Consider the following 55,920-nt stretch of genomic DNA (forward strand, 5'->3'; position numbering starts at 1 on the left):
CCACCCGGCCCGGCAGCCGGGCCATCAGCATGCTCCGACACCGAAAACCCGCTCCCGGGGACGCTCGTCACGCCGTTCAGGCAGACGCTTCAGCAACGTGAAAGATCGAGGCTACACGTGGGGTGCCATGCCACATCCTCCCTCTCCGTGCTGGGGCAAGGGGCTGGCGACCCGCATGAGAACGAAGCGGGCGACTCGTGGAGCCACCGTCGCAACCGACCATGGTGCGGCCTCACTGTGCCGCGGCGAGTGGCCTGTTATGGCAACAGGGACACATGCAGCCAGGTAGCGCGCTATCAAGGGTGTATGGCGCACTATTGGGCGGGTACAGCCGAACTCATATCCGTTCTCTCGGGCTTGGCCGGGATTCTGTCGTTCGCTCTCTCCGTCATCGTGGACGTGGTCTCCCGGCGTGACCGGTCACCGCATTTCCGCAAGATCAGCGGATGGCTGCTCTCCCTCCTGGGCCTCATCACAGCCGGCACCTTCGCGGTCGAGCTCGTCGTGGCCGGACTCGCCGTGCGCTGGACGACGCACGCCTTGCCGGTCGCGGGCTTCTGCGGTGGCGTTGTGCTTGCGGTTGCGGGTACCTGGCGCGCGCTCACGTTGCCGGCCGACCGGAAATCCGCGCCGGTGCGGCAGATCGTTGAGGCACTTGCCGATGGCGTTAATGGCCCGGCACGGCCGCCGGTTTACAAGCCGCTCCCCACGTTGGAGCAGCATTCGCGCCGAAAGCCACTACGGTCGCGCACGCTCATCACATGGGCGCGGAAGGCGCGTATGGGCCTCGTGACGGTCGAGTCGCCCGCTGGCGGCGGCAAGAGCGTGGAGTTCCGAGAGACCACGCGCATCTTGGCCGAGCGGGCGACCAGGGGCAGACGCGTCAAAGTAATCCCCGTCTACATCGATCTCGCCAGGGTTTTCGGTTCCGACCCGGCTCCGTCGGTGAACGCCTTGCACGAATACATTAGGGAGATCGTCCGTAATCGGGGGGAGCATCTACTCGACGAACTAGACCTACATTTGCAAGGTGCGCGAGAGCATGTGCAATGGGTGATCTTTGTGGATTCCTTCCATTCCATAGACCCCGCCGTGCGAGAACGTGCATGGCAGGCGATCGCAGATTTGGCCAGACCATCGAGTTTTCGCGCACTCGTTGCGATACGGACCAGCAGCGAACTTCCAGGCGTCCGCAGACGGTTGGAGTTCGCCTACACCTCGCCCTCCTGGCGACGGGCGGTACTCCGCTCTTTCTCCCTAACACCCGAACTGCGAGCCCGGCTGCAGCGCTGGACCGAGGTCACTGATCTCCAGCACGGCCGCCTTATCGTCCCGTCCCTCTTTTGGATGCTTGCCGAGCATTTCGAACAGGCTGAGGTGAGTGCGCTGGAAGTGCACTCATTCCACGATGTCCTTGACGCAATTATCGAACGCCGGCTATCCCGACAGAACCGACCTGAGGAAGCAAGGTTGCTCGCAGAGGAACTGGCGTACGGACGGTTCGCGGGACGAACGTGGAGGGCGGACGAACCAGAATTGATAGGCTCGCTGATGAGCGCAGGCCTGCTTGTGGTGCGAGATGACCAGCCTCTCGGCTTCTCCGACGCTTCACTACTGACCCACTTCGCCGCCCGCAGAATTCTTCGCGTTCCCGGTGAAACTGCCACTGACACGCTGCTTGCGAACGAGGCGTGGCGTGTCCCGGCGATAGGGGTGCTGAAGCGTTGCACCGAACCACAGCTCACCGAGCTTTTAACTGCCGCCACCGCCTTACTGGACCGCGAAGCCGCCGGGTGCACCAACCTGGTGAATGACATCCAACCCCACTTGCTCGGCCCGGCAGGACTACAGCCCGATACCCAGTCGGCCACTTTCGACTGGCCCCCAACCGCGCGGCACATCCTGTTGACTCTGGCTGAAGGGCTCCGGTTCAGGACGGACGTGGCCATACCATCCGCGTTGACTGCCCTTGCCGATCGTTTTGTCGTGAGCGCTTTTCTGCCATACGTGATGCCCTACGGGCGTGCTGATGCGGTGAGGGTGCTGTCACTATGTTCCACGGACGTGGCCAAGTGGGCATTCGAAGGCTGCCTCACACTCGATCACGGCATGAATCCGCGCAAGGTTGCGGCGGAGCAGTTGACGAGCCTCCCGGGGGTGTTTGACCAGCTCGGGATAGGGGCCCGGATAATTGCGGTGGCCGCGACAGTATCTGATGCTGGAATATATCGACGTGTGCTGCGACAGGGGGCTTTCCCCGGAAGCGGCGCACTTCGTTCCTTAAGTGATGTAAGCATGGGTGTCATCCGGGTACTGCAGGCGGTCTCCATCTATGTCGTCGTGATCTACTCGGCCCTCTTCATTATCGATGTGGTGCAGTGGTCAAAGACTTCTGAAACAAGAATTCTACTCATTATCGCCAGCCTACTTTTTCTGCGCTTCACCCTGACCGGAGGTCGCGCTATTCATCCCTTCGTTGGCATCGGCGCCACCGCGGTTCTCGCAGTATTTGCCCTGTTGGGCGCACTCTCGGGTGTCCTGCTTATCGGGCCTGCACTATTCTTGATCTGTACAGGAAATGCCGATGACGGGCTGTCCAGCGCGGTATCCGCATACCTCACGACCTGGCCCTTGGCCATGGCCTATCGCATTATCGACGACGCGCGACGACTTAAGATAATCGATTTTGCGGCCCCTCACCTCGGCCTTGTCCGCCCCCATCTCATTCATTCCATTCGAACCGCGATTCCGCAACGTTACACTCGCGAACAAGTCGCGCAAAATATGCGCGATGTAGTCGTAATGGCCGTGGCTGTCGGCGGGGTAATTGGTCTCTTGGTCGGCATTTCGGAAGCTGACTTGCCGCGAGTTGAGGGAGTTGCTGAAGAGGATCTGCGGGAGAGCATACTCGGAGGTGCTGTGATTGGACTGCTCGGCATGGGCCTCCTTTGGGGATACGCGCGAAACAAGATCGATATTCTTAGAGCGCGCTCCAAGATTGCAGGAGGTGTCGGTGATGAGGAGTTGCTTACGCTGCTGATGAATCAGCGTAATGATAAGGTGACAGACGACGTCTTCAAAGTGATGGCCTCATTGCCACCGGGAACGATGGGGGCTGCCCACACCGCGCTGCGTGATCTGTACCTTGCTTTGACGCACGTCGACCGATTTGTGCAGGCCGACAGCAAGAAGCCCATTCAGAAGGCGATCTGGTCCGCTGAGGAGCCCAGGTTTTACTATCCGAGCTTCAGAGAATGGATAATTGAATATGACGAGCGACACCCCGGGCGGCTGATTAAGCTAGCCGGAAAGGGTCGGGAGCGTTTGGGAAAGGCTGCCGACCTAGCCTGGTTGTCTGCAATGGAGAAGGCTCAGGAGCGTCCCCGGGGGGACGCTGCTTGAGCGATCCATCACCACAGGTAGCCAACGAGATCAGCCTTACGGCATAACCGAATGACCCGCCCAAGGTTCCTCCATGCATTCACCCCTACACTCGCTCGTCGGCATGAGAGTGGATCTCCCAGCGCTTCGAAGCCCTGATCGAACGCTACGACGTCGTCCGTAAGGCACTTCGAGGAGGACAGGCCCATCGAGCGCATCGCTCGGCGGCACCGGAGAAACTGACAGGGTGCAGTGGAGACGGAGCAGCCAAGGCATCGGAAGGAACCTCGGACGATGCGGTCGGGGTACCTCGCACCCGACTCCCACGGCCGCTTCCGACCAGCGCAGGCTGCAGGAACGTCCTCGCGCGTTCTTCCCGGCGCGGCTGGCTGGCGTGGACGCCCTCGCCCTGGTCAACCTGGCAGTTCGCGGCCAGGTGTGCTGCCAGGGATCCGGCAAGGTCGTGAAATGAGGGTGTGACCTGCGGGGTCGCTGGTCCGGTAGGCGGGTTTGGGGGTTCGCAAGTAGCGGGTGGGGCCCGCGCGGTTCGATGGAAGTTCTCACGCTCACCATCGCCGCTGACAGGACCCACCCGCCGATGACATTCTCCTGTGTTTCCGCCGCTCGTGGCCAGTACCTGCTTGATCTGCTCGCGCAGGTGCCCGATCCCCGTAAGCGACGGGGCCGGCGCCACACCCTGGCGGGCGTGCTCGCGGTGGGGATCGCGGCGGTGGTGGCCGGGTCGCGGTCGTTCGCCGCGATCGGGCAGTGGGCCGCCGATGCCGGTGACCAGGTGCTTCACGCGCTGGGCGCGACCCGCGGGCCGGCGGAGGAGTCGACGTTCCGGCGGGCGTTCGCCGCCCTGGATGCCGACAGGCTGGACGCGGTCCTGGGGGCCTGGCTGTGGACACGGGCCGCTCGCGTCGGTGACCGGCTGGTGATCGCGGTCGACGGCAAGACCGTCCGCGGCGCCAAGCGCAAGGGCGGGAAGGCGCCGCATCTGGTCGCGGCCCTGGCGCACGGCGCCGGTGCGGTACTCGGGCAGGTCGCGGTCGCTGCCGGATCGAACGAGATCCCCGCCGTCCGGGACCTGCTGCGGGCCTTCACCGACCTGGCCGGGGCAGTGATCACCATGGACGCCCTGCACACGCAGACCGGCACCGCCGAACTGGTCGTCGGCCGGGGTGCGGACTACGTGATGACGGTGAAGGGGAACATGCCCGGGCTGTACCGGCGGCTGAAGAGGCTGCCCTGGGCCGATGTCCCGGCGGCCTCGACGGTGACCACAGGCCGTGGCCGCCGGACCCGCCGCACGATCAAGGTCGCCTCCGCCCCGGCATGGACCGGGTTCACCGGCGCGGCCCAGGTCGCGCAGCTACGCAGGACCGTGACTCGGCGCGGGAAGAAGACGGTCGAGGTGGTCTACGGTGGTTCCGCCGGCCTGCGGGTCCTCATCGCCCCTACGAGGGTTCGCAACATCCCTCCGCATCGGCGGACACGGTTCCTGGGTCCTCATCGCCCCTACGAGGGTTCGCAACTTGCAGAGCTCGGACACCTGGTTGGCCGTTCTTGCTGGACGCGCCGGACAGACCCGTGGCGATCTCAGTGTGATTCGCGGAGGACGCCGAGCGTGGTGATCGCTTGGTCTCGGGTGAGCAGGGTGAGGCCGTCCGGGAGGCGCCGGGGGCCGTCGATGTCGATGAAGTGGGTGGGGCCGTAAGGCCACGGCCCGTTGAAGAGCGCGATGAGCTCTCCCGGGGGCTGCGCCTCGAGGGTCTGGTGGACGACGTCGGCATCGGCCCCCGGTGTTGCCAGCCACAGGACCGGTGACTGTTCCACCCGTCCGGCGGCGTCGATGCGTGGAGGTCTGCTCTCAAGGTGTTCGATCGCGTCCTCCAGAGTGTCGGTGATGTGGAGGCCGGAGGTCAAGCGCGACAGGAGTCGGGAGGACGCGGCGCCGAGCAGTCGTTCGAGGTCCGGGCGCACGATGACGACATCGCAATGCGCGGTGCTGCGGGTCAGGGTGTCGACCAGCACCGTGCGGAGCAGGCGTTGGGCACCGGGGCCGATGACGCCGGCTCCCATGGGGTGGCTGAAGGCTCGCGCCAGGAAGGGGTCGCGGGAGGGCTCGTTGTGTGGGCGCACGCTGCGGCGCTGAGATGCCAGGCCGACGAGTCGGCGAGTCAGGGGCGCGTGAGTGGTCTTACGCAGTCGTTCCATGGTCACTCCGGGGTTGATCGAGGGTCGGGCGCACTGATCAAACCGAGTTTGGCCAGGTGAGAGCCCTGACCGAAACACCTCATGGGTCTAAGTCGCCAGGCTCCGGCGCATGCTTCCCCATGAGGTCGGCCCCCGGGAACCGGCGAAGGCTGGGCCTCGGCGAGCACGGTCCGGGGGACGGGACGGTCGATGGCGACTTTGCTCATTGACACGAAACGCTCACCGACCATTCTGGTGACCACACTCACTCGCGTCGATACTCTCTGTCATCGGAGGTGTGAGTGAGTACGCAGACCGAACTGGCAGCGACCAGGCTTCTGCAGGGGATCGTCGCCGACGAACTACTCGTCCCCTACGTCCGGTTGCTGGCCATGGACGGTTGCCTGCCGTCCGAGGCGGCCGAAGCGCTCGGCGGCCCGCAGATCGTGGAGGCGTTGACCGAGACCGGGCTGGCCTATGTCATGCCGTCCGGCCTGGCGGTTCTTCCGCGGCTGGTTGCCACCGCGCCGGATCTCGCTCTGCAGGAAGTGCTCGCGGCCTTGTCCCGCAAACTGGTCGCCGATCAGCAACGTCTCCTGGACGGTCAGCGGCGCATGGTCGACATGCACCCCTTCCCCGGAGTCGCGGAAGGCCAGGCCGATCAGCTGGTGCGGATTCTCACCGACCGGACCGAGATCACCGACACTTCTCGCGCCCTGCTCGGAACGGCGCGGCGCCACTGGCTGACCCTGGAGAACTTCGCCATGGAACGTCCACTGGAAGAGCTGGCCGGAATGCCGCCGCTTCCGGCGTTCGAGGGCAACGTCACCAGCCGGACCATCTACCAGGCATCCTGCGCCGAACACCCCGTCGGCATCAAGATCATCCGCATGCACGCCGAAGCCGGTGAGCAGGCCAGAATCCTGCCGGAGATCGGCATGAAGATGAAACTCGCCGATGAGGCGGTCGCGTTACTGCCGCTCACCCCAACCGGCCTGCCCGGCGCGCTGCTGATCAAATCGGCCGCGATCGTCGCCGCGCTGCGTGAGTACTTCGAGTTGCTGTGGCAGCGCGCTGTGCCGCTGGGGGCGACCGAGCCGGAGGCGCCGCTCAAGCCGGTTCAGATGTCGATCCTGCGGCTGCTCGCGCAGGGGATGACCGATGAGGCGATCTCCCGGCAGATCGGGTTGCAGACCAGCAGCGTGCGGCGGCACGTCAGCGCGATCGGCAAGTACCTCGGCACCACCAGCCGCATCGCGATGGGCGCCGCCGTCGCCCGCCGAGGTTGGCTCGACTGACCCCCGACCCCTGGAGCAGAGATGCCCGAGTTCCTAGATTTCGTGCCGACCGAGCGTTTCCGTCAGCGGGTGGCCTTGTCTCCGGACACCAAGACGGTCGCCTACTCCAGCAACGCCGCCGGATCCTTCGACCTGTGGACGATCCCGGTGGCCGGCGGGCCGCCCCGCCGACTGACCCGGCTGGACGGGCGGGCGGTGCGGGACCTCGCCTGGTGGCCCGACGGCAACAGCCTGGTGTTCACCGCCGACCTCAACGGCGACGAGCAGTACCGCATCTACCGCATCGGGACCGACGACCAGGACCTCACCGAGATCAGCACCGGCCCGGACTGCCAGCGCGTGTTGGCCGATCTCCCGTTCGACGCGGACGGCCGGTATCTGCTGTACGCGGCCAACGACCGCGACCGCACCGTGCAGGACATCCTCCTCCGCGACCTGGCCGACGACACCGAACGCCGCATCATCCCTCCCGAGGGCGTCAACTTCACCCCCGCCCACGTCTCCCCGGACGGACGGTGGCTGTTGGCCGCCGGCTCCCGATCCAACACCGACATCGCCACCTACCTCATCGACCTCACCGCCCCTGACGTCCAGGCGGTGTGCGTAACCGCCGGATACGGGAACGGCTACTTCGTCCCCGGGCCATGGACCCCGGACTCGAGTTCCTTCTATATGGCCACCGACGTGTGGGGCGAGTTCACCTGCGTCGGCCGCTACTCCCTGACCGACTCCTCCCTGGTACGCATCACCGACGATGAGTGGGATGTCGAGCAAATCGAAGCCGCCGGCGACACACTCGTCTGGTCCATCAACCAGGGCGGGCGTTCTGTGCTGCGCGCCACGCGCAACGGCATCGAACTCCCGCTGGCGGACGTGCCGCAGGGCGTCATCGACGCGATCGACCTCAGCCCGGACGGGGAACGGATCGTCCTGGAGATCGACACCGCCACCCGGCCCAGCGAAATCGGGCTACTCGAACCGGCGGCCGGGTTCCGGTATCTCACCGATGTTCGCCCACCCGCCATCCACCTGGTCGAACCCGTCCAGCCGGACCTGATCACCTACCCGGCCTCCGGAGGCCGCCGCGTCCACGCTCTGCTGTACCGGCCGCATGCGACTGGTCCACACCCGGTCCTGCTGTCGATCCACGGCGGCCCCGAAGCCCAGGAACGCCCCGAATACGCCTACTCGGGGCTCTACCAGTACCTGCTGAACCAGGGGGTGGCGGTGCTGGCCCCCAACATCGCTGGCTCCACCGGCTACGGCCTCACCCACCAAAAGCTCATCTACCGCAACTGGGGCGGCATCGACCTGGACGACCTCGACCACGCCGTCCGCCACCTGCGCACCCTCTCCGATATCGACGCCGACCGGATCGCCGTCATGGGCGGCTCCTACGGAGGATTCGCCGCCCTGTCCTGCCTGTCTCGGCTGCCGTACCGGTGGGCGGCGGGGGTGTCGTTCTGCGGCCCGTCCAACCTGGTCACCCTCGCCCGAGCCTGCCCACCCACCTGGAGACCCACCGTCGACGCAGTCCTGGGCAACCCCGACACCGACGCCCAACACCTCACCCGCCGATCCCCGATCACCTACGCCGACGCCATCACCGCACCACTGCTGGTCATCCAGGGCGCACGGGACCCGCGCGTCCCCCAGGACGAGTCCGACCAGATCGTTACCCTGCTCCGCGCCCGCGACGTCGATGTCCGCTACGACGTGTATCCCGACGAAGGACATGGATTCACCAACCGCACTAACGAGATCAAGGCCTATGGCGACATTGCGGAGTTCCTCCTCACCCACCTGACCAGCGAGTAGGAGAGACGCCATGCCGGGATTCCTGTCGCCGCTCGCCCTCTTCCGGGACCCGTCCGTGGCACCACTGTTCATCTCTCGGGTCATCTCCAGCGCGAGCGTCGGATTCGGGCAGCTCGCGCTGGCCTGGGGCGTGCTGAACCAGGGCTACGGTGCGCACGGACTGTCGCTGGTCATGGCCTGCAACGCCTTCCCCGCCCTGCTGATCATCTGCGGCGGCGTCATCGGCGACCGGTTCCGCCGGCACCACGTCCTCATGGGCGCCGAAACGCTCGCGTGCTTGTCCTGGCTGGCCATTGGCAGCGCATTGTTCAGCGGCAAGGCACCTCTCGCGCTGCTGTGCACGCTGGGCGCCGTCGGCGGAGTCGCCACCGCGATCTTCCTGCCCACCCTCCGCGGCATCATCGCCGACCTGCTCGGCTCGCCCGATCGGCCGGCCGGGAATGCGCTGGTCAAGCAAACAGAGTCGGTTGGCCTGCTCGTCGGACTCGTCGCGTCCGGAGCGATGGTCACCGCGGTCGGCCCGGCCTGGGCGGCGTCGGTGCGGGGCGTGCTGTGCGGTGTGAGTGTCGTCCTGCTGAGCAGACTGACCACCTCGCGCCCCAGCGAACCCAGCGTGGGCCCGATGCGCGATCTGCGTGAAGGATGGCGCGAGTTCGGGGCCCGCCCCTGGGTGTGGATCATGACCCTGCAGTACATGGCGATCACGACCGCTGTGGTCTGCTACACCAAGATCGCCGGCCCTCTCTACACCACCAACGGGCACGGTGATGCGCTGGCCTGGGGAATCATCAGAGCCTGCGAACCACTTGGCGCGCTGGTGGGCGCACTGGTCGGCGCGAGCTGGCGCCCCACGAGGACCATCCCGGTAGTTGCACTGCTGCCCATGTCGGTGGCACTGCCCATGCTTCTGATGGGGAGTGGAGCGCCCTGGCAACCGATCGCCATCGCCGCCTTGGCTCCCGGTGTGCTCCAAGCCGTCTACTACGTCCTCTGGACCACCACCCTGCAGGAGCGGTTCGCGTCCGGCGTTCTCGTCCGCGTCAACAGCTGGAACATGGTCACCAGCTACGCCCTCATGCCACTGATCATGCTTGCGTCCGGGCCCCTTGCCAGTACTTTCGGCCCGGAGAAGCTGGCGTTCTGGTCGGGCACCACCGCCGTCATCGCCACGTTTTCGACACTTCTCGTGCTCCGTCTTGCACCTCGCCACGAGTTTGGTGCGAGAACCGAAGCCAAAGAGGTTGATGCGTCAAAGTTCGCCCCACTTTGACTGATCACCTTTTGGGCTTGCGTCCGAACACTTTGATTGGGGTATCGTATGCGCTCTCTTGAAGAGAAAGCCGTTCGGCTGCTTGGTGGAGTCGTTGAAGGAGACGCCCTTCATTCGTACCTGCGACTCTTGGTCACAGGTGGATGCCCCCCTGAAAATGCTGCTGACTCGCTCGGTGGGGCCGACAAGGTAGGCCATCTCCTTCGTGCTGGAATGGCTCAGATAGATGAAACTGCAACTGGCCCTCCACCCCGCCTGGTCCCGGCCCCCATGGATGTGGTGATGCAGCGCACGCTTGTCGGTCTTGCTCGGGATGCGCTGCGCGACTATGAGCGACTTTTGGACGGGTACCAGCGCATGTGTGACTATTCAGCGTCCAGAAGCGCGACGACCGATCCGTCGGTGGGGCAACTGGCCCAGATCATCACCGACGGCGATCGGGTCGGCAGGCTGACAAGCACCCTCCTGGGGTCGGCACAGCGTGAGTGGCTGACCCTGAGCAGTCACACCCCTACAGAACCAGTCGAGGAGAGGGATAGCGGCTCAGCGCCCTCATCGGTGGAGAGCGGCGTCCGCCGCAGAGCTATCTACGATGCCCGCTGCATGCGAGAGGCGACCACGCGCGACAGGTTGGAAGCGATAGCCGAGACCGGGGTCGAGGTGCGCATCCTTCCACGCATCCGAATGAGCCTGAAGCTCGCGGACGAAGCGGTCGCAGTCCTCCCACTTACATCGGCGGAGATGGGCGGCGTCCTACTCGTCCAGTCCTCGGTGATCGTGAGGGCGCTCCGGGACTATTTTGACTTGCTATGGGAGCAAGCCGTCCCCGTATGTGGGACCGGATCCAATAGCCATGGTGTCCCGGAAAGCCAGGTTAAGATCTTGCGTCTTCTCGTCCAGGGCTTGCCTGACGAAGCCATCTCAGAACGCATGAATATGAGCCTTACCACTATTCGTCGACACATTAGAACGCTGCGTGAGGAAGTCGGCGCCGAAACACGATTCCAACTCGGTGTAGTCGCCGTCCAGCGAGGCTTGGCGGACTGAGTATGGTTGGTCGTCGACCTGCCCATGAGCACGCTGCTTCCGGAAGAATCAGCCTCCTAGATATGAGAAAAACTCAGCAGCGTTCGAGCTCGAGGCCGGGCTGATGCGCCGCTTGTGGAGAGCAGGGGCCGGAGGTAGCCCCCGAGCGTATAAAGAGCATCACGCAGATCCGGTGCCGATATGGCGGTCCCACCGTTTCCACCTCAGCCCCTCGGCTGTACCGCCGAATGCGCCTAAGACCACGCCATCGCCGCTGGAAAAATACTTAGGCCAGCTAGGCCCACCAAACTCCCCGGGTAAGGACTATCGACCCGGGGATGGTGCTGCCAATCTTGTGATCACTTATGTACGGCACGCCTACTGCTTTGGGCTGCCCATTTGCCGCGGGCCCATTCGACTGTGAACATGTACTCCTCGCGATCGAACGCCAGCCCAGTGGACGGCAGGCGACGGTTCCAGCGGTCGCCTATCAGCCGCCAATGAACGCAGTCTCCATGCCGCCAGACCGCTACCCCGACGCCACAGCAGTCGGGGTCACAACCGTCGATCGGATCACCGACGGGCAGGGCCGCCGGTTCTTCGCCGCTTGGGAACAGCGCACTGGTGGAGGCGAAAAACGGTTCCGGGTGCACACCGATGACGTGGCTAAATCCATCATGGAACGAGTTCAGCAACGGCACGTCGTTGACCTCGATCAGGACGTGAACACCGCACAGCACCGGAGGGCTGGAGCGGACGACTTGCAGCGCTATCCAGTCCCGATCGTCCTTGACCACCCGCGGATTCCGGTCGGGTCGGCCGCGTCGTCCGGCTCTGAGATCATGTGGGCGCCTACGAGGCATGGCCCTTTCGTGTCGTCATGGCGACATCATGCTCCTGGCCGGCGTTCTGTCGCAACCTCGCAATAGCCAGGGTCTAGTCCTTCGAACTCACCAAAGGAACTCGATGACCGACCGACCCGCCCCAGAGCCCCGCCCGGCGGACGACCAGTGGCTCTATGCACGACGGCTGGCCCCATCGTACGACTTCTGGCCCCACACACTGCTGCTAGATAGCCGTACTCGTCACTTTGGAGGGAGCCATTCCTGAAGTCCGGTGAGATGCCCGATCTCTGACTCGATGCGTTTTCTGTCGTCCTGTGTGAGCTCCAGATCGTGCAGATCGGCGAGCCAGGGACTGGTGGATTCGCCCAGGACCGTGGCCAGGTCGATGAGGTGGCACAGGGCGATGGCCTGCTCAGTCATCGCGGCGTCTGCGCCGTGCCTGCGGACCGCGGACTTGAGCGCACGGAACGCCTGAAGATCATCGTTTTTGAACTCGCGCAGGATCCGGGCGTTGTCGAGCGCCTTGGCCAGGCCCACCAGCTTCTTGGAGCCCCCGTGCTCCAGCTCGGCGGGCTCGTCACGCTGGATGAACATGATCGAGTTTCCGGACGGATCGATCAGCGTGAATCGGGACGCGCCGGGCCGGTAGCGGGTGATTCGCGGGAGGCCGGACCTCAGTACCTTCCCGTACGTCCGGCGCATCGCCGCAACGAACTCCGCGTGATAGGGCGCCACGGCGTCGACAATGACCAGGCACCCTCCAGACTCTTCTCGGGCCGGATCCAGCCCCTTGGGCGCCGGGCCGAAGTGCAGCTGGAACCCGCTCCACTGCAACACCAGGTACACGTAGGGCCTGCTCTGCTTGTAGGTCGCCTCAAACCCCAGCGCCTCATAGAACGCCAAGGCCTCCTCCACTGACGCGCACGGCATCAACGGCACCGTCATCTCGTTCGGCCGAACCACAGGCTCACTCAAGCCGTCCCCCTCCAGGTCGCCCGCAGATTCTGGCACTGGGGCACCATCTGGGGTCGACGGCGAACCGCTCTTGGCTCAGGTGCTCCGTCGACCAGGACGACCCAGCGCCGGGCGTGGAGGGGGTCGCGGGCTTCGGCGTGGTCGAAGACGCGGGTGATGACGCTGTCGGGGTCCTCGGTCACCGAGCCGCACAAGATCCTGCCCTGACCCGACGAGCAAGGTGGACACGCCGTTGATCAAGCTGGATTTCGGGATGGCACATCAGGCATTGTGGAGCGCAAACAGTCTTAGATAGCTCTACATGACGTCAAGACTGTGGCTGTCGTTTCAAGGGAGGAGTGCTGGATGATCCGACCTCACCTCGTTGGAGAGCACCCGCATGGACGATCACGAGACCCGTACGGACGAGGACATCGAGCGGCTCGCTGGTGAGCTGCATGAAACCGTCCGAGCGCTCAACCGTCTGACCCAGAGCCCGCCGGGGCTGACTCAGCCGGCGGCCGTGTACACGGTTCTGGGGAACCTGGCCCAGACCGCCTTCCGCCTCGTCCAGACCACCCAGCAACTGGATGCGTTCCTCAGTGAGGAGCTCGATGCCGGACGGCTCGGGCATGATCAAGATGAGGACCCGGTCCCCGCCGTGACGAGGGCGCACAATGCGATGTCGCGAGCTGCCGAGCAGGCCATGGACCTCGGCGAGACCTTCCGCCGGGCGGCAGGAGCGCTCACGCCCATCCACGCTCGCGAGCCGTCGCTCGACCGGCCCGCAGAAGCCGACGCGAAGGTGGCGCACGTGTCCGATGAGAGCGGGGAGCAGGTGGGATGTGCAGGGGAGGACTTTCCTCAACCGATCGGCGACGTCCTGCCCAATCCCGGCCGCGCTGAGCAGGCGTCGGCGGAGGCGCGCTCCTCGCCGCAGGTGCCGCACCCGCGTCGCGAGCGGTGAACGCCGCATCGCGTTCTGACTGAAGGTCAGCCGTCGGCGCGGAAGGACAGGCCGTGTTGCTGGAGGGCCTCTCGCAGGGTCTTCATCGCGTTTGGGCCCATTCCGTGAAGTGCCGCGATCTCGCCTTCGCCCGTCTGGGCGAGTTGTTCAAGGGTGTTGTAGCCGGCGCCTGCGAGCGCTCGCCTGGCCGGGGCGGCGAGCTTGGGCAGCACGGTGCCGTCATTGGTGCTCATTCGGTTCCTCCTGAGTCGGCGGATGCCTGACCGGACGGCTGTCCGTCTGGGACCCCTGGCGACGGTGACGTCCTGGCGGCAGGACTCAACGGGCCAGGCGATCCACCATGCGCAGCTTCCCAGGTGTCTAGATCGCTGTACGCATCGTGAGATGCCCCGACCGGTACTCGACCGATGTTGATGTAGTTCTCGCCGTAGGTCGTGGTCAATCGCCACAGCTCGAACTGGTCCAGTTCGTACTCGCAGAAGCGGCGAAGCAGGTTTACCAGGATGTGGAAGTCCTGATCGGACAGGGCGCCGGCATGGTCCTCACTCATGTGATCAACCTAAGCGGCCTCGATATGTAGCGGAACGAGCATCTGGTTCCGCTGGCCCGACCAGGCGGCTGTGACGGGAAGCGGAGCAAGGCTCGTCCTCACACCGCACGTGGCCTCGGGAGGGTGGCTCACGGCGGGCCCGGCTGGCGCGGGGCAAGAAATGGAAATCCTAAGGATATGGCTGTGGACCGGGCGCGGTCCGCAGCAACGAGGCGGATCGAGCGCGATCCGATGTGGAGGAGTTGGTAGTGGAGGACGCCGGAGCTGAGCTGACACCGAGGAGTGCCGTGCACCTGAACCGGAGGGCGCACCGTACCCCTCGGCGTGGTCGGGCTTTGTACATCGCGCTGTCGGAGGGCGAGCATGCATCGCTGTTAACGGCTGCCCAGCGAGAGCATATGGCGACTGGAGCATGGGCGGCCCAGGCGCTACTGGCCGCGGCGAACGGTACGCCTCGCCCCGAGTATGTCGAGTTGAGGGAACTGCTCGGGGCCGTCATGCACGCGTCAGGCCAGGTGCGGCGCATCGGCGTGAACTTCAACCAGGTTGTCGCGGCGCTGAACTCGGGGGATCCACCGCCGCAGCTTCGGTGGTACGCCGATTCGGCGGCGCGGACCGTCCGGAAACTCGATGACCTCGCTGACGAACTACGCGAGCGCCTTCCCTGACGCCGGGGAGGGTCGGTCGTTGATCGGGAAGGTTCTGCGTGGCAAGCGGGTACAGGGGCTGATCCGCTACCTGTACGGGCCCGGACGGCACGGGGAACACCGCGACCCTCACATCGTGGCGGGGTTCCGAAGTCCCGGGGAGCTGGAGCCGGGCCTGCATCCGGATGGCACCCGGGACTTCCGGCACCTGGACGGCCTGCTCACCCAGCCGCTCGCGTTGCTGGGCGAACGCAACTACCGCAAGCCGGTGTGGCATCTGTCGGTCCGGGCGGCGCCGGAGGATCCGAGCCTGAGTGATCAGCAGTGGGCCGAGGTCGCGAACGAGATCATGGCCCGCACCGGGCTGGCCCCGGACGGAGACGAGGACGCCGTCCGCTGGATCGCGGTCCGCCATGCCGACGACCACGTCCACATCGTGGCGACGCTGGCGCGCGCGGACGGCGTGCGTCCGGACGTATGGAACGACGGCTATCGGATCCGGGACGGATGCCGCGCCATGGAGGAGCGGTTCGGTCTGCGGTCCACAGCACCGGCGGACCGGACGGCGGCGCGGCGGCCCAAGCGCGCCGAGACCGAAAAGGCCCTCCGCGTTGGGCGCGGCGAACCCGCCCGTAACGTGCTGCGGCGCCACGTCGCTGCTGCGGCGGCGGGAGCCCGAACCGAAGCCGAGTTTTTCGCCGCCTTGGGGGCCGAAGGCGTTCTGGTCCGCAAGCGGGAGAGCACACGCGTTGCCGGCCAGATCACCGGCTACGCCGTCGCGCTGTCCGATGATCTGGGCTCGTCCGGACGGCCCGTGTGGTTCGGCGGAGGGAAGCTGGCCAGTGACCTGACGCTTCCCCAACTGCGGCGCCGGTGGACGCCGGAGGGCGCCGGCGGTCCACCGCCCCGTCCATTGTCTGGACGGCACTTGTCCGCGCGGACGATCAGGGCCATTGTGCGGACGACGGTCCGCCGCGCGGCGGACGAAGCCTGGACGACCGGCGAGTTCCTTGACCTACTCCAACAGCGAGGACTGCTCGTCAGATGTCGCTACAGCCAGTCCGACCCCGATCAGGTCACCGGTTACGCCGTTGCGCTGCCCGACGGCGAACCCGTCTGGCACACCGGCGGCCGTCTCGGCGACGACCTCACCTTGCCGCGCATCCAGCAACGTTGGAAGACCTCGGCTGGAGGCGCCCAGGGCCGATCCGCCGACTTGGAGGACGACCTCACGCTCGAAGAGCGCCAAGCGCTGTATGACGATGCCGCGCATGCTGCCGCTCACGCCACGTCCCAGCTCCGACGGCACCTGGCCATCAACCCCTATGCCGCCCAGGACGCCTGCTGGGCCGCGTCCGACGCTTTGCAGGCGGCGGCCAAAGCCACCGGCAACCTCCACCTGCGACGCGCCGCCGATACCTACGACCGTGCCGCCCGGGCCCCCTACGGCCGCATCCCCCGGCCCAGTCCGGCCGGGAACGCGCTGCGCACGGCGGCCCGGCTCCTGACGCTGGCCGGGGACCAGCACCGGACGACCGTCTCCATCTTGATGCTGGTCAGCCGCTTGATCACCCTGGTGGATACCATCGCCCAGCTTCGCCGACTCCAGCAACGCCAGGCGCAAGCAGACGCGGCGAGGACGGCGTACAGGCACCTCAGCCGCGCGAAGGCGGCTGCCGGTCACCACCTCGCGCCACAACCTGAAGAGCCGATCCTGCCCTCGCCGGTCCGGCAAGCCATGGCCGCTTTCCCCGATCCGTGGGCTCCCGTTCCCAGCACCCCAGTGACCCAGAGACCGGCCGTGCCCGTGCCGCCCACCCGACGGGAGCAGCGTGCCCGATGAAATGAACGACCTGCTTGACGCTGAAGCAGAACAATGCGATGTCGAATCAGATCTGCGGAGGATCAGGGTGCGTTATCGCGGATAGCATCTCTGGGCATGCTGGGAGTTCACTTCGCGATCACCGCCGACCATGAGCGGCTTCTGCTATGGGCAGGCGACCGGGGCGGGGCCGAGGTCGGGGAAATCCTCGAAGACATCGAAGAAACCTGGAACGACGATGGCCTGTCGGTGTCCAGTGACAAGGCATGGGACGCGATCCATCGCTGCCTCGGCGATGGATCGCTCGATCCTGACGGCGGCGAATACCCGCTATCGCACGTCCTCCTCGGTGGCCGGCATCTACATGGCGAGTACTACGTCGTCTACGTCACCGGCGCCGAGGTGCGGGACGTGGCCGAGGCGCTGTATCGGGTCGACAAGATGTGGCTGCGACAGCGTTTCGACGCCATAGACGACGGCGACTACAGCGGGCCGCACGACGACGAGGACTTCGACTACACCTGGGAGAACTTCCTGGGCATACGGACGTTCTACGCGCGAGCGGCCAACGCCGGGCGTGCGGTCATATTTACAGCGACCTGACCCGAGGGGTGACGCCATGCTGGTGATCCGTACTGACTTCTCTGATCAGAGCGCCTGGGAGGCGACTCGAACTGCGATTGACGGACCCGAAGAACTCGAAAGTGAATACATGTACTCGCCCGAGTTCACCGATGACAGCGCCTACCAGGAACTTTCGGTGGAGGAGATCCTCGCTCGACTCCCTGAGGCCATGCAGGGTCGGTTCATTGCCGTGGTGGACCAGACCACCCTCGCCTCGCGCGAGAAGCCGATCCTGCTCGTGGACCTCAACCGGCGGAATGGGAACTATGGGCGAACGTTCCGAGTGATCCCCAGCGAGCTTCCCTCCATCGAAGTAAATCTCTCCCTGGCCAACATGGACTTCTTCGAGTTCGCCGGGAGCGTGGACCCGGATGGGGTCTTTCGAGGATTCTCCAGATAAGTTCACTACGGATCGTGCCCTTCGGCCTGGTCCGCATCGCAGGTCGTACGTGTGGTCGCTACTGAAACAGATCTTGTCCGTCGTGGCCTGATGGGTCCATCGTCAGCAAATCTTCGTGGAGACCCTGAACGGGGCGTCCGGTGAGGCGGTCCTGGCTTGTGGTTCCCATCAGGCTCCAGCCTGGTGTGTCTTCTGGGGCCTGAACATCGCGGCCTTCGGCAGTGAGGCGGAAGAGTAGCCCGAACACCGCCTCATAGGCCGCGGCCCGGGCCACCTGGACGACTTCGTTGCGATCGGCCCCGGCCGTGAGAAGTCGGGCAGCGGCCGGCAGGTTCTCTACGGCTTCGGGGTACCGCTCCAGATCCGACACCCGCAGACGGGACGGGGTCGACTACGTGTACGCCGGGTGCGGGACGGGTGTTTGTTGTTAAGCGACCAACACGCCGATCATCTACTTTGATTGACTGACCTCTGCGTGTGATGCATCTTCTAGATCAAGGACTTTAGTTGATGGCCGCTCCGGCTCATCGGCTGACATCACCGGGGGAACGATGCACACGCAGGCTGCGACAACACAGGCTGACCTGGAGGAACGGCGTGCCCGTCTCCTCCGACTGCACTTCGAGCTGAGGCGAATCGGGGCCTGCGTACGAGCCCGTAAGCCGCGCAACGGGCGCTGGCGCCTGCGGATCCGGCACAACGGGTGGTCGGAGACCGTCCTGTGCGCGGGGGCCGACGACGCCTACGCCTATGTCACCGCCTACGGCCGAATCCTCGGCACAACCGACGAGGTCAGGTACGTCGCGCGGCTGCTCGTCTGGATGGTCGAGAGGCGTGTGCGGTGACCTCCTTCCGGCAACTGAAAGCAACGACTCCGGTGGGCAGTGCGAAGAACCGAGAACCCAGGCGACCGGCATCGGGGCGTGGGGCTCCGGAGGTCGGAGTGGTCAAGTGGGTGGCTGCTGGGGTCGCGCCGCTGATCGTGGCCCTTGCGGTTCTCGGCGGTCTCGGTTCCTTCACCACCATCCGGCGGATGGCCGAGCCGTACTTCGAGGGGCTCGCCTGGATCGTCCCGGTAGGCATGGACGTCGGGATCTTGATTCTGCTGGCCTGGGATCTGCTCATGGAGTACCTCGACATGCCGTGGCCGGTGCTGCGCTGGGTCGCCTGGGTCTACATCGCCGGCACGGTCCTGGTGAACGTGTCGGCCGCGCACGGGGACTTCGCCGGGAGCGTCATGAACGCGGCCATGCCGGTCTTGTTCATCACGGTGGTCGAAGGCGTCCGGCACCTGATTCGCCGATGGGTCGGACTCACGTCCGCTGGCCGGGTCGAACGGATACCCGCGGCGCGCTGGGCGCTCGCACCTGTCTCCAGCCTGCTGCTGTGGCGCCGCATGATCCTCTGGCACATCACTGAGTACCGGCAGGGGCTTGACCTGGAGTACCGCCATTTGGAGGCCGTCTCGGAACTGCAGCAGGAGTACGGCAGATGGTCCTGGCGGTGGCGGGCGCCGCTGGCTGACCGGCTCGCGCTCCACCGGTTGCCCGCGCAGCTCACGACGCGGAGGGACGATGACGAAGACCTGGGCGACGAGATCAGACATGACGGTGACGACCGGTTGATGGCCGTCGCCCGGCAGCTCCAGCGCGAAGTGGAGCGGGAAGGTGTGCAGCTCAGCCGGGATCGGCTCGGCAGCCGCCTTCGCGAGTTGGGCTTCACGATCGCCAACCATCGGCTCACCCAGATGATCGCCGCCGTGCGCGAGGAGTCGGCCAGGCGAGGATCGTCATGACGGTTCCCGTTGGTGGAGATCAGCAGGCGCAGGCCGAGGAACAGCGGCGCCGGCTCGGCATCCTTCAGGGGATCGCGGACCACGCTGTCGCCGGCCTCGCCGACGGACGGCCAGCGTGGGATATCTGGCTGAAGCAGGCGAGTCGGCATGGACGCTACGGATTCACCAACACCCTGTTGATCCCCGCTCAGCGACCGTCGGCGACCGACGTCCGGTCGTACGACGCATGGCAGAAGCAGGGACGGCAGGTTCGGCGTGGAGAGACGGGGATCCGGATCATCTCCACGCGAGGGAAGCCGCGGACGGTCTTCGACATCGAGCAGACCGACGGCGAGACGATCGAGAGGGAGCTGAACTCCGCTGCTGAGGGCCTGCGGCGGCTGTCCAGGCTCGCTGCCGACCTTGGGCTCTATGTGGACCGTGGGCAGGGGTGGACTTACCTGGGACGCCCTGGACGACGGATCCAAATCGCCCCCGAACTGGACGACACCGCAGCGGCGTCACTGCTCGCCCACCAGCTCGCCCACGCCCTCCGGCACGGCGGACATATTGACACCGATGGCGGCCACTCCGCCCCATGCCGAGGCGTTCGACGCGCCCTGGCAGACTCGATCGCCTATGTCGTCCTTACTGAAATGGGGCTGGAGGACGCGCACCTGTCCTTTCCGTCACCGCGAGTGTGGGCGGGGACGGACAGCCGGACCGACGCGTCCGCCGCGATCCGTGTGGTCGGAGACCAGATCATCCGGACGAGCACGCGGCTTCGGCGCCAGCTAAGGGATCTGTCTGAGCCTGGTCGAACCAGTGATCCGCCGGCGACCGTCTCAAGCACGGTCGCTGCCGAGAGGGTCGACCGCCCGAAGCGGATCCCGCCGCCAACCCGCAGCGTGGTTCCGGAATCGAAACAATCATCGGACGTCTCCCCGCAACAACTCCGGGCGGCCCTTGCTGATGCTCACCGGTTCTACAAGCGGAACCTGCCGGGAAGTTGGGGAGCCCGCTACCTCGCCAGCCGCGGCTTCACTCCGGCAACGCAAGAGAAATGGGAGATCGGCCTCGCGCCCCGCAACCGCGACGCGTTGCTCCGGCATCTACGTGAGCGGGGACACCGCGATCAGACGCTCATCAAAGCCGGTCTCGCAAAGCGCAGCGAGAGCGGCGCACCTTTCGACCTGTTCCGGGACCGGATCCTGTTCCCCCTCCGGGACCAGGACGGCGACATCGTCGGCTTCATCGGCCGCCGTCGCGATGATGCTCAAGGCCCCAAGTACCTGAACACCCCCGAGACGGAGCTCTTTCGTAAAGGCGAGACCCTCTTCGGCCTCCACGAGGGACGGGCCTCGCTCGCCGACACGGCACGTCCGCTCCTGGTCGAGGGGCCGCTCGACGCGATCGCGGTCAACACGGTCGTGCCGGAGACGTACACCGCGGTCGCCCCATGCGGCACGGCGATCACCGCCCCACAGATAGAGGCGATCGCCGCCTGCACCGATCTCGCAACGTCCGGTCTGGTCATCGCGCTCGACGGCGACCCCGCTGGACGAGCCGGAGCGATCCGAGCCTGGCCCACGCTTCGCCGTGTCACCGGGCCGGTCGAGGCGGCCGTCCTTCCCCAAGGTCAGGACCCGGCAGAACTCCTGTCCTCGGCGAGACACGCAGCTGTCCGGGAGGCGTTACTTTCTGTAACTCCCCTCGCTGACCTGGTGGTGGATGAGAGAATCCAGAGGTTCGGGGGAACACTGGAGTTCGTCGAGTCCCGCGTTGCCGCCGCCCAAGCCGCCGCAACCCTGATCGCCGAACTCCCGCCGGACCAGATCGCCCGCCAGGTCACCCGCGTCGCGGCCCGTACGGGCATGGACCCGGCCGAGATCACGGCCATCGTCGCCTCAACGATCAGCCCGGAGCCTGCACCGGACGTCGCGCCCTCAGCGGACGACCTCCCCTTACCACCAGGCCCCAGCCGGCTTGATCGGCAGAGGTCTGACGTCCACAGCTCTCCCCACAGAACACCTTCCCAGCGCCCCGACAAGAATCGGAGGACTGCATGAGCCAGCAACACCCCGACCCGATCGCCGAAGGTCTCCAGCACGGCGGGCAGCGACTCGTCCAGATCGTGTCGGTGGCCGTCGCAACGCGGCAAGGCCTCGCCCAGCGTCGTCAGCGGTCAGAGGCCACTCGGCAGGCGCGAGACGATCAGGCTCAACGAGCACAAGCCCAAGCCCAGAGGGCGGCACTTGCCCAAGCACGCTCGCGATGGGGCCGTGCGCACGACCGGAAATGGCTACGCCAGGCACCTTTGCTGGACGTCGCCGAAGCATGGGGCGCGGCTGTCCCGTACGCCTCGGACAATGCCTCCGCGTCCCTCGCGGTCCGCAAATGCGAGGAGCGGCTGCGTCACCTGCACCCGCACGCGATGAGCCACTACGACCGATTCCGCGGTGAAGGCAAGGACCCGCTCGACGCGATGACGCAGGCAGCGCCGTTCTTTACGCGGGATCCGAACGTCCGCACTGGCGATCCCGCAACCCAGCCGGGGCAACTCAGTGAAGGAACCGGCGCCGAGTGGGCTGCTCGGTTCCACGGCCCGGACCGTGGCGAGTGGGAGGAGTCCCGCCAAGAACAGCGTGCGAGCCAGATCGCTGACCAGCTCAGAACCAAGCTTCGCCAGCAAGGGCGTGAGCCCCGGCCAGAAGAGTTGCGCACGGTCCTGGAAATCGCCACCAACCTGCCAGAGCACATCATCGCCAAGGCCGTCCCGGTGAACTCTCCGTCTGGCCCCTCCCGAGGCTCTGACGTGCAACGGGCGGCTGATGATTTCCCTCACTCCATCGACGACGCACTGGAGATGAGTTCGAGGCAAGCCTCCGAAGTGCCGGCCGCGCGACGGACACAGCCGCAGGTTCCCGACCGGAACCGCCGACGGAATCTCTGACCGGAGGAAACGAAGTGATGACCGCCATCCAGAACAGCGTGTATTTCTGGCTCGCGCTGATCGGCCTCCTCGCCGTCTTCGCGGCGCTGCCGACTCTCATCGCGCTCATGCGCGGTGCCGACGACATCGGCTACATCATCCTGCTCAACGTGATCTGCTGCGTCACCGTCTTCGGCTGGCCCATCGCGCTCATAACTGCCATCAGGTGGCCTCGCCGCTTTCCAGATCCTCCGCGGACGTCCTATCAGCGACCTCCCGCGCCTCCCCTCGAGCACGGCCGGGGCCGCACCCGCGAACGAGGTCCGTATGCGTGAGGTCTCAACGACGCGCTGGCTCCCGATCGTCGTCAACTCCACGTTCCTCATCGGCACCGTCGCTCTGGCCGGCTCCGCCCTTCGTGAGGACGCAGACCCGCTCACTATCCGACGCGTCGCGGCTTGCGGTCCATTCGGTCCGGTCGCTGGCGAGCACGTCGACCGAGACAAGATCTGCCGCCGTGCCCGGAAGGAGGTGCTGCGGAGCATCCGGACCGGCCGTGACCCCGACTGGGGCGACGTCTTCCGCGATTCGATACCGAAAGCGTCCAAGCACCCTCGGCAGGACCCAGCATTAAAGCATCCACGTCACAGAACCGAGAAGCACCAGCCGGACCCGACACCGCCGTCCCCATCCGCCGTTGCTGAACCCCGCACTGGCGAACGCGTCAGCCCCTCCGGCGGGGCCGAGGTGAAGCCGTCCAACGGAACACAACCTTCCGTCGCAACGAAGACGGCGGAGGCGCCCGTGGACCCCCGTATCCCAACCTCACCCACCAACCGGGACGGTTACATGCCGGGGCCAGCAGGATGGGCTGGAGCATTCGCGCTCCTCACCCTGATCGGCGGCGCCGCCTACGCGGGCAGACAGCGACAGAAGGTCGTCCAGGCAGCGATGTCGATAGGCGAGCGCCTCAAACGAAATACCCGACCTAAAGCGCCCCCCACGCCTGCGACGTCCTCCAGCGCCACCCCGCCCCAAACCGCGCGTACAATCGCCTACTTCGCCAAGAAGAGCGTTTCGCTCGCCGGCCCGGGAGCCGAAGACGCTGCCCGCCGCCTCGCCGTGGACGTCCTCCTCAGCCGCCAAGGCAACGCCACCGAACTCGTCCTCAGTCGCACCGACGCGTGGCGGCTATTCGGTATCGACGTAGGAACGCTGCAAGATGACCGGATCCCCGGCCTCGTCCTCACTGACGACCCGGCGCAGACCCGTAAGAACTTGGCTCGCCCGGGGCCGCCACGGCGCCTCCTTGTCACCTATGCCGACGAGGTCGATGACCTTCAAGCACTCCCCGCCCATCAACAAGGCCAACTCGTCGTCGTGTCCCTATCGACCTCGGCTACAGCGTCCGTAACGGTCTCAAACGGCGGCGAGGTCATCGCAAACGCCGCTGGGCTGCCGATGTCCGGCCGTCTGCCGCTGCTGTCGAGGCCCGATGCCTTCGACCAGCTCATGTCCATGCCGACGCTCGCCCGTAACTCCGCGAACTAGACGCGGCGGACGAACACCTTTAAAGGTCGAGTTCTCCGCGGTTCACGCGGTCGGTCAGTTCGCGCCACGCGCTGCGGCCAAAGAGGAGCGTGGGGCCGTCGGGGTTCTTGGAGTCGCGGACCACGAGGGTGCCGGCGAGAGGAGCCAATTCGACGCAACCTTGGCTGCCTTGGCTGGCCGTCGCTTTGCGCCATCTCAGGGCGGAGGGGGCCGGGTCGGTCATCGAGTCTCCTTTTCGATACTGCGCAGGAAGGCGGCCGTCTCGCGGGGGTCGAGCGCCGATGCCACCAGCAGGTTGAACTTGGTGTTCATGCGGCTCACCTGGTGCGGTTGCTCCAGGTAGGCGTTGCCGGCCTGACTTTCGACGTAGACGACGTCCGGGTCGGTGGGCTCGGGGAAGCCGAGCAGCGAGAACGGCCCGTCGAGCCCGACATGTGCACCTTTGTCGAAGGGTAGAACCTGCACGGTGATGTTGGGAGTCTCGATCGCGTCGAGCAAGCGGGTTACCTGTCCGCGCATCACCGCGGCCTCACCGATCGGTCTGCGGAACACGTTCTCGTCCAAGATCACCCACAGGGCGAACGCCTGCGTGGCACGGCCGAGGATCTGCTGCCGGGCGAGCCGGAGCTCCAGCAAGCGGTCGATCGTCTTGGGAGCCTCGCCCGGCAGGGTCGTCTGCAGGACCTCGCGGGCGTACTCGGGTGTCTGCAGCAGTCCGTGGACGAGCTGGTTGTCGAAATGCCGCAGCTCGGCGGCCTCGCTCTCCAACCCGATGTAGGAGCCGAAGCGGGGCGGGAAGACGTCCTGAAACTCGCTGTACCAGCCTGGCTGCGCCGCCTCCTTGGCCAGTTGAAGAAGCGTGTCCCCGGTCCGGGCATCCGTCGCACCGAACAGCTCCAGCAGGTCACGGATCTCCCGCTGCTTCGGCGGCTGCGCCTTGCCCGTCTCGATGCGGCTCACCCGCGAGGGCGAACACTCCAGGTGTTCGGCGACCTGCTCGATGGTGTAGCCGGCGTTCTCCCTCAGCTTGCGCAGTTCGGAGCCCAGTCGGCGCATCCGAACGGTCGTGACTCCAGGCTGCGGCATAGATCCCCCTATTGCTTGCGTGGCACAAACTACCCCGCGCAAGTGTCACTCGCCGTCGCGAAGCAGGAGCTTCGAAGCTGCCAGCCAAGAATATCGCGGACATATACCTGCAATCCTGACATTGACTTGTCGGCACACTTGTGCGGCACAGATTCACTGTGCATGCTGGGTTCGTACTCACCCGATTGCAGAGCGCGAGTGATGAGACCGGAAGCGGCTGGTTTCGCTGCTCTTCGGCGTGACCCCCGGAGATGGCCCGACAAACGTCAAGCGGCCCCGGACGCGGTGCGGCAACACCGGCCGGGGCCTGATCGGACGCAGGAGGTCCGACTATGCATGATCGTACGAATCCGTCGCCCGCCCAGGCGATGCCGCCCACCCTGGAGTACTCACCGCTCCCCGTCCGAGGACGACACCCCACCCGGAAGACAACGCTCATGACGTCGCCGGCGCCCTGGACAAGCGACGCCGACCCCGACCGAGCCGTCGCCGAAATCGCCAGACAGTTCCCGGGGGTAACAGTCTGGTTCGGCGAGTACACCGGAAGCTACTGGGCCTTGACCCACGCCCAAGACGGCACACCCCGCCTGGTCGAGGGCGCCACGCCAGAGGTCCTGAGCCGTCGCCTCGCCTCCCTCATGCCCCGTCCGCCACGGCCCAGTCGGTCGCAACAGCCTTCGCCGAGGGCGCCGCACAGAAGCGCCGGTTCTTACCCGCCTCCTGCTGCGCATGCCTCGTCCAACCGGAGGCCCTCCAGGAAGCGGGGTAGATGTCGCGGTCGCCACACCATGCCCAGGACACCCGGGAGGAGCGGCCGATGCTGACCGGCGAACCCGATGACATCCCGTCCGGCGGAGCCTGCGCGTTCCAGCTACCTCGAGACCCGAGTTGCGCGTCCCAAGCGCGCTCGCTCCTCGCCGCAACGATGCACGAACTCAACTTCACCGCCGACGCGATCGAAGACGCCAAGCTCGCGGCGTCCGAACTGGCCACCAACGCGCACACGCACGCCTCCTCGACGACGCGCCCCGAACTATGGGTCTGGGCACGCACCCACCCCGCCCCTGAACTCGTCGTCTCCGTGTACGACTCTCATCGCGAGATCTGGCCCGTCTCCCATGAGTCCGACCTACTCAACGAGCACGGCAAGGGTCTGTCCATCGTCGCGGCCCTCTCCTCCAACACGGGCACGAACTTCACCCGCTCCCGTCTCACCACCTCGGTAGGCAAAAGCGTCTGGTTCACCCTCCCCCTCCCGACCGGCTGGCCGACCGCCAACCGCGTCATCACCTCCGCAGCCGCAGCAAGCCGGCTCTCCGAAGGCCTACGTGCCCGCGGTATCCCTGCCACCCGCCGCAGCGACCACAACGGCATCTCGGTCATCAACGTCGGAGCCCTGAACATTTGGGTAGAGCCGGACGCCTTCTCCTGGCGCAGCAGCCAGGGCTACACCCATCAGCCGCTGATCGACCTGCAGGAAGCCGCTGAACGCATCGTCAGCTGCCACGAAACGGCACACGCTTCCGCATCACCGGCCTGAACGCGCCCAACACCTCCCGGACCAAGCTCCGGAGCCAAGCCCCGGGGACGCGGCGACACCTCCCGTACGCCGCGTCCCCGGCCCACGCACGCCAGGAAGACCTATGCACCAAGCCGCCGAACTTAACGCCCGCCTAGCGCGAGCCATCGAAGACCTCAGAGACCTCGCAGGACGAGTCGATAGCAACGGCAGTGAACGCGTCTTCGATCAACTGATGCGACCCGGCGACCTCACCGACACCGTTGTCTTCCTCCGGCACGCTCACGAGCTGCTGATCAATGTCGCAGAGATCCTGACCTTGGTCATCGGGGCGTCCCACACTCACGGGGACTCCTCCGACCAGCCCGATTCTCGCCTTCACCCAAAGGTCCCGGCGCTCACCCCGCATGAGCACATCCCGGTAGATGCAACCGAGGCCTGGCGCCGAGCCCACCTCTACCTGCCCGGCCACCATGACAACCCGATCCTGATCCATATTCAAGAATTTGAGGACGGCTACCAGGCCATTCCGATCCTGGCGACCATTCCCGAGCCCCCATCCGTTCCCACCATCGACACCCCCACCACCCTCGTCATCGACAAGACCACCGGCACCGTCACCCGCTGGCCCCTGCTCCCCCTCGACGTCCTCGCCAAGCAGTACCGCCGCTACCAGCACCAAGAACGAATGACATTCGACGATCACGCTGAACGACGATGAGGAGCTTCGCTTGAAGCCACAGGGGTGGGAGCACCCCGCCATCCCGTCTGCGCGGCGGCGCATTCGCAAGGCCACGCGGCCGAACGCCCGGGGCTGCATGGCCGCGAGGCACTCCCAGACCACGGAGAGTACGCACGCCGTTGGCCCGCGACCGCTGCTGATCGGTGCCAGAGACCATGCACAAGGAGCAGCCGCCCACAGCCACCCACGAGGGACCACCCGCGCGTGCGCGGGGAGCACACCCGCGTGACCGCTGACGCCACGCTCGGCGCGGGACCATCCCCGCGTGCGCGGGGAGCACACGCCGTAGTGCGCCGCGTTCAGGCCCGGCCCGGGACCATCCCCGCGTGCGCGGGGAGCACTACCTCGCGTCGCGCCCGGCGTGAAGGCAAAGAGGACCATCCCCGCGTGCGCGGGGAGCACCCCCGATGAGCCTGTAGCGCTCTGTCCTAGCAGGGACCATCCCCGCGTGCGCGGGGAGCACCCGGACCGCCGGGGCCGCTAGCGTGACTTTTCGGGACCATCCCCGCGTGCGCGGGGAGCACTCGCTACGGTCGGCTGCCGGGTCGCTGGCCCGGGGACCATCCCCGCGTGCGCGGGGAGCACGGGTGTTTGCTTATTAGACGGTTCCGGGCCCGGGGACCATCCCCGCGTGCGCGGGGAGCACGAGCCCTGCCGGGGGCCAAACCCCAGCCCAGGGGGACCATCCCCGCGTGCGCGGGGAGCACGCCGCCGTCCAGCGGGTGCGGGACCTACTGCCGGGACCATCCCCGCGTGCGCGGGGAGCACCAGGACCTGACCGCGCAAGACAACCTGACCCCGGGACCATCCCCGCGTGCGCGGGGAGCACCACCGAGGACACCGCCCCGGCGCGGTAGATCAGGGACCATCCCCGCGTGCGCGGGGAGCACACATTTCCAAGGTCCTGGGGAACGGGTTCTCCGGGACCATCCCCGCGTGCGCGGGGAGCACTCCCACATGGCATGCAGTTCTGCCTGCGCAGCGGGACCATCCCCGCGTGCGCGGGGAGCACGCAGGCTACGCAAGCCATGGTTGACCGCTGGGGGGACCATCCCCGCGTGCGCGGGGAGCACCGGGCCCGACCGGCGCGACCACGAGGCGCGCGGGGACCATCCCCGCGTGCGCGGGGAGCACGCGATCTACGCCGGTGTCATCCCCGGTGTGCTGGGACCATCCCCGCGTGCGCGGGGAGCACACCGCCGCACCATCGGCAAGGCCGACGTCACCGTCTGGGCGGGACCATCCCCGCGTGCGCGGGGAGCACGCACGGTCGTGCGTGTGGGCGTCGGCGTCGGTGGGACCATCCCCGCGTGCGCGGGGAGCACATCACGGAAGGGGACGCGCTGTCCCTGGGGCTGGGACCATCCCCGCGTGCGCGGGGAGCACTCTGACTGACCTGCAGGTTTATGAGGCGGCAGTGCCATTTGGAAGCACTTCATAAGATTCCGACATTTCGGACGCCGTGTTTGAAGTGGTGTCCCAGCACTGTTCAGCGCTTGCCGTAGCGGCGGCGTTTGGAGGCTTTGCTCCAGCCGGCTGGCGGGGTTTTCGACGAGATGGCCGGCTGGACTTTGGGACGGCGAATCAGGGTCAGGCCCTCGTGGTCGATGGGGTGCCATTTGTGGTCGTGGGTCTCGAAGGTGAAGCCCTGCTCGTTGTTGGTGGTGTAGGCGAGCAGGGCGCGGCCGGTGTCGGCGTACTGGTGGACCTCGTCCCAGAGGGCTTGCCTGATGCGGGCGGTGGGGCCGCCGATGAAGACGCCGGGAGAGATCTCCATGAGCCAGCGGGTGAGGAAGCCGCGTAGGCCGGCCGGGCAGTTGGTGAGGATGATGATGGTCACCAGTTCACGTCTTCGGCGTAGTTGCGTCCGGACTCGATGTTCATGCCGTGGTCGCTTTGCAGGGTGACGTGGTCGGTGTCGTTGCCGGTGGGGTCGCCGTCAGTGTCGTCGGGCAGTAGGAGGCGCTTGATGTCGTGGACGCATCGGCGGAGCAGGCCAACTTCGTTGACGCGGTCGCGGATGGCGCGGCGGGTGCGGGAGCCGACGTCGTCGGGGCTGTCGGCTGCGACTTCGAAGGCGACAGGGATGGCGATCTCGGTCTTGTAGAGGTCGGCGATGTCCAGGACGAAGGCGAGTTCGTGGCCGGAGTGGATGAATCCGAGTCCGGGGGCGCAGCCGAGGGCGGCGACGGTGGTTTGGGCGATGCCGTACATGCATTGGGCTGCGGCGGTGACGGCTTGGTTGGCGGCGTCGCCGGAGTCGAAGTCGCCGGGGACGTACTGGCGGCTGTTCCAGGTGAGGCCGACTCTGTCTGCTTCATAGCGGTAGCGCTCTTTGACGCGTCGTCCTTCGCGGCCGAGGAGTTCGTGGCGCGTGAGGCCGGACGGATCCTCTCCGGGAAACCGCATCCGGTACATGGCGCGGGCGACGTCGAGGCGGGTGCGGCGGTTGGCCCAGGCGGTGGCCTGGGCTTCGACCAAGGCGGAAGAGCGGTTGAGGGAACGGCCGCCTGAGTAGAAGCGCACGCCCTGCTCGCCGACCCAGACGACTCCGGCGCCGCTGTCGCCCAGGACGCTCATGGCCTGGTGGGTGACGCGGGTGCCGGGGCCGAGCAGAAGGGTGCCGATGGTGGCCGACGGGATGTGGGTGATGCCGTCGGCGTCTTCGGCGGTGATGGCGTTGTCGTCGCGGTGCAGGGTGCAGCGTTCGAGGTAGATGAACGAGATGCGGTCGCCCATCCGGGTGAGTTCGCGCGGGGAGGAAGCCCGGCGTTTACCGACGGTGGACATGGTCAGCTCGGCGCAAGGGTCAGCAGGCCGCAGCCGTAGGCCTTGGCGCGCCCCAGCCCGTGGGTCAGGGTCGTGCGGAACGCGTCAGGGTCGGTGACCTCTAGGCGTCCGTCGAACGTTACGGCGACCAGGGTGACGTGTCCGCCGCTGCCCTTCTTGCCGAAGCGGAACTGACGGCGGCCGTGAATGAGCAGGTCGTGTGTGTCTCGGTTGGGGACGAGCTGCTTTTCCGGGGGTTTCTCCGCCACCTTGAACCCTGCCCTTTCCTCCTGCTTCAGCAACCACGCCAGTTGGCGCTCGGGAACGAGGTGTGCGGTGACCTTGGTGGGCTCGTCGGCTCGTCGGCGGATGTGGTGGACGGGATTGGCAGTGAGCCTGAAGCTCCAAGTGTCGCCTTTGGTCAGGCGTTTGAGGAATGGGGCATAGTCGAAGGTCTCCCAGCGGGCCGTGGTGGGCCAGCCTGCCTGCTCGACCAGGTGGGTGAGGTCGGGCCGCATCGGGCTGACGATGCACAGATGAGTGTCGGCGGCGCTGTTGCGATCCAGGCGCCACAGGATGCGGGGCCCGTTGTCTCCGGATGGGGCGTCGGCGAATGAGGTCATGACGGCCGCGTGCATGGTCTGGGGTGAGGCCAGCAGCTTGCGGGCGCCGACGCGTCCGGTGTTGATGCGGAAGCGCGTCAGGTACATGTCATTCGCTCCTCAGGACGGTCGTTGGGTCGTGCTCGATGTCATGGGCCGCACGTGGGTTCGGCACCGTGACGGAAAATCTGCGGACGCCGCGCAGCGCGTACCGGCGGTGCGCCGGGTCGTAGCTGATCGGCTGGTCGCGCAGCGTGTCCACGCGTTCGTTCTGGCCGTTGACTTCGATGAGCACTTCGAGTTCCACCCGCTGTTCCTTGCGACGTCGCCATTGATGCCAGTCCGAGGCGTGCCATCGTTCGGCCTTCAGCGCTGTTTCCAGGTTGGCGTCCTCACGTAGTCGCAGGTCGATCGGGAGCGACGGCGGGCATGACCGGCGTCCGAGATAGGGCAGGAAGCCGGGCCTTTCGAGGGCCCGGTGCAGGTCGGACAGCTGGCCGTGAGGTCCTTCGACGGCTGCTACGAAGACGGCGTCGGCGAGATAGAACCGCTCGGATACCGGCATGGCGCCGCCGCTGTCCATGTCGTGCGCGGTCTGGAAGTCCCGCAGTGGCGTGCCCCGCTGGTCGACGCGGACGCCGAAGCGCAGTGCGGCCAGGTCGGACGGGTCGTGGGTCCGGGGTCTGCCGAGCGCCGCGGCGAGCAGTCCGATCACGCCGCTCTTGGTGGGGGCCGCTTCGGTGGTCCGCCTGGCGAAGCGTGCGGCGGAGCCCCATGACTGGAGCGGGCCGGCGAGCCGCAGGAGCAAGACGCTCATGCCGAGCCGTTCTGCCGCCGCTCGACCTCCGTGCCGACCGCCGCCACCAGTTCCTTCAACGGCAGTTCGGTGCCGAGCGAGGCCAGCGGCTCGGTGTCCTCGCCGGCGCGCGTCACCCAGGTGAGCGTGTCGTCATCCGCACCGAAGGCGGTCTCGATCGCGGGGATCTGTTTGGCGAGGCGCTCGCTGGCTTCCCGGACGTGGCCGCCGGAGTCTTGGTCGGCTTGGCATGGCCGCTCGAACGCGCCGACGAAGTTGACCGGACGCGACGATCGAACCTTGACCACGACCGCGTCGGGCAGGGTGTGGTGTCCGAATGTGTTGATCTTCCCGGTTGGCAGGGACTCGACGAAACCGCGCACGAACGCCTCTACCGCGCGGCGGACGGGGGCGTCCGCGGGCTCGTTTTCACGCAGGCCCTTCCCCAGGTTCTTGCGGAGCAGGTCGACGTCGAGGGCGGCATAACGGTAGAGGGTCGCGGAGTTGAACTCCACGGTTCCGATCATGCCCGCGCCCTTGTCGTCGTCTTCGCGTTCCTTGTGGTCGTCGACGGCTGTGTAGTAGTCGGACTCGACATCGGCGCGGTGGACGCTGATGGCGTGGGCGACTTGCGCGGCGGCATCGACGTTGATGTCGGAGTCGTCGGCGACCATCCGGCCGAACAGGGCGATGTCGATCGAGTGGCGGCTCTTGGCGTGCTGCTTGGCGGTGGCCTTGTTCTCCTTGTTCTTGAAGAACGTCTTGATGTCATCGCGGCCCTGCACGGCCAGCTCGGCCAAGGCGTCCAGCTGGCGGGCACTGAGGAAGATCAGGTACTTGCCCTCGGGGGCCGGTGCGCGTTCCTCTTCCTTGGTGTTGCGCTTGGGCGGCTCCATCTTGGCGCCGGTCGCGGCCGTGACCGTCTCGGCCGCCAGCGCCCACGCGTCGGTTTCGGGAATGGACGGCTCTAGGTCACGGATCCGCTTGCCGAGCAGTTCGGCCAGGCGGCGGGTGCGGACGCCCAGGTCCTTGGGGTCCAGGATGTCTTGGAACGCTTGACGTGTGGCGCGCTTCCACGCCTGGCTGGACACCCGTGCCCGGCGGACGCCGCCGTAGACGGCGGACTTTGGGGTGCCGGTGTCGTCCCGGTTGAGGTTGCTCGGGGGGACGGTCTGCAGGATGTGCAGCTCGACGATGGTTCGAGTCGTCATGCGGTGTCCTTGTCAGTGGGGGCGCCGTCATCGGCGTCGGCCTTGTAGGTGTGGAAGCCGCGTCCCCAGTCGCGGCGGATCTCGTTCAGCCCGTCCGGGGTCTGCGCTTTGTAGAGCTGGCGGGCGAGGCGGCCGTAGTCGAGCGGGATGCCCTCTCCGCGGAGCAGGGAGATGACCTCGCGGAGCCGGTAGGCCAGGATTTCCGACGTCGCGGCAGTGCCCACCCGCACGAAGCGCCGGCGGATCGTCTCGTCGATCTCGCTGGGGTTGGGCATCAACCGGCGGACGGACTGCCCGAGGTCCACGCCCTTCTTGTGCATCGGGCCGGCCTGCGACTGTTGGTGAAGGGCGTACAGCGTGACGGCGAGGAAGTAGGCCGTCTCGCTGCGGGCCACGAGTCTTTCGTCGCGGGACAGGGATTCGTCGGCGAAGAGCCGTTCGGCGCCGGTGACGCCCCACAGCTCGGGTACGTCCTCGGGCAGCTTGCCCGCCCCCCGGCGGAGCTGGGCCAGCGTCCCGACGGCAGAGGGCCGGTCGGCGAGGAATCCCTTCTGCAACTCGGCGATGAACCGGTCGGCCGCGTTCTCCACCAGATCCGCGGGCCATTTGAGGGCAGGGGTCGCCGAGGTCATGCCTGGGCCTCCGTTGTCGGGTCGTCTGGTCGCCGTGCACTGGGCAGGGCCTTGGCAAGTCGGGCGGCGAAGATCTGGTCGGCGCGGGTAGAGCTCAGCCAGACGTCACGCCCGTCCTTGGCCGTGACCACGCGGCCTTGCCAGGCGGTCTCACCGGCGGCGTTCACGAGCTCCTCACCGAGGGTGCGGATCTTGGCGCGTGCGACCTTCTGCCAGGCGGCTCGGGCGAGCCGAGGATCATCTTCTGGTTTCAGGGCGGCGAGCCAGTCGCGGAACGGGCCATCCAGAGTGCCGAATCCCAGGTCGTAGGCGGCATCTTTGCGGGGCTCTGCCGCGTCGCCGGCGGCGCGGGCGAGGTCGACGGCGAGGTCGCCGAGGATCCGGACGGCGGTTTCGGCGTCGGAAACGGCGTCGATCACCTCGATCCCGAGTTCGGAGTCTTGGTCGTGCAGGAGCACGACCGGCATCGCCACCTCGTCATCGATCACCTCGTCGATGATCGACTGCTGCGTCCCGTACACCGCGCCGATCAGCCGGGCCCGCAAAAGGCGGCTCTGCGTCAGCGGGCCTTCAATGGTCAGGCGCGCCAGCCAGTCCAGGATTCGGGGCCGTACGATCTCGGCCGCCTCCTGGCGCTGCGCGGCTCCTTCGGCCTTGCCGGCGATCAGCGCGCCCAGACCGCGCCAGGCGCTGCGGGTCGGATCGTGCACGCGCGGAAGGTAGACCTGCGTCTCCTTCAGCTTCTTCTCCTGGGCCGGGCTGCGCCGCCAGGCCGTCATCGGCTCGTATGCGTGCATGTTGCGCGCTGGTAGGGAGTCGCCGTAGGCGAGGACGACACCGAGCACACCGTCCTCGTCGAAATGCAGCCGGATCCGCCGTGACGGCCAGGTGTACAGGTCTCGTGGCCCGTAAGGGCGGCGCGCGGCCTCCGCCTCGTCCATGGGGCGGGCTGTGGGGACCTCGCGCGTCCAGATAGGGCGGTCGTTGCTCGGATCGACCCGCAGCGTTTTGGTGTCGAAGGCGACGAGGTTGAGCAGCAGGGTCTCGCGCAGGTCGTCGGCAGCCGCGAGCACGCCGCCGAGATTGCCCGCCCACGCCACACCTTGCGGATAGCCCTTACCGCCTTTGGCCCGCGGGTCTCCGACCGCCCCGGACTTGATGCCCGAGGTGTCGAACGCCTGCGCGTGGACCAGCCACCGCGCGGCCTCGGCGAAGTCCAGCCGCTCCACGCCCCGCCCGCGCATCGTGAAGTACGGAGCCCCGTTGGGGACGTCAGCGACGATCTTGTCGAGGGAGGACACTTCGTCTTTTGCGGTATGAAGCGAAGGCGTCTGAAGGAACGGCGTCTGCGGATGAATCAGGTCGAAACGTTCGTGATATTCGTCCAGGTATTCGCTGATTTGTTCGAGTGGAAGGTCGCCGCTCCACAGTTCTTCCCACGCGTCCAAGTCCTGGGGACCATCGATAGCGTCATGCAAGATCGCCAGCAGCAGCCGTATCAGCGCGAACTCCTGCGTGGGCAGGTCACCGACGATCCGGCGCAATGTGCGGGCCTGGGCGAAGACCTCCCGTAGCGACAACACGTCACCGGTCCCATCGGTGCGCAGCACTGGAAGCCAGGGTCGGCGCGTCAGGTCGAAGGAAGGGGGATCATTCGACACGGGTGACCTCCAGGCCGTCGTCCTTGCTGTAACTCAGTTCGTAACCTGCCAGCCGGGTACGACAGTTCTCGTCAAGGAACAAGATCAATTCTCCGGCGAGCCAGGAACTGTCCCGTGACTGCCAGTCCAATATGACCTCTTTCTCCAGATCTGCGATGGCTTGTTCGGCGATCTTGGGGATGGAGAATTGGAATGGGAGGCGCAGCCCGCACGCCGCCACCGTGCGGCCCAGCTGAGGTCTGGGGACGGCCTCGGTGGGCAAGACCTGCCCGCCCTTGCCACCTTCCAGCCACGGCACCGTACGGACCGTTCCGTCGGCAAGGCGCTGCACCACCAGCACCTCCAGCGACTCTTCGCCGTCGCGGACCTGCGCGCGTCCAGCGGGGGTGTCGTCCGTGTCGCCCACTCCCGCGTCGATCCAGCCGATCAGCGCGTCCCCGTCCCCGCCGACCGCCGCCAACTGGAAACCCTCGGCCTTCTTGCGCTGCTTCTCGATGTGCACCCGGTACTTGCCGTAAGCGGCGTCCATCTCCTGCTGCCACGATTGGGGACCTTCGGCCGCCGTTCCGTAGGCACGCTGGACCAGCGGGCTGATGTCCTCGGGCAGACGTACCATCCGCGCTTCCGGCGCCGTCCCGGTGAGAGACGGCCACAGCACTGCGGCCGATCGCAACAAGGCGTGCGGCTGATACACCCGCTGGGAGCCCTTGACCGATTCAATCGGTGTGGCGTTCCAATCCGCGCCGCTCACTAGGCACCGGGCTTGGCGCAACCGCTCGGGACGATCGCTCTGTCCCTCGCCACGCTCATGGCGGTGCAACCGGCCCATCCGCTGCAGGAGCAGGTCGATCGGGCACAGGTCTGACACCAACAGATCGAAGTCGATGTCCAAGGACTGCTCGGCCACCTGGCTGGCCACCACCACGCGAGGCCCGACGGGCCGGACGTCCTTTTGACCTGGTGGCCCGAAGTCTTTCACCAGGTCGGCGTCCTTGCGCATCCGGTCCAGGTCGAGGAAGCGGGCGTGCGCGACGGTGACGTTGTCGTCGCCGAGCCGGCCGCGCAGGAAGTCGGCGGTGTTCAGCACCCGGTCCACGGTGTTGCGCACCACCAGCGCGCACCCGCCCGCGGCCAGCTCCTGGACGAGGCGGTCGGCCAAGGCTTCCAGATCGTCGTCGAGCCGCTCCACCTGCACATCCGTACGCCGCCCGGACGCAGCGACCTCGTGTACCGCGTTCGTTCCGTCCCGTCCAGCGACTGTGATCAGCGGATACCCGGTCGCCCGCTCGACCGCTTCCGCGCCCTCAGCAGCGGTGTACGCCTCCACCAGCTCGCGGCGCCGACCTGCCGGAAGGGTCGCCGACAGGACCACGACCGGCACCCCGTACGCCCCCAGCCAGGACAGCACCAGATCCAGATAGGAACTCATGTAGGCGTCGTAGGCGTGAGCCTCGTCGACGACCACGACCTTCCCCGCCAGCGCCAGATGCCGCAAAGCCAGATGCCGGCTCTTGAGGCCCATGAACAGCAGTTGGTCGATGGTGCCGACGCCGAACGACGCCAGCATCCCCTTCTTGCGGCCCCGCAGCCATTGGTGCGCGACCAACTCGGCCGGCGCGCCGTCCGTCGTCTCCTCGTCCGGCTGCACTTCGCGCACCGACTGATAATCGGCCCAGGTGAGCGCTCTGAAATCCTCATTCAACGCCGCTTTGGAGTGAGCGAGCTGGACCGATCGAGTACCCGCGTCTGGCCGCACGTCGGGCAGACGTTCCAACCAGCGCAGCACCCGGGAGAACATCGCGTTGCTCGTCGCCATCGTCGGCAACGCAACGAACACCCCGCCGGCGCCCGTACTGCTCGCGAAGCTCTCAGCGACCGCCAGCCCCGCCTCGGTCTTCCCTTCCCCCATCGGCCCCTCAATGATCATCAAGCCGGGGGCCATGTCATGGGCGACCTGCACCGCCCGCTCCTGCAACGGCCGGACCCGCGCGCCAACGGGCAACTCGAACCGGGACGCGAACAGGCTCGCAGCGTCAGTTCCCGGATCGACCGCCTGCCAGGGCGGCGGAAGGTTCAGACCCCGCCACGCAGCTTCGATGCGTTCGTAGTCGCTCCGCTCCCGCTCGTCCAGGGAGTAGGGGAACAAGTCGGCGTTGCTGGCGATCCAGTCGGCAACGATCACCACGCCCGACAGGACGGCCTGAGCGGGCTGGGGGAGCTTCACCTGGCGCCACTCGGGCAGCCGATCCACCATGTCGCAGACCTCGGCGCACGCGTCCAGCAACTCCCACTGCACACCCCGCCACACCTCCGCGCTCCCCGGAGACCGCAGCAGCCGAGGGCGCGTGGCCAGCGCCTGGATGTCACTCATCGTCGGCGGAACCCCGTGATGGCCACCCGCGACCACCGCCCACTGCCACGCCCGCCGCTTGGACCAGCCGTACCGCTCCATCAGCCACTCGTGAAGCAGAAGCATCCCCGCCAGGCCATGCGGAGCGAGCCGACGATCATCCATCTGGCGATGCAACGGCATCTCCAGCCCCTTGCCCCGCATCGTGGTGGCAAGTGTTTCGACCTGGCAGGCGAACGCCGGCGTCGCCTTCCCGATGTCATGCGTAGCCGCCGACCACACCACCAGCCGCCGCGCGTCATCCGCACCACCTGGCAACGACGCACCGATAACACGTCGCACCTGAGCGGGAAGCCACTCGTCCCACAGCAGTCCCGCGACCGCGCCGCTATCCGCGAGGTGACGCCACAACGGAAGCCAATCGTCCGAATCGCGATCATGCTTCGCCCACACCTGACGCGCAGCCGGAGACAGTCCTCCCCCGAGCCGCGCTAACTCCACCGCAGCATCCAGCACACCGGCATCCAATCCGCGGATCCCGAGATCATGAGGCCTCTTTGGCAGACCAGACCAGAACCGGACAACTCGCTGCCGACCGCGTCCTGCCGCTCTCAAGCGACAGCGGCCGCCCTATCCCCGCATGCACGGGGAGCATTTGAATGGAACCCCTCAATGCGGGGTCAACCCCACATGCGTGGGGAGCGGCGGCCACCATCGGATGGAAAGTATCGCCACACCGGGGAGCCAAGGAGACCATCGCTGTGCGACCAAACCATCTCCGTGCTCTCCATCTCTTTAGGCAGCTAAGGACGCTTGAACACCTTTATGGCCCAGAGCATCGAAGTGCTACCAGCGGCGCCTCCAGCCAACAGCGCCAAGGGCACGCTCATCTCTGCCCAGTACGTCAGGCCAGCCGTGGCAGCGGCGACGGCAGACGCGAAAAGCAGGATGACGAACGTGTATAGATCGAAGGATGGCTGGGAGTCGCTCACCAGCCTCACCTTCCTTCACTCCTTCCCCTTAATGCGTTGACCTTAGATGTGGTGCAGCAGTCTTGTCCCGAAAATCGGCCAAGCCTGACCGGACGCGTAGCTTGGACGCCACCCCGACCAGAAGCTGCCCCTCACTTGTATCCGAAATGTCCGAATCTGTAGAAGTGCTCGAAAACGGCCCCGCCCTGAGCTAAACGCCCAGGTCGGGGAGAGTGCTCCCCGCGCACGCGGGGATGGTCCCACCTACAGCCCGCAGAGTCGCCGAAGCCACCGGTGCTCCCCGCGCACGCGGGGATGGTCCCCCGGCCCGCGCCGCCCCACCGGAGGTCATCGCGTGCTCCCCGCGCACGCGGGGATGGTCCCTTCTACGAAGCGAACCGGTCTCTGTTCGAGGAGTGCTCCCCGCGCACGCGGGGATGGTCCCGTGGCGGTGTCGAGCGAGGCCCGGACAAAGCAGTGCTCCCCGCGCACGCGGGGATGGTCCCGTTTGCGCCACTGCGGATAGTGCCTTCGGGAAGTGCTCCCCGCGCACGCGGGGATGGTCCCAGAGTGAAGTTCGGAACGACTCGAAACTCTGAGTGCTCCCCGCGCACGCGGGGATGGTCCCAGGTCATGACCGTCATCGAGCTTCTCGCCAAGGTGCTCCCCGCGCACGCGGGGATGGTCCCCCCAGGTAGGTCAGGACCTTCTCGTCGCGGGGGTGCTCCCCGCGCACGCGGGGATGGTCCCATCGACTACATCGCCCGCGACACCGGCGAGCAGTGCTCCCCGCGCACGCGGGGATGGTCCCCGTTGCTTCTTCTTCCTTCACTCAGTCCTGATGTGCTCCCCGCGCACGCGGGGATGGTCCCAATGGCGCCGACACGTCGATCAATGTGCGGGTGTGCTCCCCGCGCACGCGGGGATGGTCCCACCACCGACGCGGCGCCGGATGTGGTCGCGTCGTGCTCCCCGCGCACGCGGGGATGGTCCCGCGACGGGCACGGCCACCAACGGCGGTGTGACGTGCTCCCCGCGCACGCGGGGATGGTCCCCACGTCGAAGCGGCCAGCGGCGCGAGCCCCGTGTGCTCCCCGCGCACGCGGGGATGGTCCCGCCACCATGTCGACCCGGTTGGGTGCGGCGCTGGTGCTCCCCTCTCTGCCAGACTCAGGGGAGACATGGGGACGAACTAGTCTTCTGTGACACAAGTAGGGCGAGACAGGGATCTTTCTAGCGTGACGTTGAGTGTTGCCGATCTCCGCGCTGATGATGGTGTGGTGGGCAAGAAGAAGGGTCCTCGGGCCGACCGGCCGAAGCGGCGGGTGTTCAGCCCGGAGTACAAGCTGGCGATCGTGGAGGAATGGGAGCAGCTGACCGAGGCGGGCGCCCGCGGTGCGCTGCTGCGCCGTGAGGGGCTGTACCACTCCCACATCCAGGACTGGAAGCGGCTGCGCGATGCCGGCTCGCTGAACGCCCTGGCGGCCAGGCCCACCGGCCCCAAGCCGCGCAAGAGCGAGGCCGACAAGGCCAACGAGAAGCTTGCAGCCGAGAACGCCCGGTTGGCCGACGAGCTCGCCAGGACCAAGAAGGCCCTGGCGATCATGGGAAAAGCACACGAGCTCTTGGAACTGCTCTCCGAGAGCGCGGACTCCGACACCGAGCCCGGGAAGTGATCCTCCCGGCCCAGCAGGAGATGGAACCCCTCGTCGGCATCAAGGCCTCCTGCGAGCTGACCGGGGTGAACCGGGCCTCCCGCTACCGCTGGCGCGACCCCGTTCCGCGGCCGCTGGGGCCGCATCGTCGGCCGGCGCCCCATCCGGCATCGCTGACGCCGGCCGAGCAGGAGGCGGTGCTGGCCGTGCTGCGCTCGGACCGGTTCGTCGACAAGTCCCCCGCCCAGGTGTGGGCGGTACTGATCGACGAGGGCACCTACCTGTGCTCGATCTCGACCATGTACCGGCTGCTGCGCCGGGCCGGCGAGGTCCGCGAACGGCGCCGCCAGGCCACCCACCCTGCCCGCGTCAAGCCCGAACTGGTCGCCGACGGCCCCGACCAGGTGTGGTCGTGGGACGTGACCAAGCTGAAGGGACCGTTCAAGGGCGTCTACTACGACCTGCTGGTGATGATCGACATCTTCTCCCGCAAGGTCGTGCACTGGAAGCTGGTGCGGTCGGAGTCCGGCGCGATCGCCGAGGCGTTCATGGCCGAGGCCTTCGCCGCCAACGGCGGGGTCGTGCCCGGACATGTCCATGCCGACAACGGACCCTCGATGACCAGCAAGAACGTCGCCCAGCTGTTCATCGACCTGGGTATCACCCGCAGCCACTCGCGGCCACACGTGAGCAACGACAACCCCTACTCCGAGGCCGGCTTCAAGACCTTGAAGTACTGCCCCGCCTTCCCCGACCGGTTCACCTCGATCCAGACGGCGACACGGTTCTGCGCAGCGTTCTTCACCTACTACAACATCGAGCACCGGCACTCAGGGATCGGGCTGCACACCCCGGCCTCAGTCCACGACGGCACCGCCACCAAGATCCGGGACCGCCGCTGCGAGGTCCTGGCCACCGCCTACACCGCCCACCCTGAACGGTTCCGCACCAGGCCCATCCCGCCCAAGCTGCCCGACAAGGCCTGGATCAACGAACCCCCCAAGGACCAGCACAAGGAGAACAACCAGGCACAACCCGCAGCCTGAGCTGTCTCAACGAGTTTGACAGGCTCCGCTCCCCGCGCACGCGGGGATGGTCCCGTCGGCATGTCCGCCTCGTGATCGACTTTCATGTGCTCCCCGCGCACGCGGGGATGGTCCCGGACACCCGCCGTAGGGACGTCGAGTTCCCCGGTGCTCCCCGCGCACGCGGGGATGGTCCCACCCGCGCCGCACTGAAGTCGATCGTCCGCCTGTGCTCCCCGCGCACGCGGGGATGGTCCCGCCGGCGTCAGCGCCGTCACGGTCCGCCCGAGGTGCTCCCCGCGCACGCGGGGATGGTCCCAAGGTCTCCTCGGTCATCTCCTCGGTGTGGAAGTGCTCCCCGTGCACGCGGGGATGGTCCCGCCCGCACGCGCGCCGCACAGGCCGCCCTACGGTGCTCCCCGCGCACGCGGGGATGGTCCCTGGTCGACGGAGATGCCCGCGTTCGTCTCCATGTGCTCCCCGCGCACGCGGGGATGGTCCCGCCTTCTTGATCGTGTTGCGGGACAGGCCGTAGTGCTCCCCGCGCACGCGGGGATGGTCCCAGCCCGGCGGCGCGGGCCTCGGGGAGGGTGCCGTGCTCCCCGCGCACGCGGGGATGGTCCTTCGGGGAGATCGATTTCTGACCCAGCGCAGCGGTGCTCCCCGCGCACGCGGGGATGGTCCCACCCGAAAGAGAGATCACATGGCCCTCGGAGAGTGCTCCCCGCGCACGCGGGGATGGTCCCTCGGTCAGCGGCGGCGGCGGGGCCGGGCCGTCGTGCTCCCCGCGCACGCGGGGATGGTCCCACGCGGGTGGGGCGTTCGAGCCGGAGCGTCCGGGTGCTCCCCGCGCACGCGGGGATGGTCCCCCCGGCGTTGGGTTGCCACCCGGAAAGCGTCCGTGCTCCCCGCGCACGCGGGGATGGTCCCACGCGGGTGGGGCGTTCGAGCCGGAGCGTCCGGGTGCTCCCCGCGCACGCGGGGATGGTCCCGGAACCGGCCCACCCATCCAACGTCCCTGCCTGTGCTCCCCGCGCACGCGGGGATGGTCCCGTTCATGTCGTGGGAAAGGAAAAGGGAGACGGTGCTCCCCGCGCACGCGGGGATGGTCCCGACTACACGGTCGACGCGACCGCCTTGGATGGGTGCTCCCCGCGCACGCGGGGATGGTCCCGGGCGGCGTTGCCCGCAACCCCGGCAGGTGATGTGCTCCCCGCGCACGCGGGGATGGTCCCCCGGACCAGGCCACCTTTGAGGTCGCGGACGGGTGCTCCCCGCGCACGCGGGGATGGTCCCACCACCCGGCCGCCGCCGTCGACGTAGACTTCGTGCTCCCCGCGCACGCGGGGATGGTCCCTTGTCGTCCCAGCAGGTGGGGTTGAACTTTGAGTGCTCCCCGCGCACGCGGGGATGATCCCCGTACTCGTGGGAAATCGTGGCCAACGCCGCCGTGCTCCCCGCGCACGCGGGGATGGTCCCGTCAGCATGTTCGCGCCGTACAGGGCGTCGAAGTGCTCCCCGCGCACGCGGGGATGGTCCCGCCCTGCGCTACACCGGCGCGGAGGGGCTGACGTGCTCCCCGCGCACGCGGGGATGGTCCCGGTCCACGCGGGCCCTGCTCCCCCTGGTCGCCGTGCTCCCCGCGCACGCGGGGATGGTCCCGGCTTGTTGCCGGTGGCGTGGCGGTGCCGAAGGTGCTCCCCGCGCACGCGGGGATGGTCCCAGCGACTCGGGCTGGACGATCTTCATTCGGGCGTGCTCCCCGCGCACGCGGGGATGGTCCCCGCCCGCCCCATCAGTGAGGGTGGCCTGCTCTGTGCTCCCCGCGCACGCGGGGATGGTCCCGTCCTGCAATGGTCCGGCAGTGAGACGCTGCGGGCGATCGCCTCGGCGAGAGCTGGCCGCCCGGGTGCCCGCCTGGTGGCAGCACTCGGTGCCGAGGTGGATGGAGGGATGCCGGCGCCGCTGCCACTGCCGCGTCGGATGATCGCACCGAACGCTGGGGGCTCAGCCCCTACCTCGCTGGAACCGACGACAAGCCCGTCCGCGAGCGCAGCGAGTAATAGTCTGGGACCGATAATGCGGTCCGGCGCCCCCTGGGTCGAGTGAGCTCCAACCGCCCGACGCTCCTGCTCCTGCCGGTTCGTACCTCCTAAGCTCTGCGGCGGCCGGCAGGTCGGCGTGTAGTCGTCTCGGCAGCTCGGACCGTGGGTTACTGTGCCGCAGGTGACCGCGCGCGAGTACGTTTCGCTCATCGCTGATACGCACATGCTTCTCACCCGGCCCGACGGCTGCGTCCTGTTGCTGGTTCGGGCGAACACCGGCTACATGGATGGCCACGCGTCGCTCCCGGCGGGACACGTCGAGGTGGGGGAGTCTGCCGACACGGCAGCCATCCGCGAGACCAAGGAAGAGGCCGGGGTCCTTGTTGACCCCGCAGACTTGGCGTTCGCGCACGTCATGCACCGCCACACAACCGGTGAGCGGGGTGCGCGTGTCTCGTTCTTCTTCAGCACCCGTCGGTGGAGGGGTGAGGTCGTCAACGCCGAGCCCCAGAAATGCTCTGGATTGATCTGGGCGGATCCCGCTGACCTGGCCGGGTCGACCGGCGGCGTTCCCGTAGTCGACTATGTCTCCTCAGCCCTGGCCACGATTTGGGCGGCCGAGGGGTTCAGCGCGTACGGGTGGTGACCCTTCCGGGGTTCAGCGTTCTCGGTCGAGCAGCAGGTATGGGTATCCGCGGCGATCCCGCTCACCCAAAGTCACCCCTGCGGAAGTCGTCTCCTTCACTGCGTCGGTGATGGCGTGCCCGGCTTGGTCGAGGTCTCCGTCTCCGACGTACTCGAACTCGACGAACCCGCCAAGGCTCGTTACCTCGTCGAGTGCGACCTCGACGGCTCCGGACGGGGTGTCGAGACGCCATCGCTCTCGGCGCTTGTCGACGGTGACCATCTCAGAGAAGCCGAGCGCCTCCAGCAGGTGAGAGACGGCCTGGGGGTCGGCGACCACCGATTCGTACTCGTCGGCGTGGGTGGCCTCGGCCGCTCCAAGGGGAAGCCACCTCTTGAAGTTGATCGATGCGACGGCTGGACCGGATTCGGGTTCGTCTCGCCGTAGCCGCAGCCATTCCGACACCACGTCGCCGTCCAGGAAGTCCCGGGCCGGGTGGTTGTAGTAGACGTCGACTTGGCGGGAGGTGCCGGCTCCGGCGGCCCCGGTGTCGATCAGCCGGGTGCGCATTGCCTCCGGTTTGGGCAGAGCGAACTTCCGTTCGACTTCGGTGTACTTCACGCGCTCTCCTGTGCATCGTTCTGCGGGAAATCGCCGGTGGCGGCGGCCCTTGCTTCGATAAGCCCGACCGCCTGGTCGGCGACTGCGGCCATGCCCTGTTGTCCGTTGATCACCGGCACCTGCCGGATCGATGCCCAGGCGAGGTACTGGCGTCGCACCCGCTCTAGGTAACCGGGCCCCAGAGTCTCGAATCTGTTGCGGCCGCCGAGTCGGATCAGGCGGTCCTCGGCGACGTCGCCTGGCACGTCCACGAGCATGGTCACATCGACCGGTATGGCACCGGTCAGCGAGCCTTCCAGGGCCCGCAGCAGGAACGGGGACGCTCCGGCCACGGTTCCGTAGGCGACGACGGCGCCTGCCCACCGCTCCAGCACCACGAGGTGCTGTGGGGGCGGGCAGCGGTTGCCGGCGAGGATGCCCGCGGTATGGAGCCGAGCGGAGGCGAACGCCAAGGTCTCGGCGTCGGCGGCAAGGCTTGTCACTGTCATGATCGCCGTTCTGATGGTGTCGCCGAACACCGTGTGCTGAACCGGATCGATCGCTTGGGCGTACCCGCTGGGCCACATGCCGACCAGGACATTGGCCAGGGTCGTTTTCCCGCTCCCGTTGATGCCCTCGACACACACGATCACAATGCGCCTCCGGTCTTCTCGCACAGGTGCGCGGTAACCCTGTTGTTCGCCGTGTCGGCCAGGTCTGCGCCGCCAGCCCCGTGGGTGAGGCCGGCTAGCAGACCGGCTGACAGTGCGGCTCCCGCGCCTAGGGCCGGCCCGGTGATGATGCGCCCCGGCGTGCGGTGCCACGTTCCGCCGGGTCCGGTCATGGTGAATCCACGTGGCCCGGCCGACACCAGGGCGTAGGTGGCGTACGCCATCGAACGCAGCTTGTGGGCGGCCTCCTGCAGGCCGGCGGGTGAGGCCGCGTACGGCAGGCTCGCCTGAACCAGCAGCGGCCGCAGCGGGGCGAGCCGGGCTGCTTTCGCGTCGTGCCGGGAGCCCGACAGGTTTACGGTCAAACGGCCGGGAGTCGAGGCTGCCAGCCAGGTGAACACGGCTTCTTCTACTTCGTCGTATAGGTCGACGTACAACAGCGTTCTCGTCATGTCCGGTTCGACGGACAGTGGTCCCGGAGCCGTGGGTATGGGTGGCAGCAGCCAGTACCGTTGCCCGTCGCCGGCCTGAAGTACCGCCGACCTTGTCACCGGCCCCGAACGGCACCCTGTGGCGCGCACCCGCAGTCCTGGTGCGGCCTCGCGCAGGACGTGGACGTCGGCCTTGGTGGGGTCGATCAGCAGGCATGACACAGGTTCACCGGAGGTGTGCAGCAGCCGGGCCGCGATCACCGCGTCGTTGCCGAGCAGCGTTGTGATGTCGGCGTGCTCTCCGTACCCGTGTAGAACCAGCGATCTGACGCTGTAGCAGGTGATGGCGGACAGGGTCCCCGCGCACACGATCGTCCGGTCAGCGGTCACGGCGCCGCTCCAGCAAGCTCGGGTTGAAGGTCACCGGGTGGCCGGTGACCTTTACCGACTCGGCGGTCAGGAGGGCCAATTCGTCGGACGGGGCCTTGGCCAGCGCGAATCCTTGGGGGACTTTCAGGCCGGGCAGGAACCGATCCGTCAGCGTGACCAGGAGGGCGAAGGTCGCGTCCCGGTACCGGCGGACGAGTGCCTTTGCTTCGGCCGCTTCACCGATCCCGGCAGAGCGGGCTGCCATCCGGGCCTGGTACACGGGAGTGAACATGCCTTCAGTCCACACCCGGCACCATCCCGCGATCCTTTCGATGGCGCCATGAGCGTAGTGGGCACCGAACCGGCAGAACGCCGGGTCGTATCCGTCCAGGAGTTCGGGGTGGCGGCGATGCAGGTGATCGGCATAACGGCTGTTGGCCAGTACTTCTAGCTCGGTCGCCATGTAGGCGACGTGCCGATACACGGGGTCACCAGAGCCCGGCAGATCGGCGCCGTTCAGGTAGTGCCCGATCTGCGCGACCGCCGCGGACGGCCCGTCGGGGTGTGGGGCGCAGATCACGTCTGTTCGGGCCAGGAATGCCAGATTCTCGACCAGTTCCTCAGGGGTGAGCAGCGGGTCGAAGGTGATGAAGCCGAATTCCAGCGGTACCCCGAGAGTGGAGGCGACTCGGAGCGCATCGACGGTCTGGGAGACCGTCTGTCCCTTGCCGTAGCGGCGCAGTTGTGAGGGCGATCCCGACTCCACGCCCGCGAACAGACGCCGCATGCTGGGTGCGGTCTCGGCGAGCAGCATCGCCCGTCGAAGGTTCCAGCGCCTGGACCGGTGCCGGTCGAAGAGTTGCTCCAGCCGCGTGTAGATCTCGCACCGTAGCCCGAGACGCTCCATCGCGGCCAGAATGTACGCCGACCCCAGCTCGTTCGGTGGCGGATCGATCAGGCCTTCGGATCCGAAGAACTCCTCATCGACCAGCGACACCGCCACCCGGGAACCCTCCGGTGTGCGCAGCCGCGAAAACCGCTCCAAGATCGCCGCACACACGGCCTGCTCGCCCCTGAGCCATCCATCGCCCTTGTGGGCACGAGGGCAGAACGTACACGCCCCGTACTGGCAGCCCAGTGAGGTTTCCAGTGACACCTGGCCGCCCTCAGCGGCGACGGCCAGCACAAGAGAGTCATCGGGTGCGACGAGCGAAGGCGCCAACAGCGCGCTCGGCACGGTATCCGAATCGATGTCTGCGACATCGACCGGCGGCTCCGGCTGCAGTAGGCCGGGGATGGCTTCCCAGGCTTTCGGCATATGCAGGGACCGGCAGAGTGCCTCCAGCGGACGCTCGCCCAAGCCCGTGGCGACCAGCGCTCGCCGCTCGGCGGCCGCCCGCTTGAACTGCGCCACAGCCTCGTTCGGAGAGAACGCCGCCAGTATGTTGCCGAGCACCACTATCGGCGAGGTCGCTGACGGGGCTGTGGCTTGCTCCACCAGCTCGGCCAGGTCTGCCAAGAGCTCCCACTGGCCGAAATTTACCCCGACACCCACCACAGAGGGACGCCGTCCGAGGGCATCGGCGACACGGCCGCGAGCGTCGGACTGAAGGCTGTAGTCGAGGACCTCAACTCGGGCCGCGTGGGTGAACCGCAGCCATGACGCCAGCCGCGCCACTCCCAATGGCAGCCGGGCACCTCGGTAGCGGTCCCGGTCGCCGAGGCCGACCAGGAGGAGGTCGGGCAGCGCAAGCCGGGCGGACAGGGCAGGTGATGCCGAGATCTCCATGCGAACGACCTCGGCGTCGGGGTGAAGGACGTCGGCGTGTTCAAGGACGGGGAGGCCGTACCTGCCCTCCAAAAGTGCGGCGATGAGAGGTGGGTCTGGCAGTCGAGCCCGACGCACCGCAGCGACGGTGATGCGCTCTGGGGCTGCTTGGACGAGGTAAGGACGGAGCGGGTCTCCGCCGAGCTGAGCGCCCGGACGACCGCCATGGGTCAGCGCCGCCTCGACCTCATTCCACGGGCGAGGGGCACGGCACAGCCCCAGCAGGGTCGCGTCCAGAAGTTCGTCCGGAGAGGCGAGGCCAGTCACGACACACCGTCCAGGGCCGGTGGCTCACCGTCGAACATGCGGTGTGATGCCTCGAAGTCCAGGGCGTTACGCCCGCAGCCTTTCCAGTACGGCCGGATCGGGAAAGTCGCGTGCAGCTCCGATAGTCCCGACGCGACCTCGGCCAGCTGCTGGTACGAGGGGCGCACCGACAGCCCGATTGTCGAGTGGACGTCAGAATGGAAGGCGTTGATGATCGGCGATACACCCATGGCCGCCAGGGACTCGGCGCCTGCCAAGGTTGAAGCCGGGTGCTCCAGGCCGGCGATGAGGATCGAGTGCGCCCTGTACTCGCCGACGACATCAACGAGGCGTTCCAGCGCGGTGAGGATCACCGCGTGCCCGTAGTCGGTCGCCTTGCCCGGCGCGATCCGCTCGAACGTCACCGGGTCCCAGGCCTCCAGGTTGAACCCGACGTGCACGTCCAGTACACCGTCCAGCTTCCTGATCGCCTTCAGATCGCGCGGCGGCATAGTCACTAGATGAACCGAGACCTGGCCGTTCATGCCTGCCGCACTGATCGCCGCGGAGGCAGCCTCAGCCAGGTCGACGTGCCGGAGGAACCCGGTGTCGAGGTTGCGTTCATTCCCGCCGACGATCATCACCTGGTTGACTCGTCCGGGCTCGGCCTCCAGCACCGCCGCGACCGCGTCGCGCACCTGAACCGGGGACAGCCTGTTCGCGAACGATGTGCCGGCCGCCGTTCCCGCCAGCGAACAGAACCGGCACTGCGTCCCGTCGGCGAAGAAGTAACAAGCCCGAGGAGAAAAGAACGAAAGCGCGCTGCCGCCGTACAGGTTCGCGATGCGGCCGAGTGTCTCCGAACCGCGCAGACACTCCAGATCGTTGACCAGGCTCACCGCCCAGGAGACCCCTAGCGCGGAGTTCACCACCCAGGCGCTCTCCGCGTCGGCCCTGAGGGTCCAGGTGTTGTCGCCGTAAACGTTCACCGCAACCGTCACCGGAGGTTGCCCCTCGGGCGTCGCCAGCCGGATCTCCTGCGGGACGGTCGCGTCCCGATCCCAGACCGGTGAGTTGTAGAAGTTACGTCGACGCACCCAGCCGACCTGACGGCCGAACCACGCGGAGAACGATGCGTCGATCGCGACACCATGGGAGAGCAAGGCCAGCTTCACCCATGCGGCGCTCAGTTGAGTCATGACACCGCGTCCCGGATAGGGAGGAACCCAACGGGGAGCTCGAACTTCGGCTCGCCGAGCGCACGCCAGCACAGCCGGTCCCCGGTGAACGCCTTACGGGCGTGGAGCCAGCGGGTGTTGTCCAGCAGGTAGCCCTGGCCTGCCGCAAGCCGAAGTGAAAGCTGATGCCGGATTGTCGCTTCCCACAGGTCGCGGAGATGGGGTTGAACCATGGGGCTCCAACGGGCAAGACCGTCTAGGCGCAGCCGCACCGATACTCGCCCCGCGGGGTGGGCCGTGAAGACCTGGGCGGCGTGGCCGTCCCCCGCTCCGAAGAACGTCGTACGGGGGTCTGACAGCGCCAGAGCGGCCTCGCGCCGGTTCTCGACCAATTCGGCGTGTACCGCGCGGGCATCGGTCAGCAGGCATTCGCCACCCTGACTGGCCGGGCGCCCGCACACCAAGAGCATCAGCCGGGGCGGCGTCGTCGTCCCCGACCGTTCGGTGTGCGGTGCGAGCTCCTTGTCGGTGAAGCCGGCGAATCCGGGCCGCTCCAGGTGACGGCCGGTGTCTCGGATCGTGGTCAAGCCATCGGGGTCGCCGTCGCGATGCGCGGTGATGTCCATGACCTGCGAGGCCAAAGCGAGAACCTCGCCGCGTGATGCCATCCCTTCAAGCACGACCAGGCCGGCGTTCCGCAAGCGCTGCGCGATCACGCGCGGCGTCTCAGAGCCGACATGCTGAGGGGCGAGCACATCGTCAAGGGTCTGGAGGACTTGGAGGGCCTGGCTCATGGCGCAACTCCTTCGCTGGACTCTGCGCTCACTGTCGGCCTCTGCCCGTCGCGAGGTAAAGCGACAGATTGTCTACTCGGGCATAGCACTCAGATCCGACTCGGTGCGAAGTGTGCGTGCTACTTTTCGAGGTATCCCCCGGCCCATCCGCGAACCGCAAGGACCGCCATGACTACGTCCCCGGCCTGGCCTGTGTCCATAAAAGGTGTCGCTGTGGGAAACGGCGGACGTGTGGCACTTCTGAAGAACGAACGCGACGAATGGGAATTGCCCGGCGGCCGCCTGGAGCCGTCCGATGCCAGCCCGGAGGCCGCAGTCGAGCGAGAGATCCAGGAAGAGACGGGCTGGACCATCAAAGCAGGCCCGCTTCTGGACGTGTGGATCTATCAGCCGCTGCCCCACACGCTGCCTGAGCGGCGTGTCGTGATCGTCACCTACGGGTGCACCGTCCTGACGCCGGACGTCGAACCAGTGTTGAGCCACGAGCACAAGCAGCTCGGCCTGTTCACCGTCGATGAGATTCCGGGGCTGCACATGCCCAGCGGCTACCGGCGATCCATCGCCACCTGGTTCGCAAGGATGTGACCAGCATGGCAGCCAGCTCCCACGCACCGACGCGGGCCCCGGCCCGCCATGCCGTATGGCGCTGGGCGACACCCGAGGCCCAGCGCGTCCTCGCCACCGGTGACCTCGGGAAGATCCTTCGATTCCACCGCGACATCCACGGCGTCAACCAGACCGCGCTCGGCCAGCTCCTCGGCTACGACAAGACATACATCTCGATGTTGGAACTCGGGAAGCGCACCTTGGACGACGTCGGCTCACGCCGCTGGGTGGCCGACCGGCTCCGCCTCCCTCCACACGTCTTGGGCGTCACCGACCCCGCCGACAGTGACCACCGGGCCATGCTCCAATTCGGCGAGTCGACCGTCCGCCTTGCCGAGATCGCCCGCCAGACCGGCCACGCCTACGAAGCCGTCGCCGAACTCTGGCCACTGGTCGCCCGACTCGAAGCCCGCATCGAGGACGGGCACACCGAACGCGAAGTCCTTCACCTCCTGGCCCGCGCCCGCGCCGGCCTGGGCGTCGCCCTCGGCAACGTCCTGCCCGAGGAGCGCCTGAGCACGGCCGCTCACTGGACCGCCAGGAGCTTCGCCATCGCCTCGTACTTCGACGACCCGGCGTTCTCCTCCGAGGTTCTGCGTATGCACGGCAACGAACTGCGCAAGGCCCGGCTGCGCGGCGCCGCCGTCAACCGCCTCCAACACGCGCTCGCCCTGGCCCCCGACTCCAAAGCCCGCGTGGCGGTTCTACCCCTACTCGCTCGGGCTGCCGGAGCACTCGGTGACAAGGACCTGTTCGACCACGTGATGAGGAAGGCCGACGCGCTCCTGGACGAGGCGAAGCACACGTCCCTGTTCAATCCGTACGCACTACACGAAATTCGGCTCAGGGGGCTGGTTGCAACGGACCGCGCGGACACTGCCATCGGACTCGTTGACCACTCCCCGGCGCCAACCACCACGGTCGCCCCACAGTGGCACGTCATCGAACGAGTGACCGTGGCGAATGTTCAACTCCTGGCTGGTGACCAGATCGGAGCGCGCGAGTCCCTGGTGATCGCCGTCCGTGAAGCGATCACGCAGCGGCTTCCGCATCAGCTGCAGAGAATCATGCGGACCGCTGGAGAAGACCTACCCGAAATCCGCGCAGACGCTGCGCAGGCTCTCGATCAACTCCGCCAAGAACTCGCCGCCTAATTCCACGTTGTCGGCCGTCGCCGGTGCAGTACGTGCGCATGAGCTTGACGCGCTCATACCGGTCTCTCGGACAGATGCCCGGGCGCCCTTGCGGCCCCCCGCGGTGGAGCGGCGGGTAGGGGAGCCACATCCGCTCGACGCTGATTGGCCGTACGACGGCGAGGGATGGCTTGACCGATGAACCGTCGTCAGCACGCTGACCTGGAGAGATTCCCTTTCGTGTCTGGACAGAGTTGCGTAATATCAGACCTGAGCCTGTTACCGGCTAGTACCGCCGATGGCTGTTCCCGGGTCCCTCCCCCCGGACCCCACGATCGTGGGGAGAATGAAGATGAAAAGAATTCAGATTGCGGGGGTGGTTACGGCCGTCGCGCTCATCTCGGGCGGTGCAGGGGCGTGCGGATCGGACGAACCGGCCACCCCGCCCCAGCCCTCTCAAACATCCGTGGAGAGTCCGGCGAAGCCGGATAAGCCGAAGCCGCAGGAGCCGACTCGGAGGCCTGATCCTGAGCCGCGAGACGGTGACACCGATAATCGGTCGCTTCCGGAAGAGTGCAAGCATCCGGCGGGGGCGAGTGTGCGGGAAAGCTGCATCGAGGAGTTCGGGCCGGATGGCGTGGGCACAGTTCCGCCGGTTCCGCCTGAGCGGGATCGGAACAACAACGGCATCGACGACTCTGTGGAGGAGCCAGAACCCTCCCAGGACGGGGAGCCGGAGCCGCCCACGCCCCAGGACAGCGGGCCGGAGCCGTCTCAGGATGAGCAGCCGGAGCCGACTCAGGACGAGGAGCAGGTGCCGCCGGAGGAAGAACAGATCGAGCAGTGCACCGAGCAGACCGGGTCGCCGGAAGCATGCAGAGAAAAGATCGATCCTTGAGTTGCCGCAGGACGCTGTCGGTGGCCGTTCGGACTCACTCGGCCGTTGACACCGCCACCGGGCGGTCACCCAAGCTCGAAGACGGGCACTTTACGTACATGGAATCACACAGGCCGCGTGCGGGACGTAGGCGAGACCGCCTGCTTCTCGCAGGGCGGCGGCGGCCTCGTAGGCCCCCTCCATCCCGTTCAGTTCATACCGGTCGCCCTCACCGATGACGAGGATGTCGGGCCAATCCCCATCGTGCAGCATCCCGACGACCTTGCCGTAGTCGTAGGGGTCGCCGTCGCCGGAGTAGGCGGAGTAGCCGGACTCGGTCCGGCCACCGTGCTCGACGTTGACGTAGCTGAGCCGCAAGTTCGTCATCGTGCGGGTGCCTTCTGCGCTGGTGGCGGCTGCGGTGCCGGGTGGTCGGGTTGGGATTGCGGGGTCATCGCCACGGCGCATCGTGCGTCGGCGTGGCATCTGACCTGAATGGGATCGACGGTGCTGCCTGCGGTTCCACGGCAGCTGCCGGACGTTTCGTCGAGAGGGGCGGGGCTCGCATCGGTGTCTTCGTCCCGCCGAGGCACCACTGGCAGTGGCGGCAGTTCGGAGGCTGTCGTGGCCTGGACGGGAACGTCTGCGATGCGCAACACCGTGGAGGCGTAGTCGAGCAGTTGGTCGGCGCATGCCTCGTAGAGGGCGGTGCTGAAGTTTCCGAGTTCGGCAGTGATGTGTTTCCACTCGATGTCGGTCAGGTCGCGTTGTGCGAGTTGCGTGAACCAGGCCCGATGAAGGAAGGCGACCACGAGGCCGTACCGGTCTGCCAGGTCGGTCATGGCGCCGGTGGGGTCGCCGCCGTAGTTGTCGTCGACCAGCGTCTCCAGCGCGGTTGGCGAGGTGGACCGGTTCTCGGTGTTCAGTAGCTCGTAGACCTCGGCTGCGTGGTAGCGGCGGTGGCCGCCCACCGTCCGAATCGAGGAGAGCTTCTTCAGCTTCGCCCAGCGTGTGACGGTCTTGGGGTCCACCCGGAACAGGGCGGCGACCTCGGCCGGTGTGAGCAGATCAGGGGCAGTCATGGGATCCGTGTTCTCGATGAAGTGGACAGGGGATGCCGTACGACCCCAGGGGCCGGTGGAGGCCTGGTGAATGGTTCCTGGGCCGTACTGCGACTTACGGAGGGCGGGTGCAGTCACCGCGCGGTGGTTACAGAGCAGGGGTCATGCAGCGCTCTCCCGCGCGGCTGCGGAGGGCTTGGACTGAGACCGTGGGGCTGTCAGGTGGGCGAGTCGATGTGACCACTGGCCCTTGCCGGCGCCGAGAGCGGATTCGGCCAGGCGGTGCAGCTGGATGTCGCCTGTCCCGGCGGGCGCGTCGATGTGGAAGGCGTCCCGCACTAGACGTTCGATCGGGCGGTCGCGTCGAAGTCCGGCGGCTGCGTGAATTTTCATCGCGGCCAGGGCCGACTCCCACAGCGATTCAACGCCGTACTGTTTGGCGACCACGAGCTCGTCGTCGCAGGGCAGACCGTGGTCGAGCATGTGGACGGCCTGGTAGGCGAGTGCGCGGGAGGTCATCACCCGCTGTTTGATCTGCCCGATCCGCTGCTCGACTGTGGGCAGTTTGGCCAGCGGTGCGCCCCGGCGGTGGCGTTGCTCGGCGAAGGCGACGGTTTCGTCGAGGAGCGCCTGGTGAATGCCGAGCGCGACCGCGGTGAGGTTCGGGCGGCCGTACAGGACGCTGGAGCTGTAGGCGACGTCGAGTCCCTCGCCTTCACCGCCGATCATGTTCGCGGCCGGAACCCGGACGTCGGTCATGACCAGGTCACCGAAGCTGAACCCGTGCAGACCGAGGCACGGCTTGTACGGGACGAGCCGTAGGCCGGGCCGGTCGTACTCGACGAGGAACGCCGTCAGGCTCCGGGAACGCTTCGCCTCGGAGCCGGTGCGGACGACGACGCCATGGAGATGTCCGATGTGGGAGTTGCCGACGTAGACCTTGCGGCCGTTCAGCACCCACTCGTCGCCTTCACGGTGGCCGGTGGCCTGCATGTCGAGCACGTTCCCGCCCGAACCCGGCTCCGTGACGGCGATCGTCGGTAGGCATTCGCCTGCGGCGATCGGCGGCAGCCACCGCTGTTTCTGCTGTTCGGTACCGAAGTGGAGGATCTTGGCCGCTCCGAGCTGGGACGCCTGGACCATGGCTCCCATCGCACCCGACACCCGGGCCAACTCCTCGATCACGATGCTCTTGGCGAGGTGGCCGGCGTCCATGCCGCCGTACTCACGGGGGATGGTCACTCCGATCCACCCCTGCCGGGCGATCGAAGCGGAGGTCTCGACATCGATGGCTTGAGAGGACTCCATGCGGGCCACGCGCGGCGCGACCTCGCAGGTGGCGAAGGCCCGGACGGTTTCGCGCAGATGCTGGTGATCGTCGGTCTCGAACACGGACACATCCCCTTTCGCTTCGTGGGGGCCACTACCGGTGGTCGGGCCGGCAGACGTCATGGCTGCGGCCGGGGCCGGCCGCCTGGTCAACCGTCCTGATAGCCGGTGCCGTGGCGGCCGCCTCTCCTGCGGGTGCGCTGGCCGAGCAGCTCAACGAGTGCGTCACGGTGCCGCTTGATGAGCACGAGAGAGGTTTGGCGGGTTGCCTTGGGAAGGGGGCTGGCGCCCACCACGCAGACGCTGCCCAGCACAGTCCCGGTTCCCTCATGAACGAGCGGCGCCCCGGCGTAGGTGCGGACCCCGAGCTTGTCGACCACCGGGTTCGAGGCGAACTGCGGTTTCGCGCACACGTCGGCCAGGACGAGCGCCTTGGTGCGGTCGAGCATTTCGGGACAGAAACCATGATCGGGCGCCATCGTCCGGGCGACGGCCCGAGCGCCTGGTGGGTTGTGCAGACCGATGAAGGTCTGCTCCTCGCGCATGAACAGGTTCACCATTGCGTACAGTCCCTGACCGGCGGCGCCCAGTTCGCTGGCGAACGTGCCGGACACATGAGCGGCGAACCCGTCGAACTCGGCGTCCGGGATGCCGTCGAGACCGAACTCGGCCAGCAGCCTCAGGCGCTCCTGGACCGTGTCGTGCCAGATCGGGATCTCCAGACCGGAGTCGGCGTCATACCTCATGCGGATGCTCCATGGGCGATGGATGGGGTGGGCCGCCCGTGCTCACGGGTGAGTGCGTGGTCGACCAGGGTGAGTAGCACGGTGATGGCCGAGCGGGAAGCGCGGGCGTCGCAGCGCACGACCGGTACACGGTCGGGCACTTCGAGGGCGGCGCGGACCTCGGCCGGCGAGTAGCGGTGGGGGGCGTCGTCGAACTCGTTGATCGCCACGACGAACGGCATCCCGGTCTGCTCGAAATAGCCGACCGGGGCGAACCCGTCGGCCAAGCGGCGGGTGTCGACCAGCACCACGGCACCGACCGCGC

52 protein-coding genes, 1 pseudogene and 3 CRISPR repeat arrays (1 of these 56 only partly in view) are annotated in these 55,920 nt (G+C 67.1%); of the genes and pseudogenes, 25 read left to right on the top strand and 28 right to left on the bottom strand.

Translation table 11 applies throughout. The annotated features are described in order from the left end of the window. The first annotated feature begins 306 nt into the window (after positions 1–306). Together ACGFK0_RS10870 and ACGFK0_RS10875 are read left to right on the top strand one after the other, a co-directional pair. Positions 307–3,402 (top strand): hypothetical protein, encoded by a 3,096-nt coding sequence (locus ACGFK0_RS10870; protein ID WP_392902914.1) that lies wholly within the window; start codon positions 307–309, stop codon positions 3,400–3,402. A 577-nt stretch (positions 3,403–3,979) separates the two neighbouring features. Continuing rightward, positions 3,980–5,101 (top strand): ISAs1 family transposase, encoded by a 1,122-nt coding sequence (locus ACGFK0_RS10875; RefSeq protein ID WP_392902917.1) that lies wholly within the window; start codon positions 3,980–3,982, stop codon positions 5,099–5,101. On the opposite strand, the gene ACGFK0_RS10880 is transcribed toward ACGFK0_RS10875, so the two are convergent. Beyond that, a complete protein-coding gene (locus ACGFK0_RS10880) occupies positions 4,984–5,526 on the bottom strand; it encodes a hypothetical protein (protein WP_392902919.1) in 543 nt (180 codons plus the stop codon). The genes ACGFK0_RS10875 and ACGFK0_RS10880 overlap by 118 nt on opposite strands. A 446-nt stretch (positions 5,527–5,972) precedes the next feature. Here ACGFK0_RS10880 and ACGFK0_RS10885 point away from each other — a divergent pair, with 446 nt between their 5' ends. The 4 genes from ACGFK0_RS10885 (at position 5,973) to ACGFK0_RS10900 (ending at position 11,013) form a co-directional block, all read left to right on the top strand. Continuing rightward, complete coding sequence (locus ACGFK0_RS10885; RefSeq protein WP_392904032.1) at positions 5,973–6,878, top strand: LuxR C-terminal-related transcriptional regulator; 906 nt, start codon at positions 5,973–5,975, stop codon at positions 6,876–6,878. Positions 6,879–6,899: 21 nt separating this feature from the next. Then, on the top strand, positions 6,900–8,696 hold the full coding sequence (locus tag ACGFK0_RS10890; protein ID WP_392902922.1) for a S9 family peptidase: 1,797 nt from the start codon (positions 6,900–6,902) through the stop codon (positions 8,694–8,696). 10 nt (positions 8,697–8,706) lie between these two features. Next, complete coding sequence (locus ACGFK0_RS10895) at positions 8,707–9,966, top strand: MFS transporter (RefSeq protein ID WP_392902924.1); 1,260 nt, start codon at positions 8,707–8,709, stop codon at positions 9,964–9,966. A gap of 282 nt (positions 9,967–10,248) precedes the next feature. Beyond that, positions 10,249–11,013 (top strand): LuxR C-terminal-related transcriptional regulator, encoded by a 765-nt coding sequence (locus ACGFK0_RS10900; RefSeq protein WP_392902926.1) that lies wholly within the window; start codon positions 10,249–10,251, stop codon positions 11,011–11,013. A 338-nt stretch (positions 11,014–11,351) separates the two neighbouring features. Here the strand turns inward: ACGFK0_RS10900 and ACGFK0_RS10905 are convergent, their stop codons facing one another. Together ACGFK0_RS10905 and ACGFK0_RS10910 are read right to left on the bottom strand one after the other, a co-directional pair. Further along, a complete protein-coding gene (locus ACGFK0_RS10905; protein WP_392902928.1) occupies positions 11,352–11,789 on the bottom strand; it encodes a hypothetical protein in 438 nt (145 codons plus the stop codon). A 288-nt stretch (positions 11,790–12,077) separates the two neighbouring features. After that, complete coding sequence (locus ACGFK0_RS10910; RefSeq protein ID WP_392902930.1) at positions 12,078–12,740, bottom strand: glyoxalase; 663 nt, start codon at positions 12,738–12,740, stop codon at positions 12,078–12,080. A 451-nt stretch (positions 12,741–13,191) separates the two neighbouring features. Here ACGFK0_RS10910 and ACGFK0_RS10915 point away from each other — a divergent pair, with 451 nt between their 5' ends. Continuing rightward, positions 13,192–13,758, top strand: coding sequence for a hypothetical protein (locus ACGFK0_RS10915; RefSeq protein ID WP_392902933.1), 567 nt, complete (start codon positions 13,192–13,194; stop codon positions 13,756–13,758). Between the two features lie 26 nt (positions 13,759–13,784). Here ACGFK0_RS10915 and ACGFK0_RS10920 read toward each other — a convergent pair whose 3' ends face one another. Together ACGFK0_RS10920 and ACGFK0_RS10925 are read right to left on the bottom strand one after the other, a co-directional pair. Then, positions 13,785–13,991 carry a DNA-binding protein gene (locus ACGFK0_RS10920; protein ID WP_392902936.1) on the bottom strand — a complete coding sequence of 69 codons (207 nt, stop codon included), beginning with the start codon at positions 13,989–13,991 and terminating at the stop codon, positions 13,785–13,787. Next, positions 13,988–14,308, bottom strand: a complete 321-nt coding sequence (locus ACGFK0_RS10925) for a hypothetical protein (protein ID WP_392902939.1) — start codon at positions 14,306–14,308, stop codon at positions 13,988–13,990. The genes ACGFK0_RS10920 and ACGFK0_RS10925 overlap by 4 nt, the downstream gene beginning before the upstream one ends. Positions 14,309–14,643: 335 nt before the next feature. Here ACGFK0_RS10925 and ACGFK0_RS10930 point away from each other — a divergent pair, with 335 nt between their 5' ends. From ACGFK0_RS10930 to ACGFK0_RS10945, 4 genes are all read left to right on the top strand, one after another. Next, the gene (locus tag ACGFK0_RS10930; RefSeq protein ID WP_392902942.1) at positions 14,644–14,976 is read left to right on the top strand and encodes a hypothetical protein; all 333 of its coding nucleotides are present in this window, start codon (positions 14,644–14,646) and stop codon (positions 14,974–14,976) included. Next, complete coding sequence (locus ACGFK0_RS10935; protein ID WP_392902944.1) at positions 14,939–16,798, top strand: relaxase/mobilization nuclease domain-containing protein; 1,860 nt, start codon at positions 14,939–14,941, stop codon at positions 16,796–16,798. The genes ACGFK0_RS10930 and ACGFK0_RS10935 overlap by 38 nt, the downstream gene beginning before the upstream one ends. 96 nt (positions 16,799–16,894) lie before the next feature. Next, on the top strand, positions 16,895–17,380 hold the full coding sequence (locus ACGFK0_RS10940; RefSeq protein ID WP_392902946.1) for a YfbM family protein: 486 nt from the start codon (positions 16,895–16,897) through the stop codon (positions 17,378–17,380). Positions 17,381–17,396: 16 nt separating this feature from the next. Beyond that, a complete protein-coding gene (locus ACGFK0_RS10945) occupies positions 17,397–17,801 on the top strand; it encodes a DUF6924 domain-containing protein (RefSeq protein ID WP_392902948.1) in 405 nt (134 codons plus the stop codon). Positions 17,802–17,859: 58 nt separating this feature from the next. Here the strand turns inward: ACGFK0_RS10945 and ACGFK0_RS10950 are convergent, their stop codons facing one another. Beyond that, positions 17,860–18,171 (bottom strand): hypothetical protein, encoded by a 312-nt coding sequence (locus ACGFK0_RS10950; protein ID WP_392902950.1) that lies wholly within the window; start codon positions 18,169–18,171, stop codon positions 17,860–17,862. 181 nt (positions 18,172–18,352) lie between these two features. Here ACGFK0_RS10950 and ACGFK0_RS10955 point away from each other — a divergent pair, with 181 nt between their 5' ends. From ACGFK0_RS10955 to ACGFK0_RS10980, 6 genes are all read left to right on the top strand, one after another. Beyond that, entirely contained in the window at positions 18,353–18,646 is a 294-nt protein-coding gene (locus ACGFK0_RS10955) for a hypothetical protein (protein WP_392902952.1), read from the top strand. A gap of 110 nt (positions 18,647–18,756) precedes the next feature. Then, the gene (locus tag ACGFK0_RS10960) at positions 18,757–19,596 is read left to right on the top strand and encodes a DUF2637 domain-containing protein (protein WP_392902955.1); all 840 of its coding nucleotides are present in this window, start codon (positions 18,757–18,759) and stop codon (positions 19,594–19,596) included. After that, on the top strand, positions 19,593–21,644 hold the full coding sequence (locus ACGFK0_RS10965; protein ID WP_392902957.1) for a toprim domain-containing protein: 2,052 nt from the start codon (positions 19,593–19,595) through the stop codon (positions 21,642–21,644). The genes ACGFK0_RS10960 and ACGFK0_RS10965 overlap by 4 nt, the downstream gene beginning before the upstream one ends. Then, positions 21,641–22,528: a hypothetical protein gene (locus ACGFK0_RS10970; RefSeq protein ID WP_392902959.1), complete on the top strand. Its 888-nt coding sequence runs from the start codon at positions 21,641–21,643 to the stop codon at positions 22,526–22,528. Before ACGFK0_RS10965 ends, ACGFK0_RS10970 begins: the two co-directional genes overlap by 4 nt. Before the next feature lie 17 nt (positions 22,529–22,545). Continuing rightward, positions 22,546–22,842, top strand: a complete 297-nt coding sequence (locus ACGFK0_RS10975; RefSeq protein WP_392902961.1) for a superinfection immunity protein — start codon at positions 22,546–22,548, stop codon at positions 22,840–22,842. Between the two features lie 469 nt (positions 22,843–23,311). Further along, positions 23,312–24,058: a hypothetical protein gene (locus ACGFK0_RS10980; RefSeq protein WP_392902964.1), complete on the top strand. Its 747-nt coding sequence runs from the start codon at positions 23,312–23,314 to the stop codon at positions 24,056–24,058. A gap of 19 nt (positions 24,059–24,077) precedes the next feature. Here ACGFK0_RS10980 and ACGFK0_RS10985 read toward each other — a convergent pair whose 3' ends face one another. Together ACGFK0_RS10985 and ACGFK0_RS10990 are read right to left on the bottom strand one after the other, a co-directional pair. Beyond that, on the bottom strand, positions 24,078–24,281 hold the full coding sequence (locus ACGFK0_RS10985) for a DUF397 domain-containing protein (RefSeq protein WP_392902966.1): 204 nt from the start codon (positions 24,279–24,281) through the stop codon (positions 24,078–24,080). Then, a complete protein-coding gene (locus ACGFK0_RS10990; RefSeq protein WP_392902969.1) occupies positions 24,278–25,114 on the bottom strand; it encodes a helix-turn-helix domain-containing protein in 837 nt (278 codons plus the stop codon). The genes ACGFK0_RS10985 and ACGFK0_RS10990 overlap by 4 nt, the downstream gene beginning before the upstream one ends. 847 nt (positions 25,115–25,961) lie before the next feature. Between ACGFK0_RS10990 and ACGFK0_RS10995 the strand changes: the two genes are divergently transcribed. Both ACGFK0_RS10995 and ACGFK0_RS11000 read left to right on the top strand, forming a co-directional pair. Next, positions 25,962–26,684, top strand: a complete 723-nt coding sequence (locus ACGFK0_RS10995) for an ATP-binding protein (protein WP_392902972.1) — start codon at positions 25,962–25,964, stop codon at positions 26,682–26,684. Positions 26,685–26,787: 103 nt separating this feature from the next. Beyond that, positions 26,788–27,384: a hypothetical protein gene (locus ACGFK0_RS11000; RefSeq protein ID WP_392902975.1), complete on the top strand. Its 597-nt coding sequence runs from the start codon at positions 26,788–26,790 to the stop codon at positions 27,382–27,384. A 211-nt stretch (positions 27,385–27,595) separates the two neighbouring features. Next, a CRISPR array of direct repeats spans positions 27,596–28,791; the repeat unit is 29 nt; unit sequence GGGACCATCCCCGCGTGCGCGGGGAGCAC. Between the two features lie 103 nt (positions 28,792–28,894). On the opposite strand, the gene cas2e is transcribed toward ACGFK0_RS11000, so the two are convergent. The 9 genes from cas2e to ACGFK0_RS11045 all read right to left on the bottom strand — a co-directional run bounded on the left by cas2e (position 28,895) and on the right by ACGFK0_RS11045 (position 38,418). After that, positions 28,895–29,245 carry a type I-E CRISPR-associated endoribonuclease Cas2e gene (cas2e, locus tag ACGFK0_RS11005; RefSeq protein ID WP_392902978.1) on the bottom strand — a complete coding sequence of 117 codons (351 nt, stop codon included), beginning with the start codon at positions 29,243–29,245 and terminating at the stop codon, positions 28,895–28,897. After that, positions 29,242–30,195: a type I-E CRISPR-associated endonuclease Cas1e gene (cas1e, locus tag ACGFK0_RS11010; protein ID WP_392902980.1), complete on the bottom strand. Its 954-nt coding sequence runs from the start codon at positions 30,193–30,195 to the stop codon at positions 29,242–29,244. The genes cas2e and cas1e overlap by 4 nt, the downstream gene beginning before the upstream one ends. A 2-nt stretch (positions 30,196–30,197) precedes the next feature. Beyond that, the gene (cas6e, locus tag ACGFK0_RS11015; RefSeq protein ID WP_392902983.1) at positions 30,198–30,884 is read right to left on the bottom strand and encodes a type I-E CRISPR-associated protein Cas6/Cse3/CasE; all 687 of its coding nucleotides are present in this window, start codon (positions 30,882–30,884) and stop codon (positions 30,198–30,200) included. A 1-nt stretch (position 30,885) separates the two neighbouring features. Beyond that, positions 30,886–31,593 (bottom strand): type I-E CRISPR-associated protein Cas5/CasD, encoded by a 708-nt coding sequence (cas5e, locus tag ACGFK0_RS11020; protein WP_392902986.1) that lies wholly within the window; start codon positions 31,591–31,593, stop codon positions 30,886–30,888. Further along, positions 31,590–32,783 (bottom strand): type I-E CRISPR-associated protein Cas7/Cse4/CasC, encoded by a 1,194-nt coding sequence (gene cas7e / locus ACGFK0_RS11025; RefSeq protein ID WP_392902988.1) that lies wholly within the window; start codon positions 32,781–32,783, stop codon positions 31,590–31,592. Before cas7e ends, cas5e begins: the two co-directional genes overlap by 4 nt. Next, the gene (casB, locus tag ACGFK0_RS11030; protein ID WP_392902992.1) at positions 32,780–33,415 is read right to left on the bottom strand and encodes a type I-E CRISPR-associated protein Cse2/CasB; all 636 of its coding nucleotides are present in this window, start codon (positions 33,413–33,415) and stop codon (positions 32,780–32,782) included. Before casB ends, cas7e begins: the two co-directional genes overlap by 4 nt. Further along, the gene (gene casA, locus ACGFK0_RS11035) at positions 33,412–35,076 is read right to left on the bottom strand and encodes a type I-E CRISPR-associated protein Cse1/CasA (RefSeq protein ID WP_392902995.1); all 1,665 of its coding nucleotides are present in this window, start codon (positions 35,074–35,076) and stop codon (positions 33,412–33,414) included. Before casA ends, casB begins: the two co-directional genes overlap by 4 nt. Beyond that, positions 35,066–37,939 (bottom strand): CRISPR-associated helicase Cas3', encoded by a 2,874-nt coding sequence (gene cas3, locus ACGFK0_RS11040; RefSeq protein ID WP_392904034.1) that lies wholly within the window; start codon positions 37,937–37,939, stop codon positions 35,066–35,068. Before cas3 ends, casA begins: the two co-directional genes overlap by 11 nt. Positions 37,940–38,229: 290 nt before the next feature. Then, positions 38,230–38,418, bottom strand: coding sequence for a hypothetical protein (locus ACGFK0_RS11045; protein WP_392902997.1), 189 nt, complete (start codon positions 38,416–38,418; stop codon positions 38,230–38,232). Between the two features lie 212 nt (positions 38,419–38,630). Next, positions 38,631–39,575: direct repeats of the CRISPR family, unit length 29 nt; unit sequence GTGCTCCCCGCGCACGCGGGGATGGTCCC. Between the two features lie 102 nt (positions 39,576–39,677). Between ACGFK0_RS11045 and ACGFK0_RS11050 the strand changes: the two genes are divergently transcribed. The 3 genes from ACGFK0_RS11050 (at position 39,678) to ACGFK0_RS11060 (ending at position 43,768) form a co-directional block, all read left to right on the top strand. After that, positions 39,678–40,073 (top strand): transposase, encoded by a 396-nt coding sequence (locus tag ACGFK0_RS11050; protein WP_392903000.1) that lies wholly within the window; start codon positions 39,678–39,680, stop codon positions 40,071–40,073. Positions 40,074–40,093: 20 nt separating this feature from the next. Further along, positions 40,094–41,098: a transposase gene (locus ACGFK0_RS11055; protein ID WP_392904036.1), complete on the top strand. Its 1,005-nt coding sequence runs from the start codon at positions 40,094–40,096 to the stop codon at positions 41,096–41,098. A 25-nt stretch (positions 41,099–41,123) separates the two neighbouring features. Beyond that, a CRISPR array of direct repeats spans positions 41,124–42,922; the repeat unit is 29 nt; unit sequence GTGCTCCCCGCGCACGCGGGGATGGTCCC. 381 nt (positions 42,923–43,303) lie between these two features. Continuing rightward, complete coding sequence (locus ACGFK0_RS11060; protein ID WP_392903002.1) at positions 43,304–43,768, top strand: NUDIX domain-containing protein; 465 nt, start codon at positions 43,304–43,306, stop codon at positions 43,766–43,768. Between the two features lie 12 nt (positions 43,769–43,780). Here the strand turns inward: ACGFK0_RS11060 and ACGFK0_RS11065 are convergent, their stop codons facing one another. The 6 genes from ACGFK0_RS11065 to ACGFK0_RS11090 form a co-directional block, all read right to left on the bottom strand. Further along, the gene (locus tag ACGFK0_RS11065; RefSeq protein WP_392903004.1) at positions 43,781–44,368 is read right to left on the bottom strand and encodes a class IV adenylate cyclase; all 588 of its coding nucleotides are present in this window, start codon (positions 44,366–44,368) and stop codon (positions 43,781–43,783) included. Next, a complete protein-coding gene (locus tag ACGFK0_RS11070; RefSeq protein WP_392903006.1) occupies positions 44,365–44,994 on the bottom strand; it encodes a dTMP kinase in 630 nt (209 codons plus the stop codon). Before ACGFK0_RS11070 ends, ACGFK0_RS11065 begins: the two co-directional genes overlap by 4 nt. Before the next feature lie 2 nt (positions 44,995–44,996). Next, positions 44,997–45,839 (bottom strand): hypothetical protein, encoded by an 843-nt coding sequence (locus ACGFK0_RS11075; protein WP_392903008.1) that lies wholly within the window; start codon positions 45,837–45,839, stop codon positions 44,997–44,999. After that, positions 45,829–47,607 (bottom strand): B12-binding domain-containing radical SAM protein, encoded by a 1,779-nt coding sequence (locus ACGFK0_RS11080; RefSeq protein WP_392903010.1) that lies wholly within the window; start codon positions 47,605–47,607, stop codon positions 45,829–45,831. The genes ACGFK0_RS11075 and ACGFK0_RS11080 overlap by 11 nt, the downstream gene beginning before the upstream one ends. A 302-nt stretch (positions 47,608–47,909) precedes the next feature. Beyond that, the gene (locus ACGFK0_RS11085; protein WP_392903012.1) at positions 47,910–49,091 is read right to left on the bottom strand and encodes a radical SAM protein; all 1,182 of its coding nucleotides are present in this window, start codon (positions 49,089–49,091) and stop codon (positions 47,910–47,912) included. Then, positions 49,088–49,864, bottom strand: a complete 777-nt coding sequence (locus ACGFK0_RS11090) for a TauD/TfdA family dioxygenase (protein WP_392903016.1) — start codon at positions 49,862–49,864, stop codon at positions 49,088–49,090. The genes ACGFK0_RS11085 and ACGFK0_RS11090 overlap by 4 nt, the downstream gene beginning before the upstream one ends. A gap of 168 nt (positions 49,865–50,032) precedes the next feature. Here ACGFK0_RS11090 and ACGFK0_RS11095 point away from each other — a divergent pair, with 168 nt between their 5' ends. The 3 genes from ACGFK0_RS11095 to ACGFK0_RS11105 all read left to right on the top strand — a co-directional run bounded on the left by ACGFK0_RS11095 (position 50,033) and on the right by ACGFK0_RS11105 (position 52,501). Then, a complete protein-coding gene (locus tag ACGFK0_RS11095; RefSeq protein WP_392903018.1) occupies positions 50,033–50,449 on the top strand; it encodes an NUDIX domain-containing protein in 417 nt (138 codons plus the stop codon). Between the two features lie 5 nt (positions 50,450–50,454). Next, on the top strand, positions 50,455–51,624 hold the full coding sequence (locus ACGFK0_RS11100; RefSeq protein ID WP_392903021.1) for a helix-turn-helix transcriptional regulator: 1,170 nt from the start codon (positions 50,455–50,457) through the stop codon (positions 51,622–51,624). Between the two features lie 325 nt (positions 51,625–51,949). After that, on the top strand, positions 51,950–52,501 hold the full coding sequence (locus tag ACGFK0_RS11105) for a hypothetical protein (RefSeq protein ID WP_392903024.1): 552 nt from the start codon (positions 51,950–51,952) through the stop codon (positions 52,499–52,501). 90 nt (positions 52,502–52,591) lie between these two features. Here the strand turns inward: ACGFK0_RS11105 and ACGFK0_RS11110 are convergent, their stop codons facing one another. The 5 genes and pseudogenes from ACGFK0_RS11110 to ACGFK0_RS11130 form a co-directional block, all read right to left on the bottom strand. Further along, on the bottom strand, positions 52,592–52,867 hold the full coding sequence (locus tag ACGFK0_RS11110; RefSeq protein WP_392903026.1) for a hypothetical protein: 276 nt from the start codon (positions 52,865–52,867) through the stop codon (positions 52,592–52,594). A gap of 536 nt (positions 52,868–53,403) precedes the next feature. Further along, positions 53,404–53,562, bottom strand: a pseudogene (locus tag ACGFK0_RS11115) (BldC family transcriptional regulator); the annotation flags it as partial. 141 nt (positions 53,563–53,703) lie between these two features. After that, on the bottom strand, positions 53,704–54,933 hold the full coding sequence (locus ACGFK0_RS11120) for an acyl-CoA dehydrogenase family protein (RefSeq protein ID WP_392903028.1): 1,230 nt from the start codon (positions 54,931–54,933) through the stop codon (positions 53,704–53,706). Positions 54,934–55,019: 86 nt separating this feature from the next. After that, positions 55,020–55,616 carry a GAF domain-containing protein gene (locus ACGFK0_RS11125; protein WP_392903031.1) on the bottom strand — a complete coding sequence of 199 codons (597 nt, stop codon included), beginning with the start codon at positions 55,614–55,616 and terminating at the stop codon, positions 55,020–55,022. Then, a protein-coding gene (locus ACGFK0_RS11130; RefSeq protein ID WP_392903034.1) for an ATP/GTP-binding protein crosses the window boundary here: on the bottom strand, positions 55,613–55,920 show its 3' end. Its footprint extends 310 nt past the window's final position; only the last 308 of its 618 coding nucleotides appear in the window; its start codon lies beyond the right edge, outside the window; it ends in the stop codon at positions 55,613–55,615. Before ACGFK0_RS11130 ends, ACGFK0_RS11125 begins: the two co-directional genes overlap by 4 nt.

The organism is Spirillospora sp. NPDC048823, assembly GCF_043198445.1.
Lineage (GTDB): Bacteria > Actinomycetota > Actinomycetes > Streptosporangiales > Streptosporangiaceae > Spirillospora.

What these genes read in the sequence shown, in the direction of transcription:
- ACGFK0_RS11125 (WP_392903031.1), bottom strand. Translation starts at nt 55,616, where the DNA reads ATGAGGTATGACGCCGACTCCGGTCTGGAGATCCCGATCTGGCACGAC.
- ACGFK0_RS10985 (WP_392902966.1), bottom strand. Translation starts at nt 24,281, where the DNA reads ATGACCGACCCGGCCCCCTCCGCCCTGAGATGGCGCAAAGCGACGGCC.
- ACGFK0_RS10965 (WP_392902957.1), top strand. Translation starts at nt 19,593, where the DNA reads ATGACGGTTCCCGTTGGTGGAGATCAGCAGGCGCAGGCCGAGGAACAG.
- ACGFK0_RS11000 (WP_392902975.1), top strand. Translation starts at nt 26,788, where the DNA reads ATGCACCAAGCCGCCGAACTTAACGCCCGCCTAGCGCGAGCCATCGAA.
- ACGFK0_RS11105 (WP_392903024.1), top strand. Translation starts at nt 51,950, where the DNA reads ATGAAGATGAAAAGAATTCAGATTGCGGGGGTGGTTACGGCCGTCGCG.
- cas6e (WP_392902983.1), bottom strand. Translation starts at nt 30,884, where the DNA reads ATGTACCTGACGCGCTTCCGCATCAACACCGGACGCGTCGGCGCCCGC.
- ACGFK0_RS10940 (WP_392902946.1), top strand. Translation starts at nt 16,895, where the DNA reads ATGCTGGGAGTTCACTTCGCGATCACCGCCGACCATGAGCGGCTTCTG.
- ACGFK0_RS11100 (WP_392903021.1), top strand. Translation starts at nt 50,455, where the DNA reads ATGGCAGCCAGCTCCCACGCACCGACGCGGGCCCCGGCCCGCCATGCC.
- ACGFK0_RS11090 (WP_392903016.1), bottom strand. Translation starts at nt 49,864, where the DNA reads ATGAGCCAGGCCCTCCAAGTCCTCCAGACCCTTGACGATGTGCTCGCC.
- cas5e (WP_392902986.1), bottom strand. Translation starts at nt 31,593, where the DNA reads ATGAGCGTCTTGCTCCTGCGGCTCGCCGGCCCGCTCCAGTCATGGGGC.
- ACGFK0_RS10885 (WP_392904032.1), top strand. Translation starts at nt 5,973, where the DNA reads ATGGACGGTTGCCTGCCGTCCGAGGCGGCCGAAGCGCTCGGCGGCCCG.
- ACGFK0_RS10995 (WP_392902972.1), top strand. Translation starts at nt 25,962, where the DNA reads ATGCTGACCGGCGAACCCGATGACATCCCGTCCGGCGGAGCCTGCGCG.
- ACGFK0_RS10895 (WP_392902924.1), top strand. Translation starts at nt 8,707, where the DNA reads ATGCCGGGATTCCTGTCGCCGCTCGCCCTCTTCCGGGACCCGTCCGTG.
- ACGFK0_RS10990 (WP_392902969.1), bottom strand. Translation starts at nt 25,114, where the DNA reads ATGCGCCGACTGGGCTCCGAACTGCGCAAGCTGAGGGAGAACGCCGGC.
- ACGFK0_RS10925 (WP_392902939.1), bottom strand. Translation starts at nt 14,308, where the DNA reads ATGAGTGAGGACCATGCCGGCGCCCTGTCCGATCAGGACTTCCACATC.
- ACGFK0_RS10955 (WP_392902952.1), top strand. Translation starts at nt 18,353, where the DNA reads ATGCACACGCAGGCTGCGACAACACAGGCTGACCTGGAGGAACGGCGT.
- ACGFK0_RS11110 (WP_392903026.1), bottom strand. Translation starts at nt 52,867, where the DNA reads ATGACGAACTTGCGGCTCAGCTACGTCAACGTCGAGCACGGTGGCCGG.
- ACGFK0_RS10970 (WP_392902959.1), top strand. Translation starts at nt 21,641, where the DNA reads ATGAGCCAGCAACACCCCGACCCGATCGCCGAAGGTCTCCAGCACGGC.
- ACGFK0_RS10920 (WP_392902936.1), bottom strand. Translation starts at nt 13,991, where the DNA reads ATGAGCACCAATGACGGCACCGTGCTGCCCAAGCTCGCCGCCCCGGCC.
- ACGFK0_RS10915 (WP_392902933.1), top strand. Translation starts at nt 13,192, where the DNA reads ATGGACGATCACGAGACCCGTACGGACGAGGACATCGAGCGGCTCGCT.
- casB (WP_392902992.1), bottom strand. Translation starts at nt 33,415, where the DNA reads ATGACCTCGGCGACCCCTGCCCTCAAATGGCCCGCGGATCTGGTGGAG.
- ACGFK0_RS11080 (WP_392903010.1), bottom strand. Translation starts at nt 47,607, where the DNA reads ATGGAGATCTCGGCATCACCTGCCCTGTCCGCCCGGCTTGCGCTGCCC.
- ACGFK0_RS11055 (WP_392904036.1), top strand. Translation starts at nt 40,094, where the DNA reads ATGGAACCCCTCGTCGGCATCAAGGCCTCCTGCGAGCTGACCGGGGTG.
- ACGFK0_RS10945 (WP_392902948.1), top strand. Translation starts at nt 17,397, where the DNA reads ATGCTGGTGATCCGTACTGACTTCTCTGATCAGAGCGCCTGGGAGGCG.
- ACGFK0_RS10890 (WP_392902922.1), top strand. Translation starts at nt 6,900, where the DNA reads ATGCCCGAGTTCCTAGATTTCGTGCCGACCGAGCGTTTCCGTCAGCGG.
- ACGFK0_RS10875 (WP_392902917.1), top strand. Translation starts at nt 3,980, where the DNA reads ATGACATTCTCCTGTGTTTCCGCCGCTCGTGGCCAGTACCTGCTTGAT.
- ACGFK0_RS10870 (WP_392902914.1), top strand. Translation starts at nt 307, where the DNA reads ATGGCGCACTATTGGGCGGGTACAGCCGAACTCATATCCGTTCTCTCG.
- ACGFK0_RS10975 (WP_392902961.1), top strand. Translation starts at nt 22,546, where the DNA reads ATGACCGCCATCCAGAACAGCGTGTATTTCTGGCTCGCGCTGATCGGC.
- ACGFK0_RS10900 (WP_392902926.1), top strand. Translation starts at nt 10,249, where the DNA reads ATGCAGCGCACGCTTGTCGGTCTTGCTCGGGATGCGCTGCGCGACTAT.
- ACGFK0_RS11085 (WP_392903012.1), bottom strand. Translation starts at nt 49,091, where the DNA reads ATGACTCAACTGAGCGCCGCATGGGTGAAGCTGGCCTTGCTCTCCCAT.
- ACGFK0_RS10935 (WP_392902944.1), top strand. Translation starts at nt 14,939, where the DNA reads ATGACCTCGCTGACGAACTACGCGAGCGCCTTCCCTGACGCCGGGGAG.
- cas7e (WP_392902988.1), bottom strand. Translation starts at nt 32,783, where the DNA reads ATGACGACTCGAACCATCGTCGAGCTGCACATCCTGCAGACCGTCCCC.
- cas1e (WP_392902980.1), bottom strand. Translation starts at nt 30,195, where the DNA reads ATGTCCACCGTCGGTAAACGCCGGGCTTCCTCCCCGCGCGAACTCACC.
- ACGFK0_RS11095 (WP_392903018.1), top strand. Translation starts at nt 50,033, where the DNA reads ATGACTACGTCCCCGGCCTGGCCTGTGTCCATAAAAGGTGTCGCTGTG.